The organism is Streptomyces marispadix, assembly GCF_022524345.1.
Lineage (GTDB): Bacteria > Actinomycetota > Actinomycetes > Streptomycetales > Streptomycetaceae > Streptomyces > Streptomyces marispadix.
In genome coordinates, this window is the sequence record NZ_JAKWJU010000002.1 from 286,796 (window position 1) to 344,466 (window position 57,671).

The window sequence follows — 57,671 nt, forward strand, 5'->3', positions numbered from 1 at the left end:
CCTCGGGGTCGGTGCGCTGCCCCTCCAGCAGATCCGCCTCGGTGGTCCAGCCGCTGCGGCTGGAGTCCCCGCGGTAGGCGGACTCCAGGAGCGCGACGAGAGCGTCCACGTCGTCGCGCACGGCGGCACGGAAGGTCGGCTCGCCGGTCTCCTTGACGTTCTCCATGGTGAGGGACCCTAATACCCGGCCGCCGGGAATAGAGTCGGCAGGCATGCTGGACGTACTGAGCAGCCGCATCCTGCTGCGGCCCACAGACCCGGAGCGGACCCGGGAGTTCTACGGGCGGACGCTGGGGCTGGCCGTCCACCGGGAGTTCGGGACGGGCCCCGAGCGCGGCACGGTCTACTTCCTCGGCGGTGGATATCTGGAGGTCTCCGGGCGCTCCGACTCACCGCCCGCGCCGGGCCTTCAGCTCTGGTTGCAGGTGCGCGACGCCGAGGCGGCGCACCGCGGACTGCGCGAGGCCGGGGCGGACGTGCTGCGCGAACCGGTCCGCGAACCGTGGGGGCTGATCGAGATGTGGATCGCCGACCCGGACGGCGTGCGCATCTGCGTCGTCGAGGTCCCCGCGGACCATCCGATGCGCTACCGGCCCGGGATCTGACGCCGTACCCACCGCCGCACACAGCGCCGTACGCACCGCCGCAGACAAGCGCCGTACGCAAGACACCCCCGGGGGGCGCGGGGAGGCGGTTCACGGGTGCCCGCGGGCTGCCCCGCCCGCGTCGGGGAACTCCCGGACCGTCCTCGCGGCGCGGCTGCCACCGGGCTTCCCGCCCGCCCCCTGAGCGCTCCCCGGTTGCGCCCGTGCGCTCCCGTGTGACCGCGTACGTACGGGCAGCCTTCACGCGGGGCGAGCGGGGAGGTCGGTGATGCACGGGTCGGCGACGGTCGCCTGGCTGCTGACGGCAGTGTGCGCGTTCGTCGCCTGCGTGTGCCTGCTGCGCGCAGAGGGTGCCGGGGGGATGCGGCGGCGTACCGCCAGGAGCGAGGCCCTGATGGGGTTGGGGATGGCGGCGATGGCGCTGCCCGGCAGCGTGGCCGGCGCGCTGTCCCCGCTCGTCTTCCTGGCGCTTTTCGGGACGGTGGGCGTGCTGGAACTGACGCGGTTCAGGGAGGGGCTGCGTCGTGCCGTACCGGCGAGTGGGCCGGATTCGGATCCGGGTGGGGGGCCGGTCTCTGGGGCGGGGCCGGGGACGGATCCGGAGCAGGCGGAGCACGCCCACCACCTCCACCACTTCGTGGGGGCGCTGGCGATGATCTACATGGCGCTCGCGATGCCGGGGGCGCACGGCGCCGCGGGCGGCCATGGGCCGGGCGGCGCCGCAGTCGCGGGGGTGCCCCTGCTGACGGGCGCGCTGCTCGTCTACTACGCGGGCTATGTGCTGCGCACCGGACTGCTGCTGCTCCCTGACGCCGCCGGGCAGGGCCACGAGGACCGGGCCCGCCGGGACGGGATCGCCGTGCGGCGCCGCGGGGGCGACGGTGACGCGGGCGTCCCCGATGGGCGCCGTGTGCTGCCCGTCCCGCGTGACACGGCGGGCACGCTCGATCTTCCGGGACTGGCCCCCGCATGCCGACTCGCCATGGCCACGGGCATGTTGGCGATGCTGCTGACGCTCTGAGACGTCCGCCGTGGTACGCCCCTCGCTGATCGTGAGGCATCGGTCACTTCTGGACGGTCCCGCGTACCGCCCCGCGCCCGCAGGCCCATAGTCTGGCGACCATGATGGTCCCGCTGGCGCTGCTCGTCCTCGGCGGGCTGGCCGCCGCGGTCGCCCCGCGCATACTGGCCCGTTCGTCCTGGCCGGAGCGTGAACCCGTGCTGGCGCTCTGGGTGTGGCAGTGCGTCGTGGCCGCCGTGCTGCTGTGCTGCCTGCTGGCCATGGCGTTCTCGGCGGCAGCCGCGTGGCAGGTCGTAAGGGGCCATGTCTTCGCACCGGCTCCCAGCGGCGTCGAGGAGGCGTACGGCCTCGGCCTCGGCTCGTACGGGCCCTGGGCCGGAGCCCTCGCGGTGCTGCTGGCCTGCGGGGGTGCGTGGACGGGCGCGATGCTGCTGCGGGAGGTGTACGAGGCACGTGTGCGCCGCCGCCGTCGCCACGCCGAACTGCGCGAGAGGGCACCGCGGTTGCCTGGCGAGGAGCCGTCGGAGTCGGACCGGCTGGTGGTGCTGGAGGGGAAGAAGCCGGAGGCGTGGTGGCTGCCCGGCGGCACAGCGCGGCTCGTCGTCACCACCGCGGCGCTGCGCCGCCTGAAGGGCCGTCAACTGGACGCCGTGCTGGAGCATGAGCAGGGCCACGCACGTGCCCGGCACGACTGGCTGATGCACTGCTCCGCCGCCCTGGCGGCCGGATTCCCGAGGGTGCCGGTCTTCGCCGCGTTCCGCGACCAGGTGCACGCGCTCGTGGAGATGGCCGCCGACGACGTCGCCTCCAGGCGGTACGGGCGGCTGACGACCGCGCTGGCACTGGTCGAACTCAACGAGGACAGCGGGGTGTTCGGGCCCGCGCCGACGCCGCTGGCCCAAGTCCCCCACCGGGTGCACCGGTTGCTGTCCGCCGCTCCGCGGCTGCCGGTATCGCGGCGGCTGCGGATGACCGCGGCAGCCGTGCTCGTACCGGCGGTGCCCCTCCTCGTGGCCTTCGTTCCGGGACTTTCCGCGCTGCGATAGCCGCGCCGCCGCGATCCGCGCGAAGATCGACGCATGTACGGACCGACGGACCGCCCCGCTGCTCCGGCTCCGGCCTCCCCCACGGAGACTTCCCCTGTGCAGACACCACCAGCGGAGACTTCACCGATGGAGACCTCCGAGGCGCCTTCGTCCAGGCGCCCGTGGCTGAGGACCGCGCTGGCGCTGGGCGCCGCCGGCGCTGTCGTGATCGTGCTCGTCGCCGTGGGGTGGCGGCCCTTGGTGGCGCTGGACCGTGCGGTCGCGCACGTGCTCCACGTAAGGGCCCTGGCACACCCGGACTGGACCGGGACCAACCGCATCCTCACCGACTGGGTGTGGGACCCGGTGACGATGCGGCTGCTGGTCCTCGCGGCTGCGCTCTGGGTGGGCCTGCGGGGTGAGCGGCTGCGGGCGGTGTGGTGTGCCGTGACGGCCGCCGCGGGCGCGGGAGTTCAGCAGGCCCTCAAGGCGCTGCTGGACCGGGAGCGTCCGCAGTGGGAGCACCCCGTGGACTCGGCGCAGTACTCCGCCATGCCGTCCGGCCATGTGATGACCGCCGCTCTCGCCTGCACCCTGCTGGTCTGGCTGGTGCGCCGCACGGACGCGGGAGCACCCTCGCGGGCGCTGGTGCTCGCCGCCGCCGTTCTGTCCGTGGCCGGGGTCGCCCTTACGAGGGTGGCGCTGGGGGTGCACTGGCTCACGGACACCGTCGCGGGGGCGGCACTCGGCGTCGCGCTGGCCGCGGCGGCGATCGGGGCGTTCGAGTCCTTCTCGGGCAGGACCGCCCGGCGAGGTCCGTCGGAGCGCGCGGACAGCCGGGACAGGCACCCCGGACGCACGGGAGCGGACGTCAACGGCGCGAGGCCGGGCGCCGGTTGAGGATTGTCGGCGCCCGGCCTCTGCGATGCGTCACCGGGTTCAGGGTTCGGCGACGTCCGTGTGTATGGCGAGCTTGAACTGCGCGTGCATCAGCGGGACGGCGATCTTCTTGTCGCGCCTGCCGCGTGCGGAGACCTTCAGGCCGATCGGCACATCGGGGTGTACGAAGAACTGCCACATGTACGACTTGTACTGGCCGCCGCCGGTCGCGGCGGCGTCCGTCGTCGCCGTCGAGTCGTATCCGTCGCCGAGGGGGTCGCGCACGAACCGGGCGCGGTACTCGTGCGGGTCGTCGTCCTCCTCCCAGTGCACCATCGCCGAGACGACGCCCCAGCCCTCGTGGCTGGGGTAGATGAGGCCGGAGTGCGCGTCGGGGAACCGGGAGTCCTCTCCGTCGCGCCGTGAAGCGTGCATGTTCCAGGGGTCGTACGACTCCTGCTCCCCGTAGGGGAAGCGGACCAGGTAATAGCCGTCGTCGTCGTACTTGACGCGCTGCGAACCGGAGGATTTCTCTGCATCCCAGATGAGCGAGACGACCGCTAACGACATGGGCTCTCCTAGTGGGCCACGGTTACCGGAAGATCGCGGAACAGGCAGCGGAGGATCGTGGGACGTGTGCCCGTCTCAGCGTGTTCGTCGTCTCATCTTATTGCTCGTCCCGTATTCAACAACGGTTCGCACAACGGGAGTTGAGGGCTCGCAGACGGGGCGCACGGAGACGCCCGCGGCGTTCGCAAGGGGGCGGGAGTGGCCGGTGGGGCAGGCAGATAGCCGGTATTGGGCGATCCCCCGCGTCGCCCAATACCGGCGGCCCGCGTCGGAAACAGCCTGGTCGGGACTGCCGCCGAAGTCTCCACGAGTATACTGGCTGCGAGCCAGTCAACATAGGAGTTAACAGGATGTCCCCCCGGAGCGCCTCGGTCAACGAAGAGTTGCGTCGGCGCTCCCGGGAACGGTTGCTTCAGGCTACGGTCGATCTCGTCGGCGAGCGAGGCTACGAGGCGACGACCCTGGGGGACATCGCCGATCGCGCCGGGTCGGCGCGCGGGCTCATCTCGTACTACTTCCCCGGGAAGCGGCAGCTCTTCCAGTCCGCGGTGCACCGGCTGATGCACCTCACGCTCGACGACGCACTGAGGCGCGCGCCGCGACCGGAGGGTCCCGCCGACGGCGACGAGGCGCTGGCGAGGGCGATCGACGCCGTACTCGGACTGGCCCAGGACCGTCCTGTGCTGATGCGTGCCCATATGGCCGGAATCCTCCAACAGGAGGGATTCGTCCAGTGTCCCGAGCAGCAGCGGCTGGCGTCGCTGCTGAAGGAGACCGTCACGCGCTACGGTTCGCCGGACCCGGACGCCGACTATCCGCTGCTGCGGGCGCTGTTGATGGGTGCCGTGGTGGCCGTGCTCCTTCCCGGTGCGCCGATGCCGGTGACCCGGCTGCGTGCCGAACTCTTCGCACGGTACGAGCTGGACTGGGAGCTGGGCACCCCGCCCGAGGACGGCGCCGGCGGCGACGAACACCGCGCGCCTGCCCGGCAGTTGACCACTGTGCGCAATCCGGCGGCTCTCGTGGCGCGGGAGCCGCGGCCGGAGCCCGGGGAGCCGGCGGAAGCCGAGGCGGAGGCGCGGCCCGCGTCGCAGGGGCGCGAACTGCTGCGCAAGACCCGGCCGGCCACCACTCCGCCGCGGAAGCCCTCGGCGAACTGAGCCGCGGGGCGGGCAGGGCGCGCCCAAGCCGCCTCGCGTCCGCCGCTCCGATCACGGGGCGTGCTCCCGCAGTTGCGCACGCGCCGCTGTGACCTGCTACGACGTCGGCAGCGGTGCCATTGTCAGTGGGCGGGTGCAGACTGTGCCCACCTCGAAAGCCCGGACAATGACGTCATGAAGGCGGGATCAGACATGTCAGACGTACTACTCGCGGTGGGCACCCGCAAGGGACTCTTCCTCGCACGGCGGCCGGTCGGCGGACGGCAGTCGGCGGACTGGGAGTTCGACGGTCCGCACTTCAACGCGCAGGCGGTCTACTCGGTGGCCTTCGACACCAGGCGCGCCTCGGGCCCCAGGATCCTCGTGGGCGGCGACAGCGCGCACTGGGGGCCCTCGGTCTTCCACTCCGACGATCTCGGCTCGACGTGGACGGAGCCGGAGGCTCCGGCGGTGAAGTTCCCGCAGGACACCGAGGTCTCGCTGGAGCGGGTGTGGCAGTTGCAGCCCGGCGGCGCCGACGAGCCCGACGTGGTGTGGGCGGGGACCGAGCCCGGCGCGCTGTTCCGCTCCGATGACGGCGGTGTCAGCTTCGAGTTGGTGCGCGGACTGTGGGAGCACCCCACGAGGAAGGACTGGGTGCCGGGAGGCGGCGGCCTCGGCCTGCACACCATCCTGGTCGACCCGAGGGACGCCCGCAGGGTGACCGTCGCGGTCTCCACGGGCGGCGCCTACCGCACCGACGACGCGGGCAAGAGCTGGGAGCCGTGCAACCGCGGAGTGGAGGCGGTCTTCCTCCCGGAGAACATGCGCTTCCCGGAGTACGGCCAGTGCGTGCACAAGGTGGCGCGTGACGCCGCGGACCCCGACCGGCTCTACCTCCAGAACCACTGGGGCGTCTACCGCAGCGACGACGAGGGCACGAGCTGGACGGCCATCGGCGGGAGCCTCCCCTCCGACTTCGGCTTCCCCGTGGTCAGTCACCCGAGCCGCGGCGGCGTCGCATACGTCTTCCCGCTCAACGCCGACTCCGACCGTGTTCCGGCAGGGCGCCGCTGCCGGGTGCACCGCACCGAGGACGCGGGGGCGAGCTGGCAGGAGCTGGGATCGGGGCTGCCGGAGGACGCGCACTACGGTCCGGTGCTGCGCGACGCGATGTGCAGCGACGGCGCGGACCCCGCCGGGATCTACTTCGGCAACCGCAACGGCGAGGTGTTCGCCAGCGCCGACGAAGGGGAGCACTGGCGGCAGTTGGCCGGGCATCTTCCGGATGTGCTGTGTGTCCGCGCGGCGGTGATCGACTGATGTGATCGCCGGGGGCGGGTGCCGCCCGCGGAAGCAGTAGAGTAACGGCCCGTGGCTGCACGACCGTTGAACGAAATCGTCGAACCCGGCTGGGCCAAGGCTCTGGAGCCCGTCGCCGAACGGATCGCGTCCATGGGCGAGTTCCTCCGCGCGGAGATCGCGGCGGGCAGAACCTACCTCCCCGCAGGGGAGAACGTACTGCGTGCCTTTCAGCAACCCTTCGACGAGGTGCGGGTCCTCATCGTCGGACAGGACCCTTATCCGACGCCGGGGCATGCCGTGGGCTTGTCGTTCTCGGTCGCCCCTGAAGTACGTCCGCTGCCGGGCAGCCTGGAGAACATCTTCCGGGAGCTCAACAGCGACCTCGGGCTGCCCCGGCCGTCGAACGGCGACCTGACGCCGTGGACGAGACAGGGCGTGCTCCTGCTCAACAGGGCGCTCACGACGGCGCCCCGGAAGCCCGGTGCGCACCGGGGCAAGGGCTGGGAAGAGGTCACGGAGCAGGCGATCCGTGCGCTCGTCGCCCGGGAGCGGCCGATGGTCTCCGTGCTGTGGGGCCGCGACGCGCGGAATCTGCGCGGGCTGCTGGAGAGCAGGCCCGTGGTGGAGTCCTCGCACCCGTCGCCGATGTCGGCGGACCGCGGCTTCTTCGGCTCCCGTCCCTTCAGCCGCGTCAACGATCTCCTGGTTCAGCAGGGAGCGGACCCGGTGGACTGGAAACTGCCGTGACAGGCCGGGAGTCCGGCGACGGCAAGGGGTCTTCGGACGGCCCGTCCTCGGGACCGGTCTGGGTGCTGGCCGCCGACTCCGGCGGCTCGGGTCTGCGCATCGCGCTGGCCGACGCCTCACGTCCGGGCGAGGCGCCCGAGGCGGCAGGCACGGTCACCTCGCCCGAGCCGGTGCGCACGAGCGCCGAGGGCATCGACGCCGACCACATGCTGGCGCAACTGGTGCCTGCCGCCCGTGAGTTGCTTACGCAGGCCGGGGCGGAGGGCGGCGGCCTGGACGCGGTGTGCGTCGGGGCCGCGGGCATGGCGACCCTCGGGGCGGGGCTGCGGGCGACGCTGCCGGGGGCGCTGGCGCGGGAGTTGGGTGCACGGCATGTGGCTCTGGCCGCCGACGCCGTGACCGGGTACGCGGGCGCCCTGGGCGAGTCGCCCGGTGCCGTGGTGACCGGCGGTACCGGCCTGATCGCCGTGGGCACCGATCTGCGCGAGTGGCGGCGTACCGACGGCTGGGGCCATCTGCTGGGCGACTGCGGCGGCGGCTCCTGGATCGGGCAGGCGGGGCTGGGGGCCGCGATGCGCGACTTCGACGGCCGGGAGGGCGGCTCCCCGGCGTTGAGGGAGCGCGCCGAGGAGCGCTTCGGTGCGCCGCTGAGCGGACTGCCGGCGCAGCTTTATCCCCGTACGGACAGACCGGCGGTACTGGCCTCGTTCGCGCCGGAGGTCGCTGCATGTGCCGCCGAGGGCGATCCGGTCGCCGGTTCGGTGATGCGCGAGGCGGCTGAGGAGATCGCCCGTGCGGCGGCGGCCGTATGCCCCTCGGCCGGGGGCGCCGCGGTCGCGCTGACGGGCGGCCTGTTCCGTATCGGTGCGCCGCTCATGCAGCCTCTGGAGGAGGAGCTGGAGCGGCGGCTGCCCCATGCGCGGGTGCTGGTCCCCGAGGGCGGTCCGCTGGACGGTGCACTGCTCGTGGCCGCCCGGCTCACCGAGGGTGCGCTGCGGCTTCCCACCGATCCGGCGCTGCTTTCCACGAGTTGAGAAATCCGGTGATGAATTCCGGCATACCTCAACATCTCACCCGCCGGACCAAAAGGGCATTTCCGGCCACTCTCCCCCGCTTGAACTGCGGGGTCTCCCAAGGCATTAACATGCGGGCGCATGAGCTCCCCCACTGACCCGGACAACGGCCTGCCAGTGCGAATGCCGCGTCCACGCAGGCCCGGAAGGCACCGCAAGCCGGAGCCTGTCGTTGCACCAGAGAACGCACCCGCGCTGGTACTCGCCGTGCCCGGCGCACCCTCCAGCGCCGTCCGCAGCACCGCTGAGGAGATCCTCAGCATCGCCCGCTCGGAGTTGCCGGGGCTGGACGCCCGGATCGGTTATGTGGAAGGCGACGGCGAGGAGTACCCGACGCTCGGGGGCGTACTGGCCCGGACCGCGGCGGATCAGCAGGAGGCGGAGGAACGCGCCGCGGAGCTGGCGGCCGTCGAGGCCGCCGCCGCCGGCGAGGACGGCGCGGGGCACCCTGAATCCGGTGACGGCACCGCCGCCCGCCGCGCCCCCAAGACCGGCGCCGAGGAGCGTCTCGTCGCGCTCGTCATCCCGCTGCTCGCGGGCCCCGACGCCGCGGGCATGCGCCAGATACGGCAGGCGGTCCTCTCCAGCGGCACGGGCGCGGAACTCACCGATGTGCTCGGGCCGCATCCGCTGCTGGCCGAGGGCGTGCACGTGAAGCTCTCCGAGGCGGGTCTGGCCCGTGCCGACCGCGCCCGGCTGTTCACTGTCGCGACCGCGGCGGACGGCATCATCCTGGCGTCCGTCGGAGGCGAGGAGGCCGTGCAGGCCGCGGGCATCACCGGCATGCTGCTGGCCGCGCGTCTCGCCGTCCCGGTGCTCGCGGCGGGGCTCGACGAGGAGGGCGCCGTGGCGCGCGTCGCCGAGCAGTTGCGCGAGTCCGGTTCCCAGCAGCTCGCCGTCGCGCCCTGCCTGATCGGGCCGGAGGTGCCGGAGGGGCTGCTCGACGCGGCGGCGGCCGAGGCGGGCTGCGCCGTGGCCGAGCCGCTGGGCGCGTACCCCGCGGTGGGCAAGCTGGTGGCTTCGACGTACGCGACCAAGCTGGGCATCCCGCATCAGCAGACGCCGCAGGGACTGGCGGCGCGCTGAGGGCGCTCAGCGGCCGGGGTGAGCTCTCCGGCGCGTGCTTCGGCTAGCCGCGCCGGTGCGGAACGGAGGCGGTGTGCCCGTCGGGGAGGACGGGGCGCGCCGCCTCTCCGCTGCCCGGGGCAGGACGGGGCCTGAAGCCGACCGGCCCGCGGCCCGTCTGCCCCGGGCGGATCGCCTGAGCCGGGTTCCGGGCGCTCGCTCGGGCCCGGCTTCCCGTTCGGCTGGACTCCCGGGCGGGCTTGCCCCGTTCGGGCTCCGCCTTCAGCCGAAGACGACGCAGGACGCCGCCGGTACGGCGATGCTCCCGGAGCGGTGCGGCGTGCCGGTGGTCTGGTCGATGCGGAACCAAGTGACGTCGCCGGAGCGCTCGTTGGCGGCGTAGAGCCAGCGGCCCGACGGGTGCAGCGCCAGATCGCGCGGCCAGTGGCCGCCGCACGGCACGGTCCCCGTCAGTTCCATGGAGCCGCCGGAGGCGGCGAGGTCGAACACCGAGATGCTGTCGTGGCCGCGGTTGGCGGCCCATGCGAAGCGTCCGTCGTGCGAGATGACGAGTTCCGAGGGGTAGTTGCGCTCCGGGGAGGCGCTGCCCGGCACGGTGGCCGTGGCGTGCAGCGCTTCGAGCGTGCCGGTGCCGGCGTCCCAACTGCACACCGTCACCGAGGAGTCGAGTTCGTCCACGACGTAGGCGTGACCGGCGTCGGGGTGGAAGACGAGGTGGCGCGGTCCGCTTCCGGGGCGCATCGCCGCCTCGGCGTACGGCAGCGGTTCGCCCTCCGGGCAGGCGTCGCGCAGGTCGTAGATCCACACGGAGTCCGTGCCGAGGTCGACCGACAGCAGCCAGCGGCCCGACGGGTCGGGGACGACCGCGTGCGCGTGCGGACCCTCCTGACGCTGTGTCTCGGGCCCGCTGCCGGTGTGCTGATGTACGGAGGCGCGGCTGCCGAGCGTGCCGTCGGCGCGTACGGGAAGTGCGCTGATGCTGCCGGTGCCGTAGTTGGCGGTGATGAGATGGCCCGCGGCGATGGTCAGATGCGTCGGGCCTCCGCCCCTTACGGGGGTGGGTTCGCCCAGCAGCTCGGGTCTGTCCCGGTCGGCGAGGGAGAAGGCCGCCGCGCCGCCGATGTCGCGCTCGCTGACCGCGTAGAGACGGCCGCCGGGGGCGCCCGGCCCGCCGGGGCCCTCGGTGAGGACGAGATAGGACGGGTCTGGCACGAGCGTCCCGGTGTGGTGCAGCACCGCCAGTTCGCCGGTTCCGGTGTCGAGGGACGCGGTGGTCACGCCCCGGCCGCCCGCCGAGGTGAACGACCCGATGTACGCCCTGTCGGCCGACTGCCCGTTCACTCCGCTCACCGTGCTGCCCCTTCCTGCCCGGGAGTTCCACGATCTGCACGAGAATTCCGTGATCTTGGGCCGACCGTAGCAGCGCTGGCGGGGGCAGGGGACGTACTCGATCACACCCGCGAGGGGCGGGTGCGTGACAGTCGGCGGTGCGCCGCCGCCCGAGAGCGCCTCCTGCGGCCGCTTCCACGGTCCTTCACGCAGGCCCCTCCACCTCCTCCCGCCCGTCACTCGGCGAGGGTCGGGCACCCTGGTGGCCATGGACGACTCCCCCGCGACCGCCGTGATCTTCGACCTCGACGGCACGCTCGTGGACAGCGAACCGCACTACTACGAGGCGGGCCGGCGGGTGCTCGCCGCGCACGGAGTGACGGACTTCGGCTGGGAGGAGCACACCCGGTTCGTCGGCATCGGCACTCGGGAGACGATGGAGACGCTGCGCGCCGAGCACCGGATCGCCGCGCCCGTCGAGCAGTTGCTGGCGGAGAAGAACCGCAGCTATCTGGAGCTGGCCGGGCGCTCGACGCCGGTCTTCGACGGGATGCGCAGCCTGGTGGAGCGACTGCACGCCGCCGCACACCCGTTGGCGGTGGCATCGGGTTCCTCGCGGGAGGCGATCGACGCGGTCCTGGCGGGGTCGGGGCTGGGGGCGCTGCTGCCCGTGAGGGTATCGGCGGAGGAGGTCGCGCACGGCAAGCCGGAGCCGGACGTCTTCCTGGAGGCGGCACGGCGTCTGGGCCGGTCCCCGGGGGACTGCGTGGTGGTGGAGGACGCACCGCCCGGCGCGGAGGCGGCACGCCGTGCGGGCATGCGCTGTGTGGCCGTGCCGTATGTACGGGGTGCGGAGACGGATGAGGGGTTCGCCTCGGCGGGGCTGCTCTTCGCGGGCGGACAGGACGAGTTCGACGCAGGGCGTGCGTATGCCTGGATCACGGGCGCAGGCGCGAGCTGACGCACGGCCCGTCTCGCCGGAACGCGAACTCCGCACGCGCGCACCGCACTTGGCCGTGGCCCGAGTCCCGCCGCCTTCGGACCTCAGCCTCCCGGCAGCGCTGCGCGCAGCAGCTCCGGCGCCGACTCCCATGTCACTTCCATGACCTGGGAAGCCCTCTCCTCGCCCACGCAAGCGGCGGCCTTCGCCGCGAGTTCGGCGCCGGTGGCCGGGCGCCGCGGGTGGCCCTGGGGCAACTCCAGGGCGGCCTCGGCGAGTTCGCCGTCCGCGCGTTCCACGACGATGCGGGTCTCGCCTCCCGTCAGATCCTCTCCGCCGTCGGGCACGACACGTACCTCCGTACGCTCCAGCAGGCGCCGCACCTCGGGGCGGGACGCAGCGGCGTCGGTGAAGTCGTCCATGCCGGGGAAGCCGTCGAGGAGCGCGGTCGCGACGGCGTACTCCATGCTGAACTTCGCCTCCAGTCCCGTACGGGGCCGGTGGTGGATCAGCGGCTGCATGCCCGCCTCTGGCGTGGTGACCGTGATGCGCGCGATGTCCTCGGTGCCGCCCGGGTCGCCCCCGTCGCCGAGGAGCGGCAGCAGACGTGCCGCGCTGATGGGCCGCTGCATCGCGTAGCAGCAGGGGTGGAGCTTCACGGCCAGTCCGTCCGGGACGGCGGGCCCGGCCGTGTCCGGCTCCCGTGCGCCGCCCACGAGGGCGAACCAGGCGTCCAGCGCGGCCGGTTCGGCGGTGGCGCCCGCCGCGGCGAGGCGCGCCGCCCGTACCCCGGCCTCGGCTGCGGAACCCACCTGAAGGGACTTCCCCGAAGTGCCGAAGGCACGCTGCACGCCTCCCGCTCCGGGCACGGCGAGCGCCATGGCGCGCCTGAGCCCGTCCGTGTCCAGGCCGAGGGCGATGCCGGCGGCGATCGCGGCGGCGGGGGCGCCCGCGGTGCAGGTGGTGTGCCAGCCGCTGCTGTAGTGGCTCCAGCCCAGTGCCGTACCGAGCCGCGCCATGACTCCCGCGCCCGCCAGATAGGCACGCTCTCCACCTCCGCACGCGAGGGCCGCGCTGACGCAAACGACGCTGATGTGGGAGGTCGACGGCAGATGGACGTCGTCGAAGTCCAGTACGTGGCCCGTGGCGGCCCAGCGCAGCGGCTCCGGCAGCCCGGCCGTCATGCGGGCGACCGGGTCGCCGGCGGCGGCGAGGGTGACGGCGACGGTGTCGGCCAGCGCTGTGCGGGCGAGTTCACGGTCGGCGTCGCCCGGGTCCAGTGCGGCGGCCCAGTCTGCGAGATCCGCGATCATGTCACCAACCCCGGCAGCCAGGTGGCGAGTTCGGGTACGGCGGTGACGAGCGCCAGCATGCCGGCCTCGATGGCCAGATACGGCAGGATGCCGCGGAAGATGTCGGCGAGGTCCAGTTCGGGCACCACGGACTTCATGGTGTAGAGGTTCAGCCCGACGGGTGGCGTGATCACCGCCATCTCCAGGTTGACCACCAGCAGCACCCCGAACCACAGCGGATCGAAGCCGAGACCTTCGATCGCGGGAACCAGGATCGGCGTCACGACGAGCAGCAGCGAGGCGGCGTCGACGAGGCAGCCGAGGACGATGAGCACCAGCATCATCACCGCGACGACCAGGTACGGCGAAGTGTCCAGTCCTACGACGAAGTTGGAGACGGCGTCGGGGACCCGCGCGACCACCAGCATCTGTGTGAAGACGAACGCGGCGCCGACGATCGCGAGGATCGACGCGGTGACGTGGGCCGTCGAGATGAAGATCGTCCGCAGGTTCGCCCAGCCCAGCTTCCGGTAGACCCATCCCGTGACGCCGAACGCCGCGAGCGCGCCGACGGCCGCGGCCTCGGTGGGGGTGGCGAAGCCGGTGTAGATGGAGCCGAGCACGAGGACGATCAGGGCCAGCGCGGGCGAGATCCTCACCAGCGCGGAAAGGCGCTGCCCCCAGGTGAAGTGCTCGGCCACCACCGGTGCGTTGGCCGGGGCCGTCTTCGCCCGCACCACCACGTAGACGATCATGAACGCGGCGAGCAGCAGCCCCGGGATGAGGCCCCCGGCGAAGAGTTCGGCGATACTCACGCCCGTCACCGACGAGTACAGGATGAACATCAGGCTCGGCGGGATGAGCATGGCCAGCGCGCCCGAGGCGGCGACGGTGCCGCTGGCGAACGCAGGGCGGTAGCCGCGGGCCAGCATCTCCGGTACGGCCATGCGGCCGATGATCGCGACGGAGGAGATGCTGACGCCGGACATGGCGCCGAAGACCGTGGAGGAGCCGATGGCGGAGGCTCCCAGTCCGCCGGGTATCCGGTTGAACCAGCGGTACGCGGCGCCGAACAGGTCGCGGCCCAGGCCGCTGACCGCGAGCACCTCGCCGAGAAGGATGTAGAGCGGCGCGGCCACCAGCGCGTAGTTCTGTAGCTGCGCGACCAGTGACAGCGGCGTCAACTCCACGCCGGACAGGCCGCCGAGGCCGATGAGCCCGGCGATGCCGGAGACGGCGAGCGCCACGAAGATGGGTGTGCGCAGGGCGATGAGCAACAGCAGCAGTACGACCGCGAGCGCGGCGACACCGGCGTCGGAAATCATGAGCGGGTCTCTCCTTCTCCGGTGCCGGAGTCGGCGGCGGGGCCGTTGCCGCCACCGGGGCCGGCGCGGCGGTCGGTGCTGTCGGCGTGTGTGGACTGGCTTGCGGCGGGCGGCACTTGGGACGTACCGGCCTTCCTGGAGGGGTGGGCGCCGGACGGGTCCGCGCCGGACGGCGGTGACGTCGCCGCGCCGCCCTCCACCACGGCGGCCGCTCCGTCGTCCCAGCCTCCCGGGGGGAAGAGCACGGCCACGACGGCGAGGAGCACGCCGCTGAGGAACAGCACCGCGTCCGGCACCCACAGGGGAATGCTGAAGGTGCCGGAGCCGGTGAGGCCCCCGGCGAGCGCGACCGTCATCGAGCGGTACGCGGTCACGGCGAGCACCAGGCCGAGGAACGCGGTCGCGGCGGCGGTCACCACGTCGGCGGCCCGGCGCGCCCCGGCCGGAAGGGCACGGTGGACCAGGTCCATCGAGATGTGCTGCCCCTTGGCGTAGAAGTAGGGGATCGCCAGCGACGTGGCCACGAGGACACCGGCGGCATTCAGCGGGTAGGCCCAGTCCGTCGGTGCGGAGAAGGTGAAGCGGACGACGACGTCGTAGGTGATGGTCAGCATCATCAGCCCGACGACGGCCATGGCGACGACGGCCAGCGCCATCGCGCAGGCCAGCACGTATTTGCGTATCGAGTTCAGCGTGCTCATGCCGGGCCCCTCATGCCTTGCGGATGGATTCGACGGCCTGGTCGGCCGTGCGGGCGCCGAGGCGCTGCCGCCAGGCCGCGTGCACGGGCCGGATCGCCTTGCGGAAGGCCGCCATCTCCGATTCGCCCGGCTCGATCAACTGCACTCCCGCGGCACGGACCTTGGGGAGGTAGTCCTTCGTGTGCACCTTCACCATGTGGGCGGTGCCGTCCCGGTAGAGGGTCCTTCCGGCCTCGTCCAGGGCCCGGCGGACGGACGGGTGCTGCTGCTCGTACCAGTCGCTGCGGCAGTAGGCGTCGACGGTGTAGGCGCCGAAGTGGCCTGCCGTGCCGTACTTGACGATCTTCTGTAGGTCGCGGGAGACGACCGTGCCGATGTAGCTGACGAGACCGTCGATGGTGTTGCGCTCCAGCGCCTGGTAGACCTCGGCGGACCCCATGGTGACGGGTGCTCCGCCGAGGGCCTTGACCGTCTCGCCCTCGATCTCGCCCGCGACGCGCAGCCGCAGCCCTCGTACGTCCTCGGGCCTGCGGATGGGCCTGTCGACCGTCCAGAGGTACTCGAACGTGGTGGGCATGCCGCCGAGGATGCGCACGCCCTTCGGTGCGAGGTTCTTGTTGATCAACTCGTGCTGCGCGCGCCCCGGTTCGATGGCGCGGCGCAGCTTGCCGTAGTCCTCGGTGATGAAGGGCAGCTCCATCGCGCCGAGCACCGGGTACGTGGAGGAGACGTAGGAGCTGGTCTGGAAGATGACGTCGGCGACTCCCGACAGCAGTCCGGGCAGGAGCTGTTCGGCGCCGAGCAGGGCGCCGGAGTCGTAGAGGTCCGGCGCGAGACGTCCGCCGCTGCGCCGTGCGGCGACCTTGTCGAACATCTCGATGCCGGGGTAGAGATCGCCGTAGGAGGACGGCAGATAGGTCGCCACCCTCGATTTGCGCCGCGTCCCCGCGTCCGCCGGGGCGCACGCCGAGGCCGCCGCCGCGGCCAGGCCGAGGCCCGCGGCGGACAGGAAGCCGCGCCGTCCGATCGCTTTCGTGTTCATGGGAGTACCTCGTCCCTCAGGCGTTTCAGGCTGGCCATGACCTTCTCCTGCGGCATCCCGGGCCATTGCGGGCGGAGGAGGATGTTCTCCGGTGCCACGTGGTCGATGAGATCGGTGAGTCGAGCACGGCAGGAGGCGGGCCCGCCGAGGATGAAGCGGCCCTGCCGCAGCTTGTCGAACTCCGCGTCGAAGCTCTGCGAGGCGGGCAGCACCCGGTCCTGCCCCCAGGCGCGGTAGGCGGCGTACTTGACGGTCATCGCGGCTCTCACGTCCTCGACGGCGGCCTCGTCGCTCTCGCCGACGTAGACCTCCTGGAGGACCTGTACGGGGGCGGTATCGCGGCCGAAGTCACGGCAGGCGGCGCGGTAGTGGCCCACCTGCCGGTGCAGATAGTCCCGGTCGACGTGTGCGGCGGCGGCGAGCCACGGCAGGCCCATCCGTGCGGTGCGGCGCAGCGCCCCGTCGGTGTGACCGGCGAGCCAGAGCGGCGGGTGCGGGCGCTGCACGGGCCGCAGCACGGGACGTACGGCCTCCAGCTTGACGGCGTCGCTGTGGAAGGTCACCTCGTCCTCGGTCCACAGCCGCTTTACGAGGTCGAGGTTGTCGAGGAAGCGGCGCAGCCTTGCGTCGCGGGGGACGCCGAAGGCGTCGAACTCCGTGTCGCGGTAGCCCAGTCCGGCTCCGACGGTGAGGCGGCCGCCGCTGATGATGTCGAGCGTGGCCAGTTCCTCGGCGAGGTCGACGGGGTTCTGGAGCGCCATGAGCGTGATGGCCGTGCCGATCCGCATGCTGCCGGACTCGGGGACGATGCGGGAGAGCACCGCGAGCGGATGGAGGTACTGGAAGGGGTCGGCGAGGTAGTGCTGGGTGGCCCACACCGAGGAGAAGCCGGCGTCGCGGGCGAAGCGGACCTGCTCCACCTGTTCGGCGAAGCGCGCCACCACGTCGTCGTCGGAGGTGAACTGGCTGCACAGCACCAGCCCGTATCCGGGCTCCGGGGCTGAAGTCATGGGCGGGGGCACCTCCTTCGGTGACTGGGTCCTGGGCGACGTGGGGTCTTCGCCGACGTGCGATCGGTCCTGACTTGGGTGACGTGGGAGACGTGGGATCGGTGCGGGGTCGGGGCCCGGCCTGCCGGCCGGTTCAGAACGAGCGCGGCATCTTCAGTACGTGCTGGCCGATGTGGGCGAGGATGAGGTTCGTAGAGACGGGGGCGACCTGGTACAGCCGTGTCTCGCGGAATTTGCGTTCGATGTCGTACTCGGCGGTGAAGCCGTAGCCGCCGTGGGTCTGAAGGGCCGCGTTGGCCGCCTCCCAGGAGGCGTCGGCGGCGAGCAGCTTCGCCATGTTGGCCTCGGCGCCGCAGGGTTCGCCCGCGTCGAAGAGGTCGCAGGCTCGCCACCGCATGAGGTCGGCGGCCTCGACGTTCACATGTGCGCGTGCGATGGGGAACTGGACGCCCTGGTTCTGGCCGATGGGACGCCCGAAGACCACGCGTTCACTGGCGTACTCGGCGGCGCGCTCGACGAACCACCGCCCGTCGCCTATGCATTCGGAGGCGATGAGGATGCGTTCGGCGTTCATGCCGTCGAGGACGTAGCGGAATCCGCGGCCCTCCTCGCCGATGAGGCTGTCGGCGGGCACGTGGACGTGGTCGAAGAAGACCTCGTTCGTCTCGTGGTTGACCATGGTGCGTATCGGGCGCAGATCGACGCCTTCCGCTTCCCGCAGGTCGATCAGGAAGAGCGACATGCCGTCGGACTTCTTCGCCGCCTCGTCCCTCGGTGTCGTACGGGCCAGCAGCAGCATCAGATCGGAGTGCTGCACGCGGGAGATGAAGACCTTCTGGCCGTTGACGACATAGCCGTCGGCGGTGCGTTCCGCGGTGGTGCGGATGCTGGTGGTGTCGGTGCCCGCGGTGGGCTCGGTGACGCCGAACGCCTGGAGGCGCAGTTCGCCTGAGGCGATGGCGGGCAGATAGCGGCGCTTCTGCTCCTCGGTGCCGTGCCTGAGCACCGACCCCATGGTGTAGAGCTGGGCGTGCACGGGCCCGGCGTTGCCGCCGTTGGCGTTGATGCCCTCCAGGATGACGGAGGCGTCGCCGAGGCCGAGGCCCAGTCCGCCGAACTCCTCCGGTACGAGTGCGCCGAGGCAGCCCGTGCCGGTGAGGGCGTCGACGAACTCCTCGGGGTAGCGGCGGGCCGCGTCGACCTCCTGCCAGTAGGAGTCCGGGTAGTCGGCGCAGATGCGGTCGACCAACTGGCGCAGATCGCGGCGGAGTTCGCCTGCCGCGGCCGGTTCCGTCACTGCCCCTCCCCTCCGTGCCGCCCGCCGCTGCGGTCCTCGTGCCGCGGCCCGTGGCCGCGCTTGTAGACCAGCAGCGTCCTGGTGAACTCGATGACGGTCTCCCCGGTCTGCTTATGACCTGTGGTGTGCACGGTGACCACGCCCAGGCCCGGCCGCGAGGCGGACTCCCGTGCGGCTACGACGCTGGAGCGTGAGTGGATCGTGTCGCCCTCGAAGACCGGGCTGGGCAGGGTGATCCCGTCCCAGCCGAGGTTGGCGAAGACGTTCTGCGAGACGTCGGTGACGCTCTGGCCCGCTACGAGGGCCAGGGTCAGGGCGGAGTTGACGAGCGGCTTGCCGAACTCGGTGCGCCGCGCGTACTCGTGGTCGAAGTGGAGCGGCGCGGTGTTCTGGGTGAGCAGCGTGAACCAGATGTTGTCCGTCGTGGTCACGGTGCGGCCCAGCGGGTGCTCGAAGACGTCGCCGACCGCGAAGTCCTCGTAGAAGCGGCCCTGCCAGCCGGTGTGGGTCGTCATGACTCTCCCTCGGCGGTGTGCGGTTCGGCGAGTTCTGCGAGTACGGAGGCGGTGTGCGCGCCGAGGCCGGGCAGCGCGCCGCCCTCGGCGCTCCGGCCGCCGGGTGCGCCGGGCGGGCGGAGGGTGCGTACGGTGCCGCCGGGGGTCTCGGTGTCCATCCAGCGCCCGTCGCGGGCGAGTTCGGGGTGCGAGGGCAGATCCGCGAGCGCCGTCATCCGTCCCCAGGCGATCCCTGCGTCGTCGAGGCGCTCGGTGAGCGTCCCGGAGGGGTACGCGGCGAAAAGGGCGGCGAGTTCGGCGTCGAGGGCGGAACGGTGCGCGACGCGCTCGGAGTTGGAGCCGAAGCGGCGGTCCTGGGCGAGCGGCGCCGCGTCCAGCACTTCGGTGCACAGCCGCGCCCATTCACGCTGGTTCTGCACGGCGATCAGCAGCGAGGCGCCGTCGGCCGCGGTGAAGGCCCCGTACGGTGCGATCGCCGGGTGCGAGGTCCCCATCGGCACGGGTGCGTTGCCCGAGTGGAGCGTGTAGTAGAGCGGGTGCGCCATCCACTCGGTGAGCGCGTCGAAGAGCGAGACATGGACGGGCAGCGCCTCTCCGGTCGTGTCGCGGTGCCGTATGGAGGCGAGCACGCCGCTGAAGGCGTAGCTGCCCGCGGCTATGTCGGCGATGGAGATGCCGGTCTTGGCCGGCGCCGAGGGAGTGCCGGTCAGCGACATCAGACCCGTCTCGGCCTGTACGAGCGCGTCGTAGGCCTTCTTCGCGGCCAGCGGCCCGTCGGGCGCGTAGCCCGAGATGTGGCAGACGATCAGCGTGGGGTGGCGGCGGCGCAGTGCGGCGGCGTCGAGGCCCAGGCGTGCGAGGGCGCCGGGCGCGAGATTGGCCACGACGGCGTCGGCCCGCTCCAGCAGCCGATGCAGGTCGTCCACCGCCGCCGGGTCCTTGAGGTCGAGCTGCACGGACTCCTTGCCGCGGTTGAGCCAGAGGAACGCGCTGGAAGTGCCGTGCACCACGTGGTCGTAGCCGCGTGCGAAGTCGCCGCCGTCGGGCCGCTCGACCTTGATCACGCGGGCACCGAGGTCGGCGAGCTGACGGGTGGCGAAGGGGGCGGCGACGGCCTGTTCGACGGCGACGACGGTGACGTCGTCCAGCGGGAGCCGGGCGGGCGGCTGCTGCCCGTCGGGCCCGGCGGGGCGGGCGGCGCGGGCGTCCGTGCGGGGCCGGGAGTCCGGGGCGTTCCCGTTCGCCGCGCTGTGGCTGTTCATCGGGGGCAGGCTGCTCAACGGACCGCCTCCTCCGCGTGCCGCGTTTCCTCCAGGGCGTCCCGGTCCGCTTCGCGCACCAGCGCCTCCGCACGGATCACCACCGGGCGGTCGACGAACGTGCCGTCGCCGAGGCGCACCGCGCCTGTCCCCCGGTCCTTCGCGTCGTCGTAGGCGGCCAGCACCTCGCGGGCGCGGGCGAGTTCGCTCTCCGTGGGTGCGAACGCCCTTCGTACGGGGGCTATTTGGCGGGGATGGAGCACCGCACGCCCGGTGAAGCCGAGTTCGCGCGCCGCGAGCGTGGAGCGTACGAGGCCGTCCTCGTCGTCGAGCGCGGCGTGCGGGCCGTCGAGGGGACCCGGCAGCCCGGCGGCGCGTACGGCGAGCACCGACTGCGAGCGTGCGTGCAGCAGTTCGCGCCCCTCGGGGCTCGGGCGCACGCCGAGTTCCGCGGCGAGGTCGAGGGTGCCGAACAGCAGCGTCAGCACACGCGTACTTGCGGAGGCGATCGCCCCCGCGGCGAGCACACCGGCAGCGCTCTCCACCACGGGCAGCAACGACAGCCTGCCCACGGGGAGTCGGCCCTCCCCCGCGTCGCCCGCCGCGGTATCCGCCACGGCGGTCCCGGCCGTTTTTGCCCCGGCCGCTGCCCCGGCGGCCGTCTCGGCGGCCGTCAGCCTCTCCTCCAGCTCCCCGATCTGCTCCGCCGAGCGGGCCTTGGGCACGATCAGCCCGTCCAGCGGGGCCTTCCCCAGCAGGGACGAGACGGCTGCGAGGTCCGCATCGGCCTCGGCGGTGTCCAGCGCGTTGACACGGATGTAGAGGCCGGGCCGCCGGTGCGGCCGCACCGGATCGACGGGACCGAGCCCGGTGAGGACATCGGCGGTCAGAGCGCGTGCCGCTTCCTTGGCCGTCGCGTCGACGGCGTCCTCGAAGTCCACGGCGACGGCGTCGGCGCCGCTCGCCAGGGCCTTCCCGATCCGGTCCGGACGGTCCCCGGGGACGAACAGCAGCGTCCGTCCGACCTCCATGAGCGCTCCTTGTTCCGTGAGGTGGAACACGTACCATCTGGCGGTACGATCGCACTTACCCTGATGAGGGCGCTCACGTACTGTCAAGGGGCGTGCAGCCGACATCCGGAACGGAACCAGGCCGAGGGGGACGACCATCGATGCCCACCGCAGGCGGCGGGATGCGCGCGGTCATCACAACTCTGCGCGTTCTGGAGACAGTTGCTGAGCTGCAACCCGTCGGGGTCACGGCGATCGCGAGAGCGACCGCGATCCCCAAGTCCTCGGTGCACCGCTGTCTGCTCACACTCCGCGAAGCGGAATGGCTCACCACGTCCAGCACCGACGGAACGCGCTGGGTGCTGACCGGCCGCGCGCTCTCCGTGGGAATGCGCGCCTCCGTCGAGCTGGGGCTGCGTGAGGCCGCGCTGCCGACGATGCGCGAGCTTCGGGACGAGACCCACGAGACCATCCACCTCGTCGGCTACGGCACCGATCACGACCTGGTGGTGATCGACCGGATGGACAGCGACGAACCGGTGCGCACATGGGTGCGCCTGGGCGCGCGGGTGCCGCTGCACGCCAGTTGCAGCGGCAGGGCCGTACTCGCCCGCCTCACGGACCCGGAGGTGGAGCGGCTGCTCGACGGCGAACTGGAGCGCTTCTCGGAGACGACCCCCGCGAATCTGGAGGCCGTGCTGGAGGACCTGGCTCGGGTGCGCGAGAGGGGATACGCGACGAACGACTGCGCCTGGCGCCCCGGCGTCGGAGCGGTCGGCGCGGCACTCGTGGACCCGCGAGGACGGCCCGTGGGTGCGCTGGCGGTATCGGTACCGGTGCAGCGGTACGACGAGCAACGGGCCCTGCGACTGGGGCCGTTGGCGGCCGACGCGGCCCGGCGCATCAGCACGGCACTCCCGCCTGCCTGAGGCGCGGGACCGGCGGGCGGACGGCGAGGCAGCGGGCGGCGGGGTCCGGCGTCGTGCCGCGAGGCCGGGGCCGGAGCCCCGCGACAGCCCGGGAGACTCAGCCCAGGAAGCTCAGCCTGACACGGCGGTGCGGATTGTCGCCGTTGGTGTCGACGAGGCACACCGACTGCCAAGTGCCCAGCTCCAGCGAGCCGCCGATGACGGGCAGCGTGGCGTGCGGCGCCACGAACGCGGGCAGCACGTGGTCCCTGCCGTGGCCGGGGCTGCCGTGCCCGTGCCGCCAGCGGTCGTCGGCCGGAAGCAGATCGCGCAGGGCGGCGAGGAGGTCGTCGTCGCTGCCCGCGCCGGTCTCCAGCACGGCGATGCCGGCGGTCGCGTGCGGTACGAAGACGTTGAGCAGTCCGTCCCGGCCCCTTGCCGCTCCGGCGAGAAAGGACTCGCATTCACGCGTGATATCGCGGACCGTCTCGCCGGAGCCCGTGGAGATGTGCAGGACGTGGGTCTGAAGTGCGTCGGTCATGGCTCCATCCTCCATGCGCGTCGTCGTCGACGCGCGGGAGGCCCGACGCGCGGGAGGCCCGATGCGCGGGATGCGGTGCGCGGCACGCTGGATGAGCAAGTCCTCCGCGCGCCGGGCACGTTCACGGGCGCCGCGACGACGGGCGGCATGTGACAAGCGCGCCCGGCCCGTGCCGGTCGTCTCAGGCCCGTACGGGGATGCTGGAGCGGCGGACGACGAGTTCGGGCTGGAGCACGATGCGCTGGTGCTCGTGCCCCTCGGCGTCCTCCCCCGACTCCTCGATCAGCAGATCCGCCGCCGCACGGCCCATGCGGAACGCGGGCTGCCGTACCGACGTCAGCGGCACCGCGGCCGCCGCCGCGAACTCGATGTCGTCGTATCCCACGAGCGCCACCTCCCCCGGCACGGCTACGCCCGCCCCGTACAGCGTCTGAAGGACCCCGAGCGCCAGCAGATCGTTCGCGCAGAAGACCGCCGTGGGGCGCGGCGACATTCCCAGCAGGCGCGCCCCCGCGTCCCGTCCGGCGGCCACGTCCAGCCGCTCCACCTCCAGCAGGCGCAGAGCGCGCTCCTCGCTCAGCCCGGCCTCGCGCAGCGCCGATACGACGCCTGTGTGCCGGTCCTGGCACTGGTTGAGCTGCATGGGGCCGCTGACGTAGACGATGCTGTCGTGGCCCTGCTGGAGGAGGTGGCGGGCGGCGAGTTCACCGCCGAGTACGTCGTTCACGGAGACCGAGCAGCCCTCGGCGGTGGGCAGGACGCGGTCGACCGAGACATGAGGGATGCCGTGCCGCTGGAACGCGGCGAGATTGCCGCCGCTGGTGTCCGCCGGGGTGACGAGGACGCCGCGCACCCGCTGTTCGGCGAAGAGCGCGAGATAGTCGGCCTCCTCCGAAGGGCTCTGCGCGCTGTTGCAGAGCATCACCCCCAGGCCCGCGGCCCGCGCGGCGCGTTCCGCACCGCAGGCGACGTCCACGAAGAACGGATTCGCCATGTCCAGCACCAGCAGCGCGATGATCCGGCTCCGTCCGGCACGTAGCTGGCGTGCGGACTCGCTTCGTACATAGCCGAGCCGGCGTATCGCGGCGCGGACCTTGTCCCGGGTTTCCGAGGAGACCGCCTGGGGCCGGTTGATGACGTTGGAGACCGTGCCGACGGACACTCCGGCCGCCCGCGCCACGTCTTTGATGCCCACCATTCCTGCCACGAGCGCTCATGCTACGCAGCGGGCGCCGGGCAGGAACCGCAGAGGAAGAGGAGGAAGGGGGAAGGAAAGGGATGAAGAGGATGAAGGGACGCGGATGGGCGCGGCGGAAGGAGCAGACGGGCCGGGGCGGACCCCTCTTGCGCGCGAATTCCCCGTTCCTTTACGGGAGTCGGCGACCGCGGCGACCTCCCATGAGCCCCGCGCCGAACTCGGGCCGCGCGGCGCGGAGCCGGGCACGGTGCGGACGCGCCGTCGGCGCTGGCGCCCGGGGCGCCGTCCCGACTCCGCGCCGGTTACGGCCCTGTTGACGCCCGTGGAGCGCGGAAGTAGCTTTCCGGCAGCCTGAAACGTTTCACAGTGCCGTCAGCGGCGGGAATGCCGAACATCCACGGGCACCGGCTGTGTGGAACGCCGTACGACCGCTCAACTGCCGCCCCACCGCGGCACGTTGAAGCCCTGCCGGAGGGAGTCGCATGTCAGGCCCGTACCCGGCGGCCGTCACGGCCGCCCTCGCCGCGCAGCGGATCGAGACGCCCTCGTGGGCGTACGGCAACTCGGGCACCCGCTTCAAGGTCTTCGCGCAGCCGGGGGTGCCGCGTACCCCCGAGGAGAAGCTCGACGACGCGGCCCGTGTCCACGAGCACACCGGGGTCGCCCCCGACGTCGCCCTGCACATCCCCTGGGACAGGTGCGACGACTACGGTGCGCTCGCCTCCTACGCACGAGAGCGCGGCCTGCGCCTCGGCACGGTCAACTCCAACGTCTTCCAGGACGACGACTACAAGCTCGGCTCGGTCACTCATCCCGACGCCGCCGTGCGCCGCAAGGCCCTGGACCATCTGCTTGAGTGCGTCGACATCATGGACGCGACGGGTTCGCGCGATCTGAAGCTGTGGTTCGCCGACGGCACCAACTACCCCGGCCAGGACGACATACGGGCCCGGCAGGAGCGGCTGGCCGAGGCGCTGGCCACGGTCCGCGACCGGCTAGGCGAGGGGCAGCGGATGCTGCTGGAGTACAAGCTCTTCGAGCCGTCCTTCTACACCACCGACGTCCCCGACTGGGGCACGGCCTACGCCCACTGCCTCAAGCTGGGCCCGAAGGCACGTGTCGTCGTCGACACCGGACACCACGCGCCGGGCACCAACATCGAGTTCATCGTCGCGCTGCTGCTGCGGGAGGGAAAGCTCGGGGGCTTCGACTTCAACTCCCGCTTCTACGCGGACGACGATCTGATGGCGGGGGCCGCCGACCCCTTCCAGCTCTTCCGCATCATGTACGAAGTGGTGCGCGGCGGAGGGCTGGAGAGCGGCGCGGGGGTCTCGTTCATGCTGGACCAGTGCCACAACATCGAGCCGAAGATCCCCGCGGTCATCCGCTCGGTGATGAACGTCCAGGAGGCCACGGCGAAGGCGCTGCTCGTGGACACCGCGGCGCTGGAGGGCGCCCAGCGCTCCGGTGATGTACTGGGCGCCAACGCCGTACTGATGGACGCATACGACACCGACGTACGGCCGCTGCTCGCCGGGGTGCGGGAGGCCTGCGGCCTGGACCCGGACCCGGTCGGGGCATACCGCCGTTCGGGATGGGCGGAGAGGATCGTCGAGGAACGCAAGGGCGGACAACAGGCGGGCTGGGGAGCGTAGTTCGGCATGACGGCAGCACAACCCGGCGGGCAGGGGCAGGACCACGACCCCGAGCGGCAGGGGCAGCACCCGCGAGAGGGGCGACGGGAGCGGCGGGACTCGCCCGTCGGTGAACTTCTCGCCCGCTCCCACCGCCTCGGTGCCGACCCGCGCAACACCAACTACGCGGGAGGCAACACCTCCGCCAAGGGCCTGGCGCCCGACCCCGTCACCGGCGAGGACACCGAGCTGCTGTGGGTCAAGGGCTCCGGCGGCGATCTGGGCACCCTCACCGCCGGCGGTCTGGCGGTGCTGCGCCTCGACCGGCTGCGCGCGCTGAGGGACGTACACCCCGGTGCCGAGCACGAGAACGAGGACGAGGACGAGGACGAGGGCAAGGACGAGGGCAAGGACCAGGGCAAGGACCGGGACGAGGACGAAACGGCCGCCGCCCTCGACTACTGCCTGCACGGCAAGGGCGGGGCGGCGCCCTCCATCGACACGGCCATGCACGGCCTGCTCGACGCCGTGCACGTCGACCATCTCCACCCCGACTCGGGCATCGCCCTGGCCTGCGCCGCCGACGGGGAGAGGCTGACCCGGGAGTGCTTCGGCGACAGCGTGGCGTGGGTGCCCTGGCGCCGCCCGGGGTTCCGGCTCGGCCTGGACGTCGCGGCCGTGAAGCGGGACAACCCGCGAGCGATCGGCTGTGTGCTGGGCGGCCACGGCATCACCGCATGGGGCGATACGAGCGAGGAGTGCGAACGCAACTCGCTGCACATCATCGGCACCGCCGCCGCCTTCCTCACCGAGCACGGCAGGCCGGACCCGTTCGGCCCGGTGCAGCGCGGCTACGAGCCGCTTCCCCGCACGGAACGGCGTGAACGGGCCGCGGCGCTGGCCCCGTTGATCCGCGGACTCGCCTCGGCCGACAGGCCGCAGATCGGCCACTTCGACGACTCCCCGCTCGTGCTGGACTTCCTCTCCCGCACGGAGCACCCGCGCCTCGCCGCGCTGGGCACCTCCTGCCCCGACCACTTCCTGCGTACGAAGATCCGTCCGCTCGTACTCGACCTGCCCCCGACGGCGCCGCTCCCCGAAGTCGAGGCACGTCTGCGCAAGTTGCACGAGGAGTACCGAACCGCCTACCGCGCCTACTACGAGCGGCACGCGGGCCCCGGCTCGCCCCCGATGCGCGGCGCGGACCCGGCGATCGTGCTGGTGCCGGGCGTGGGGATGTTCTCGTACGGCAGGGACAAGGCGACCGCCCGGGTGGCCGGGGAGTTCTACGTCAACGCGATCAACGTGATGCACGGCGCCGAAGCGGTCTCGGCGTACGCGCCCATCCCGGAGTCGGAGAAGTTCCGCATCGAGTACTGGGAGCTGGAGGAGGCCAAGCTGCGCCGCATGCCGCCGCCGAGGCCGCTGGCGACGAGGGTGGCACTGGTGACCGGCGCAGCTTCCGGCATCGGCCGGGCGATCGCGCGCCGCCTGTGCTCTGAGGGCGCCTGCGTGGCCGTCGCCGACCGGGACGCGGCGGGCGCGCAGGAGGTCGCCGGTGAACTCGGCGGTCCCGACAGGGCGTTCGCCGTCGCCGTCGACGTGACGTCCGAGGAGCAGATCACGGCGGCCTTCCGGGAGGCGGTGCTGGCCTTCGGCGGCGTCGATCTCGTCGTCAACAACGCCGGTGTGTCCCTCTCCAAGCCGCTGGCGGAGACCACGGCGGAGGACTGGGACGCCCAGCACGGAATCATGGCCCGCGGCTCCTTCCTCGTCTCCCGCGAGGCGGCACGGGTGATGGCCGCCCAGGGCATGGGCGGCGACATCGTCTACATCGCCTCCAAGAACGGCGTCTTCGCCGGGCCCAACAACATCGCCTACGGCGCCGCCAAGGCCGACCAGGCGCATCAGGTGCGGCTGCTCGCCGCCGAACTCGGCGAGCTGGGCATCCGCGTCAACGGCGTCAACCCCGACGGCGTGGTGCGCGGTTCGGGGATCTTCGCGGGCGACTGGGGCGCACGGCGTGCCGCCGTGCACGGGGTGCCGCAGGACAGGCTCGGCGAGTTCTACGCCCAGCGCACGCTGCTGAAGCGGGAGGTGCTGCCGGAGCATGTGGCGGGCGCCGTGTTCGCGCTGACCGGGGGCGATCTCAGCCGTACCACCGGGGTGCACATTCCCGTCGACGCCGGGGTCCCGGCGGCTTTCCTGCGCTGAGGGGGCGACTGCGCGCTCCCCGGCGGCAGTTCACCGGCCGCTGCGGCGCTTCACCGCCCCTCCTGCTGCGGAAGTCCACCGCGCCCTGCCCCGGTCTCGGATGCACATGGCGTGCTCGGCGGCGACCTGGGGGTGGCCGGAAGACTCCTTTATGACACCCTTCCGCTGCGGACGTACGAACCGTCCGGCTCGCCCGGCGGTCCGAGGACTCGTACCGGGCGGCGGGGTATGTCACTCGGTGGCCGCCCGTGAAGAAGGGACTAGGAGGAGACCGTGCGGGTCGCACTCTTCATCACCTGCATCAACGACGCGCTCTACCCCCGCACGGGCCGGGCCGTCGTGACACTCCTGGAACGGCTGGGCGTCGAGGTCGGCTTCCCCGCCGCCCAGAGCTGCTGCGGGCAGCCGCAGTTCAACACCGGCTACCACAGCGAGGCCGCACCTCTGGCCCGCCGCTACGCGGACGCCTTCCACGGCTACGACCACGTCGTCGTCCCCTCCGGTTCGTGCGCCGCGATGGTGCGGGACAACTATCCGCGCATCGACGAGGAGGCCACGAGGGAGGCCGTGGCGGGCACATACGAACTCACCGAGTTCCTCGTCGACGTGCTCGGCGTGACCGATGTGGGCGCGTACTACCCGCACACCGTCACCTACCACCCGACGTGCCACGGGCTGCGCATGCTCGGCCTCGGCGACCGTCCGCGCCGCCTGCTTCAGGCCGTGAAGGGGCTGCGGCTGGTCGAGTTGGAGGGAGCGGAGGAATGCTGCGGCTTCGGCGGCACCTTCGCCGTGAAGAACCCCGACGTCTCCGCCGCCATGGGCGCGGACAAGGCCCGCCACATCGAGGAGACGGACGCCGAGACCGTCTGCACCGTCGACAACTCCTGCCTCATGCACATCGGCGGCACCCTGTCGCGCCGCGGCTCCGCGACGCGGCCCGTACACATCGCCGAGATCCTGGCCGGCACCGAGGAGGCGCCACTGTGAGCGGTACGTATCTGGGCATGCCCTCGTTTCCGAAGGCCGCGGCCGCATCGACGCGCGACATGCGTCTGCGCGGCAATCTGCGGCACGCGACCGGCACCATCCGCGCCAAACGCGCCCAGGCCGTAAGCGAGTTGGGCGACTGGGACGGGCTGCGGTCGGCGGGCGCCGCGCTCAAGGACCGCACGCTGCGCCATCTCGACCGCTATCTGGTGCAGTTGGAGTCCGCGGTGACCGCGGCGGGCGGCCAGGTGCACTGGGCGCGGGACGCGGAGGAGGCCAACCGGATCGTCACGGACCTCGTAAGGGAGACGGGCGAGACGGACGTCGTCAAGGTCAAGTCCATGGCCACGCAGGAGATCGGGCTCAACGACGCGCTCGCGAAGGCCGGTATCTCCGCCTACGAGACCGACCTCGCCGAGCTGATCGTGCAGCTCGGCGACGACCTGCCGTCGCACATCCTCGTCCCCGCCATCCACCGCAACCGCGACCAGATCCGCGACATCTTCCGCGAGCGGATGGGCGATTGGGGGCGCGCGGCGCCCAGGGGGCTCAGCGACGACCCGTCGGAACTCGCGGAGGCCGCGCGGCTGCATCTGCGGGAGAAGTTCCTCGACGCCAAGGTCGGCATCTCCGGAGCGAACTTCATGGTGGCCGAGACCGGCACGCTCGTGGTCGTCGAGTCCGAGGGCAACGGGCGGATGTGCCTGACGCTTCCGGAGACCCTGATCTCGGTGGTCGGCATCGAGAAGACGGTGCCTACCTGGCAGGACCTGGAGGTCTTCCTCCAGACCCTGCCGCGCTCCTCCACGGCGGAGCGCATGAACCCCTACACCTCCACCTGGACGGGCACCACCGACGAGGACGGGCCGTCGGTCTTCCATCTCGTGCTGCTCGACAACGGGCGTACCGACGCGCTGGCCGACACGGTGGGGCGGCAGGCGCTGCGCTGCATCCGCTGCTCCGCGTGCCTGAACGTCTGCCCCGTCTACGAACGCGCCGGCGGGCACGCCTACGGCTCGGCCTATCCCGGCCCGATCGGTGCGATCCTCACCCCTCAACTACGGGGTGTGCAGAGCGAGTTGGACGCGTCGCTGCCGTATGCGTCGTCCCTGTGCGGAGCGTGCTACGAGGTGTGCCCCGTCGCCATCGACATCCCGGAGGTGCTGGTGCACCTGCGGGAACGCGTCTCCGAGGGCGGCACCGTCAGCGTCCGCGGGCGTAAGACCACCATCGAACCCGCGAAGGGTCACGCCGCCGAACGCGCCGTGATGAGGGCCGCCCGCTGGGCGTTCGACCATCCGCGCGCCCTGCGCACCGGCCAGCGGCTGGCCTCCCGTGCGCGGCGGCTGACCCCACGGCGGCTTCCGCTGCCCGGTCCCGGCAGGGCCTGGTCCGACAGCCGCGATCTGCCACGGCCGGCGCCGGAGTCCTTCCGCGACTGGTGGCGCCGCACGCGGGGCGAGGAGGCGCCCGCCGAGGGCCGCCTGGAAGGAGGCGACGGGTGAACGACCCGGTACGGAGGCAGGAGTCGGGCCGCGACGACGGCATGAACGACGGCCTGGCCAACGGCATCCACGACGGCCTGGACGCCCGTGAGGTCGTGCTGGCACGCATCCGGCACGCCCTCGCCGACGTGCCGCCCTCGGAGACCCCCGAGGACGCGGCCGTGCCCAGGGACTACTGGACCGCCCACGCCGAACGCACCGACGCACAGCGCCTCGACCTGCTCGCGGAGCACCTCGCCGACTACCGCGCCGTCGTCCACCGCTGCACGCCCGGACGGCTGCCCGCCACGATCGCGGAGTCGCTGGCCGCACGCGGCGCCCGCAGCGTCGTGGCACCGCCGGGCGTCCCGTCCGGCTGGCTGCCGCCGGAGGTCGAACGCGTCGCCGACGACCCGTCGATGACGCCGCGCGAACTCGACGCCCTCGACAGCGTCGTGACGGGCTGTGCCGTCGCGGTCGCGGAGACCGGCACGATCGTGCTGGACGGCGGCCAGGACCAGGGCAGGCGCCGGATCTCGCTCGTACCGGACCACCACATCTGCGTAGTGCGCGCCCCGGAACAGATCGTCGACTCCGTGCCGCAGGCACTGGCGAGGCTCGACCCGGCCCGCCCGCAGACATGGATCTCCGGGCCTTCGGCCACCAGCGACATCGAACTCGACCGTGTGGAAGGGGTGCACGGTCCCCGAACCCTCGAGGTGGTCATCACCTGCGCGGAGTGAGCAGCGTGGGGCGAGGGATGTGCGCCGGTCCCCGGACCACTGCGAACGGCCCCGTGCGACGGGTCCCGTACGAAGGGTCCCGTACGAAGGGTCCCGTACGAACGGCCGAGGACGGCGGGACCCGGCACGGCGGTCCCAGGGCGAAAGGCCCAGGTCTCACGCCCGTTACGCATCGCGCCGACCGTGCCTAGCGTCGGAGCCATGGACACCCATGCGACCGGCGGCGGAACCCTCGACGAGGCACTGGAGCGCCTGCACCACAGCGGCCCGGAACGCGACGGCTGGCTCAGCAACCACGCACCGATGGCAGTGGAGGCACTCGTACGGCACGGCCACGCCCCGCACGTACACCGATGGCTCGACGGCTACCGGGACAAGCTGGAGGAGATGCCCGCCCCCTCGTCGCCCGTGACCGACGACGACTGGCGGGAGGCACTGGGCGATCCGCGCCGACTGGCCGACTGGATCGGCCACTTCACCAGGGCGCTCGACACCCGGCCCTGGCGCGAGGTGCTGGCCGAGTGGTGGCCACGGCTGCTTCCGGGGATCAGCGCCGCGGCGACGCACGGTGTGATCCGCGTGGGCCACGCCGTACGCACGCTGCTGGACGACGAGCAGCGCGCGGCGGCAGAACCGGTCGGACGTCCGTCCGGCGGCGGCAGATCCGCTGGGCCTTCGTCCCCTGGCCCTGGGCCTGGCCCTGCGCCGGCTTCGCCGAGGGTCGCGGAGCTGGCCCATGCGCTCGGCTACTGGGCCGCACGCCACTCGGTGCTGCCCCGCCTCCGCACCCTGCCGGCGGAGGACTCCTACGACGCGGGCCTCGCGGCCGTGCCCCGCATCGGCGACCAGAGCGGCGGCATCCGCGAGCGGCTGGCCCGCATCACCGCGCTCCCGGCCCGTACGGAGTTGCGTACGGGTACGGGGACGCGTACTGGGACGCGTACGGGGCCGGAAGACGCGGAGGACGCGTCACCCCAACCGGCGGAGGCACAAAGGGCGTTGACGGAGCTGGTGCGTGCTGCCACCCGCCGTTACGCCACGCACGCACATGGCTCGCCCGTGATGCTCGTCCATTCCGCGACCGCGCCGAACGCCGTACTGCGTACGCTGCCCGCGCTGCCGGAGAGGCTGTGGCTGCCGAGTCTCGACGCGGCATGGTCCGCGGCCACGGCGGTCACGGCCGCCTACACCCCGGCGGCGGCCGCTCCCCGCCGGCGGCGGCCCCCTCCCGGCTCACTGCCGAGGAGATCTTCGAGCGGGCCGCGGCACACGGCGACGAACACGTCATCAAGCTCGCGGACACGGCCCTGGACGTGGCGGCCAGGGATCGCTCCGAGGATGCGGCCGGGGACGTTGCGGCATCGCATGAGGCACACGCACGCGGTCGCGATGACGGCGCCGTGCCCGCCTTCGCCGCCGCCCTGCGCGCCGTCGAACTGATCGACCCGTCCGGCTGAGCGGACCAGGCGACGCGGACCGGGCACCTCGGGTCGGGCACCTCGGGTCGGGCAGCGCGGATCGGGCACCTCGGATCGGGCCGCGCGGGCCGGGCGACATCGCCGCACGACGGCCGGGTTCGCAGTAGGCCGAGGTAACGCAGTCGTCCGGGTCCGCAGTCGTCCGGATGCACGGCGGCCGGGGTCACAACTGCGCTGCGAACACCCCGTACGCCCGCTCGTCGAAGAGCACGAACCGCACCTCGTCGAAGCCGCCGTCCGCCGTCTCCTCGCGCACGACGCCGACGGCGGTACGCGCCCCGTCCTCCAGCGGCCAGCCGTACACACCGGTCGAGACCGCCGGAAACGCGACTGTGCGGGCGCCCAACTCACGGGCGACGCGCAGCGATTCGCGATAGCAGGAGGCCAGCAGCTCCGAGCGGTCCTCGCTCTTCGACCAGACGGGCCCGACGGTGTGGATCACCCAGCGGGCCGCCAGCCGCCCCGCGGTCGTGGCCACGGCCTGACCGGTGGGAAGGCCGTCCGGATAACGGGAGGAGCGCAGCTCGCGGCATTCGGCGAGGATGCCGGGCCCGCCCGCGCGATGGATCGCGCCGTCCACTCCCCCGCCGCCCAGCAGCGAGGAGTTGGCGGCGTTGACCACCGCGTCGACGTCCTGTTCGGTGATGTCGCCCCGCACGATCGTGATGCCGGCGCTCGTCGGATTCGGCATACGGGTCATCCTCGCACCGGGCGGCTGCCATTGTGCGTACCTGTGGCGCCCTGCGCGCACCCTGGCAGCCACCATGGCCGTGGGATAGCTTGCGTCACCAGCCGTGCCCAGCCGTGCCCTCGATCCGCCCGTCTCCGGAAGGACGCCAGCCGATGTCCAGCGCCCCCTCCCGTCGTTCGATCTTCCTCGGCGGCACGGCTGCCGCCCTCGGCGCGCCCCTGCTCACCGCCAGCAGCGCCTCCGCCGCCGCTCCGGGCCGCGCGTCCGCCGCCCGCAGCCGGGTCACGACGGGTGCCGAGGCAGCCGCCGCCACGGGCTGGGAGCTGCTGCGCGGCCGCAAGGTCGGCGTGGTCAGCAACCCCACGGGCGTGCTGCGCGACACCAGCCACGTCGTGGACTCCATGGCCGCGCACAAGGAGCTGAACATCGTCGGGGTCTTCGGCCCCGAGCACGGCTTCCGCGGCAGCGCCCAAGCAGGCGAGTCCGAGCCGGAGTTCGAGGACCCGCGCACCGGTCTGACGGTCTACGACGCCTACGGCGCGGACGCGGCGAAGATGGCGACGCTGTTCCGCAAGGCGGGCGCGGACACCGTCGTCTTCGACATCCAGGACGTGGGGGTGCGCTTCTACACCTACATCTGGACGATGTACCAGGCGATGGTCGCCGCCCGCGACATCGGTGCCGCCTTCATCGTGCTGGACCGGCCCAACCCCATCGGGCGGCGGGCCGACGGTCCGATGATGACGAAGGACTTCACCTCGGGCGTCGGGCTGAAGCCGATCATCCAGCAGCACGGCCTGACGGTCGGCGAGCTCGCCCGCTACTTCAACGGCGAGCTGCTGCCCGGCGAGGGCAAGGGCGGCAAGGTGGACCTCGACGTCGTACGCGTACGCGGCTGGGACCCCTCGGCGCCCGCGCAGGAGACGGGACTGCCGTGGGTGCCGCCGTCGCCGAACATGCCGTTCCCGGACACCGCGACCGTCTACGCGGGCACCGGCTACTTCGAGGGCACCAACCTCTCCGAGGGCCGCGGCACCACACGCCCCTTCGAGCTGATCGGCGCCCCCTACCTGGACTACCGCTACAGCGACCGGCTCAACTCCCGTGATCTGCCCGGCGTCCGCTTCCGCGAGGGCTACTTCGTGCCCACCTTCAGCAAGCACGAGGGCAAGACCTGCGCGGGCGTCCAGCTCCACGTCACCGACCCGCGCCGCTACCGGCCCATCGCGACGGCCGTCGCGATGCTGGCCGAGGCGGCACGCTACGACGACTTCGCCTGGCGCAAGGACGACGACCCGCGCCCGTACTGGATCGACAAGCTCTCCGGTTCGACGCGGCTGCGGAAGATGCTCGACGCGGGCGACGACGTCGGCGACATCACCGCCGCCTGGGAGGACGAGGTCCGCGCCTTCGACCGCACGCGCAGGCAGCACTTCCTCTACCGCTGAACCGCCGGCGCCGCCGGGCGCTTACGCGGTCTGCCGCGTCCGGCTGCCCGGACACGGGCCCCGGGGTCCGCCGGGGCCCGGCGTCGCCGGGCCGGGTCCGCGGTCGTCGCACGGGACCGCGGTCGTCCGCCGGCGGCCGAGGTCTTCCGCCGCGCTCACCAACTCACGTGCAGCGGCTCGCCCTCCGCATAGCCGGCGGCGCTCTGCACACCCACCACGGCCTTCTCCGCGAACTCCTCCAAGGTCGCCGCCCCGGCGTAGGTGCACGAGGAGCGCAGGCCCGCGATGATCGCGTCGATCACGTCCTCGACGCCGGGCCGCGCCGGGTCGACGAACATCCGCGCGGTGGAGATGCCTTCCTCGAACAGGGCCTTGCGGGCGCGGGCGTAGGCGGACTCCTCGCTGGTGCGGTTGCGTACGGCGCGGGCGGAGGCCATGCCGTAGGACTCCTTGTAGGCCCGCCCCTCCGCGGTCTGCTGAAGGTCGCCTGGCGACTCGTACGTACCGGCGAACCAGGAGCCGATCATGACGTTGGACGCGCCCGCCGCCAGCGCCATCGCGACGTCGCGGGGGTGCCGCACTCCGCCGTCCGCCCATACGTGCTTGCCGAACTTCCTTGCCTCCGCGGCGCATTCGAGCACGGCGGAGAACTGGGGGCGCCCGACGCCGGTCATCATCCGCGTCGTGCACATCGCGCCCGGCCCGACGCCGACCTTGACGATGTCCGCCCCTGCCTCGATGAGATCGCGTACGCCCTCGGCGGCTACGACGTTGCCCGCGACGACCGGCACCTGTGGCGAGAGGGCCCGCACGGCGCGCAGTGCCTCGGCCATGCGCTCCTGGTGGCCGTGCGCGGTGTCCACGACGAGGGTGTCGACGCCCGCCTCCAGCAGGGCGCGGGCCTTGCCCGCCACGTCGCCGTTGATGCCGACGGCGGCGGCGACGCGCAGCCGTCCCGCCGCGTCCGTCGCCGGTGTGTAGAGGGTGGCGCGCAGCGCGCCCTTGCGGGTCAGGATGCCCACGAGGCGGCCGTCGGCGTCGACGGCGGGCGCGAGCTTGCGGTGCGCGCTGTCGAGCTGGTCGAAGGCCTCGCTGGGGTCGACGTCGGCCTTGAGCACCAGCAGGTCCCGGGACATGACCTCCGAGAGCTGGGTGAAGCGGTCGACGCCGGTCAGGTCGGACTCCGTGACGACGCCCACGGGCCGCCCCTCCTGGACCACGATTCCCGCGCCGTGCGCACGCTTGGGCAGCAGCGACAGCGCGTCGGCGGCCGTCTGGTGCGGCGCGAGCGTGATCGGGGTGTCCAGCACCAGATGGCGGCGCTTGACCCACGCGGTGACCTCGGTGACCACGTCGATCGGGATGTCCTGCGGGATGACGACGAGGCCGCCGCGGCGGGCGACCGTCTCCGCCATGCGCCGCCCGGCGACGGCGGTCATGTTGGCTACGACGAGCGGGATCGTGGTGCCGCTGCCGTCGGGGGACGCCAGGTCCACTCCCTGACGTGAACCGACCGCGGAGCGGCCGGGCACCATGAACACGTCGTCGTAGGTCAGGTCGTACGGGGGCTGCTGGTCGTTCAGAAATCGCATACCGGCTCTCTCACCTGCGTCGTTCGCTCCATGTGGGCCCCTCCCAGCGGTAGCCGGGGGCGGGCGGGGAGTGAGTGCCGGAGGCGCAGCGTCCGGGCTGTGGCTCCTCCTCCATCATCGCCGACCGTGCGCGGGAGCGGCGAACCGGGCCCCGGGCCGCGGCGGCACGGGCCCCATGCGGGAGGCCCGGTCGCCCCCGCCGCGGGTCTTCACACCGCGGTTGCCAGTCCGCGGGGGCCGCATCTAGTGTCCGCTCGGACTCATGCATCCATCCATGCCGGGGGGCAACAGGTGGGTAAGGCTCTCCCTACGTCCCAGCGCGCGTACCGGTACGCCAAGGAACGGATACTGGACGGCATCCTCGCCGGGGGCGATCTGATCAGCGAGGGCACGGTGGCCGAAGCGCTCGGCATCAGCCGTACGCCCGTGCGCGAGGCGTTCCTGCTGCTGGAGGCGGAGGGCCTGCTGCGGCTCTACCCCAAGCGTGGCGCGGTGGTCGTACCGGTGTCCGCGAAGGAGGTGGAGTCCGTGCTGGAGACCAGGGAGCTGGTCGAGTCCTTCGCGGCGGAGAAGGTCTCCTCCCTGGAGCCGGGGACGCTGGACCGTCTGGTCGGGGAGCTGCGTGAACAGCTCGACGAGCAGCGCAAGTTGCGCGAGGCGGGCGACGGCAAGGGGTTCGTCGCCGCCGACCAGGTCTTCCACCAGCTCATCGTGGAGGCGGCGGACAACCCGATACTGCTCGACCTGTACGCGGGGCTGCGCGACCGCCAGCAGCGCATGGGCCTGTACGCGGTCTTCAACGACGGCGACCGGCTGCGGGCCACCAACCACGAGCACGTCGAACTCGTCTCGCTGCTGGAGAAGGGCGATCTGGCCGCCTACCGCGCCGCGCTGCGCGAGCACCTGCGGGGCACTCGCGCAGCGGTCCTCGGACACGGGGACGCGAGAGTCGGCGGCGCCCGCGCGGGTCGCGCGGGGGACGCCGTTCAGGACAGCAGCATCCAGCCCAGCACGGACGTGGACTGAAGGAAGACCAGGACGCACATCAGCAGCAGCAGCGCCAGGCTCCAGCCCACGACCTTCCTCAGCAGTTCGGCCTCCCGTCCGCCCAGGCCCGTCGCGGCGGCGGCGATGGCGAGGTTCTGCGGGGAGAGCATCTTGCCGAGGACTCCGCCGGAGCTGTTGGCGGCGGCGAGGAGTTCCGGGGCGTAGCCGGAGTTCTTCGCGGCCGTCACCTGGAGGATGCCGAAGAGGGCGTTCGAGGAGGTGTCGGAGCCGGTGACCGCGACACCGAGCCAGCCGAGCACGGGCGAGAGGAACGCCAGCGCGGCTCCGGCGCCCGCGATGAAGTGGCCGATGGTGGAGGTCTGTCCGGACAGGTTCATCACATACGCCAGGGCGAGCACGGCCGCGACGGTGAGGATCGCCCACCGTAGCTGCCGCAGCGTCTTGCCGTACGAGCGTGCCGCGACGCCCGGCGGCACGGCCAGCAGCAGCGCGGTGAGGACGCCGCTGAGCAGCAGCATCGTGCCCGTCGCGGGCAGCCAGTTGAAGTTGAAGACGGTGGAGGCCGCGGGCTTGCCGGTGACCGGGTCGGCGACGTGCAGTCCGGGCCAGTCGAAGAGCACCGCGCCCTTCTCCAGTACGGCCTTGACCGCCGGAATCTGGCTCACGGCGAAGACGGCGATGATCACGGCGTAGGGAAGGTAGGCGTTCACGGCGGCGCGGCGGCCGTCGCGGACCTCGGTGGCGGTGCCGGTGCCCGACCCGTCGCCCGAGGCGCCCGTGCCGCCCGGCGCTCCGCCCGCCTCCCTGCCGGACGCGTCGGCCGCATCGGAGGCGTCCTCCGCGGTCACCGACGGGATCGTCGTCATACGCATCACGAGCACCAGCACGCCGACCGACACGAGCGCGGCGACCACGTCCGTCAGCTCGACCGAGAGGTAGTTGGAGGTGACGAACTGGGCCACGGCGAAGGAGAGTCCGCATGCCAGTGCGGGCCACCAGGTCTGCCGCACACCGCGTTTGCCGTCCACGAGGAAGACCAGCAGCACGGGCACGACCGCGGCCAGCAGCGGCGTCTGGCGTCCGACGGTGGAGGAGACGTCCTCAAGCGGCAGGCCCGTCAGTTCGGCGAGCGTGATCACGGGCGTGCCCATGGCGCCGAACGCCACGGGGGCGGTGTTGGCCACCAGCGCCACCGTCGCCGCCTTGAACGGCTTGAAGCCGAGCGCGATGAGCATCACCGAGCTGATGGCGACGGGCGCACCGAATCCGGCCAGCGCCTCCAGCAGCGCCCCGAAGCAGAAGGCGACGATGACGGCCTGGAGCCGCTGGTCGTCGGAGAGCCTGCCGAAGGAGCGGCGCAGCACTTCGAAGTGCCCCGTATCGACGGTCATCTGGTAGACCCACAGGGCGTTCACCACGATCCACATGATCGGGAACAGCCCGAACAGGGCGCCCAGCACGGCCGAGTTGAGGCTCTGCCCCACGGGCATGCCGTATGCGGCCACCGCGACGACGATCGACGCGGCGAGCGCGGACAGCGCGGAGATCCACGCCTGGACGCGCAGCACGCCCAGCAGCACGAAGAAGACGACCAGCGGAAGAGCGGCTACGAGCGACGACCACCCGAGCGAACCGCCCAGCGGGTCGAGTACGGGTTGGAACACGGTGCCTCCGGTGACGAGTTGGGACTCGGGGGACGACTCACCAGGGCCTGACGCCGCGTATGGAGGCGTCGACGACCTGGACGGGGTGCAGCACGGGGAGCTGCTTGTCGAGATGGCGCGAAATCTGAAGCAGACAGCCGGGGTTGGCGGTCACCACGGCGTCCGGGGCTGTGGAGCGTACGTTGCCGGCCTTGCGTCGGCCCAGCTCCTCGGCGGGCTCGGGCTGGATCAGGTTGTAGACGCCCGCGGAGCCGCAGCACATGTCGGCCTCGGGGATGTCGACGACGTCCAGTTCCGGGATGGCGCGCAGCACGGCACGGGGCTGTTCGCGCACTCCCTGGGCGTGCGCCAGATGGCACGCCTCATGGTGGGCGAGGCGAGCGGGTACCGGGTGCCGGGGCGCCGACGGGGGCAGTTCGGCGAGGAGTTCGGAGATGTCGCGCACCTTGGCGGCGAACGCCTCGGCGCGCTCGCGGTAGCGGGGGTCGTCGGCGAGCAGCCGTCCGTACTCTTTCAGCGCGGAGCCGCAGCCCGCCACATTGACGACGATCGTGTCGACGTCGAGCGGTTCGAAGACGTCGATGAGTCGCCGTGCCCGTCCCGCGGCCTCCTCCTCGCGTCCCGCGTGCTCGCTCAGGGCGCCGCAACAGCCCTGCTCCGCGGGGGCGATGACGTCGCAGCCCTCGGCCGTGAGCACACGCACGGTCGCCTCGTTGACCTGAGCGAAGAAGACCTGCTGTACGCAGCCTGTGACCATGCCGACGGTCCGGCGGGCGGCAGCGGCCGGTGCCACCGGTGCGCCCTCTGCCGGTTCGCCCATTGACGGTTCGGCCATTGGCGGTTCGCCCGCGGGTGCGCTCGTCGCCGGGGAGTCCGGCTCTGGTCGCGTGTCCGAGGACGGGTCCGGTGGCGTCTCCGTACCGGCCAGGCCAAGTGCCTTGCTGCGCACGGGAGTTCTGCGCAGCGCGGCCCGCAGCGGCACGTCCGGCATCAGCGCCTCCAGCGCGCGCAGCCGCGCGGGAAGCCGCCGCAGCAGGCCCGTACGGCTCAACACCCGGCGAATGCCCAGCCGTTGGTACACGGCGCCGAGCACGGCCGCCCACCTGAGCCGCCGCGGATAGGGGAAGAGGCGGAAGATCAGCTCGCGGAAGGCACGATCGCCGCGTGAGCGGGCCCAGTTGCGTTCGATCTGGGGCCGTACGGACTCGATGAGCTGGTCGTAGCGCACACCCGAAGGGCAGGCCGTCACACAGGCCATGCAGCCCAGGCAGTTGTCGAAGTGGCTGACGGCGGCGGCGTCCAGCGGCGCCTCGCCCTCGCTGATGAGTTTCATCTGGTAGATGCGTCCGCGCGGCGAGTTCATCTCCTCGCCGGTCAGCTCGTACGTGGGGCAGGCGGGCAGGCAGAAGCCGCAGTGCACGCAGTCGGAGATGAGTTCCGGGGACGGCGGGTGGTGGGAGTCGAAGGCACCGGCCTGGGCCGGGGACTCGCTGCTTCCACCGTGCTGCGTGGTCATTCGGTGCTCCTACGGAACGGATTCGCTGTCGCCGGGCGGGCGGCGGGCGCCTGCCGCCGCCCGCCCTGATCAGAACCAGGGCGCGAAACGCCCCGGTGCACAGATGTCGTCGGGGTCGAACTGCCGCTTGAGGGAACGCAGTACGGGCGTCGCGGACGGGGCCCGGCCCCACGCCGCGGCCAGGTCGTCCACGCCTTCACGCCGCCGCCGCAGCGTCACCGAGCCGCCGGCCTGGTGCACGGTCTCGCGCCATGCGGTGAGGCACTCGGCGTGACCGGCGGCGTCGCCTCCGCGCAGTACGGCGGTGTGCAGCCCCTGTGCGACACCGCTCAGCAGCCTCGCCTCCACGCCGGTCTCCCGCGTCAGCTCGTTCAGCCGACGCGCCAGCCCGGGCAGTCGGGCGGGGTGGGTCGCGGCGCGGAGCACCGTCTCTCCCTCCTCGCCGCGCAGCAGGCCCAAGTGGCGCCGCCAGGCGGCCTGTTCGGCGTCGGCGTCGAGCACGCGGGCGCCGGCGAGACCGGGGACCTCGGGTGCGAGCCTGCCGCGTGCCGCCGCGCTCTCCTCGGTGCCCTGGAAGCGGACGAGCAGCTCCCGCCCGTCCCACTCGACGGCGACCGGCTCCAGCGGCGAGCGCATCACGGCTCGCGCCGCGTCGAGCGCCTGCGCCGCGTCGTCCACCGGCAATGCGACGGTCACGGTGGCCGCGGGCAGCGGGTGCACGCGCAGATTGAGCCGGGCGACGAGCCCGAAGGCGCCGAGCGATCCGGACATCAGCTTGGCGAGGTCGTAGCCGGCGACGTTCTTGATGACGTCGCCGCCGGTGCGGGCCACGGTGCCGTTGGGCAGCACGAGCGTCGCACCGATCACCAGGTCCGCGAGGCCGCCGTACTTCAGTCGACGCGGTCCGGCGTCGCCGCCCGCCAGCAGTCCGCCCAGGGTGGCGCCGCCGTCGGCCGTGGGCGGGTCGACCGGCAGCCACTGGCCCGCGGGGGCCAGCAGTTTCTGGAGCCGGGCGAGCGGCATCCCGGCCTCGACGCCGACCGTCCAGTCCTCCGGTGCGTGACTGATGAGACGGTCCAGGCCGGAGGTCTCCACCACCAGCGCGGGCTCCGCGACGGGCGCCCCCCACTCCAGGGCCGTCCCCGCGCCCTCGAACAGCATCGTCCGCCGCTGTGCCGCGGCGCCCGCCACCGCATCCACGGCTTCGGCGAGACCCGAGGGCCGTACCCGGGAGGGCGAACGCCCCTCCTGCCCCTCGGCGCCCTCCGCCGCTGCGCGAGGCGAACCGGCCCCGGACGCACGGGAGTCGGACGAGTCCGGCTTCGACGAACCGGTCCTCGACGGTTCGGGCTTAGCCGGGCCGGACGCGGCCCGTGACCGGGCGGGCGGCCCGTCCGCGTACAAGGCCCCGCGGGGCTCCTCGGTCACCTCGTCTCACAACCTCTCGATCATGCCGGCCGCTTCGAGCGGGTGCGGCCGGTAGCGGCCCGGCGTCTCCCCGCAGAGCCGCGGTGTGGGCAGCACCTTGCCCGGGTTGGCCAGCCGATCCGGGTCGAAGGCCGTACGCAGCCGGTCCATCACGGCCAGGTCCTCCTCGCCGAACATCTCCGGCATGGAGCACGCCTTGTCCAGGCCGATGCCGTGCTCGCCGCTGAGCGAACCGCCCAACTCCACGCACATCTCGGCGATTTCGGCGGCCAGCCGCTCCGCGCGCTCGGACTCCCCCGCCTGCCCGTCGAAGAGCACCAGCGGATGCAGATTGCCGTCTCCCGCATGGAAGACGTTCGCCACCCGCAGCCCTTCCGCCCGGGACATCGCGGCGATACGGGTCAGCGCCTCGGACAGTCTGGTGCGCGGGACGACCCCGTCCTGCACGAAGTAGTCCGGGCTGATGCGGCCCATCGCCGCGAACGCCGCCTTGCGCCCCTTCCAGATCAGCGCACGCTCCTCGGCGGTGCCGGCGATGCGCACGTTCGTGGTGCCCTTCTGCCTGCACAGCGCGACGACTTGCTCGAACTGCTCGTCGCATTCGTGCTCCATGCCGTCGAGTTCGACGACGAGGGCGGCCGTGGCGTCGAGGCTGTAGCCCGCGTGCACGGCCGCCTCGCACGCCTCGATCGCGAGCGAGTCGAGCATCTCCACCGCCGCGGGCACGATCCCGGACGCCATGATCGCGCTGACCGCCTCCCCCGCCGCCTCGGCCGTGGGGAAGTCGGCGACCAGGGTGCGCACGCTCTCGGGAGTACGCAGCAGCCGCACGGTGATCTCGGTGGCGATGCCGAGGGTCCCCTCCGAGCCGATGAACAGCCCCCGCAGATCCGGCCCCTCGCTCTCGGGGGCGTCGCCGCCGAGTTCGGTGACGGTGCCGTCCGGGAGCACGACCCGCAGGGCGGTGACGTGGTGCACGGTGAAGCCGTACTTGACGCAGTGGGCGCCGCCCGAGTTCTCCGCGACGTTGCCGCCGATGGTGCACACGACCTGACTGGAGGGGTCGGGCGCGTAGTAGAGGCCGTGCGGTGCGGCGACGCGTGAGATCTCGGCGTTGGTGACGCCGGGCTGTAGGACCATCCGCCGGTCGTCCGGATCGAATTCGACGATGCCGCGCATCCGCGCCAGGGAGATCACCACCCCCTGCGCCACGGGCACCGCTCCCCCCGACAGTCCCGTACCGGCGCCGCGTGCGACGAACGGCAGCCCCGCCCTCGCGCACAGCGAGACGGCGGCGGCGACCTCCTCGGTGCCGCGCGGCAGTACGACCAGGGCGGGGACTTCACGGAAGCCGGTGAGCCCGTCACACTCGTAGGTACGCAGCTTCAGCGGATCCGTGAGCACGGCGTCCGCCCCGAGTGCGGCTTCGAACTCCTGGCGCAGTGCGGTGTCGATCATGGCACCGAGCCTCCAAGACCCGTAGATCCTCCGACGGAGCGGCAGTTCGCGACAGCCGAGCACCGAATTCCGAAATCCGGTAATCAACGACCGCGTCACGGAACTTAGGGTCCTTGCATCTATGGGTCAACCCGTCGTTGCATCTATGTTCCGGCGCGGGTCTGTTCCGCTGTCGACGGTGCGTCGGGGGAGTACGTACGCCGGGCCCCGCACCCGGATCGGCGCAGGGACTCGCGCATGGATGCGCGCCAGTGCCCGCACACGGACGACCGGCCGGAGTGGATACATCGGGGCGTTACACAGCAGAACCGCACGGATCGCACTCGCGGTGGCCGTCGAGAACGGCCCGCAGGCGCCCCGCGCGTCTCACCCGTACCGCGAACGACGAGCAGCAAGGGCTTGCTGGGACTCTGAGGGGTCTCTGAGGGCCTGGGGGCGGTCAGTCGGACATGGGACAGGAGGCGCCCCTCACAGGGCGGGAGAGAGCCGCTCACGGAATTCTCCGCTCGCGCACAGCAATTGGCGACGCGGTGGGGCCCTGGGAAACCCTCAGGGCCCGCCGCCCCGAGCCGCCCATGGGGACGGTCGCGAGGGCGCGGGCCCTGGAGGAACGTGCTGCTTCGGCGTGCGCCGTGTGTCAGCGCGAGGCGCCTGCCTTCTTGCCCTTGTCGGTGGCGGCGTGCCAAAGCCCCATCTTGCCCTGGCCGTTGATGTCGCCGGGCTCCTTGTCGCCCTTGAACCAGTACAGCGGCCAGCAGTCGATCGAGAGCTGACGCGTGCCGTCCGCGCGCTTGTACGTGCTGAGCAGCTTCGGGTCGATGCCGCTGATCTTGTCCTTCTCGACGGGCTTCGCCGGCACCCACGACTTCAGGCACTCGCCCTTGCAGTTGGACTTCATCGGCCAGGCCGAGTCCTTGTCGAACCGGTAGAGCGTGCGGCCCTTGGCATCGGCGACGATCTTGCCCAGCTCGGGGTTGTCGACGGCCTTGAGCTGCTTGAGGTTGCGCGCGCTGGCCTTGTTGCCGTCGGGGGCGACTGCGTTCCACATCCCGCCCGCGCCGTGTCCGTCGAGGTCGCCGGGCTTCTTGTCCTTGGCGTGGCGGTAGACGGGCCAGCCGCCGACCGTAAGCTGGTAGGAGCCGTCGCTGCGCTTGACCTTGCCCAGCTCGGACTTGGCGATACCGGAGCCCGCCTCGGCGCCCTTCGCCGGGACCGGCGGCCACATCTTCTCGCAGTCGCCGTTGCAGTTGGACTGCGAGGGCGATGCGGTGTCCTCGTCGTACCGGTAGAGCGTCCAGCCCTTGGAGTCGGTGACCACCTCGCCCAGCTTCTCGGTGAGCTTGGCCTTCATCGCGCCCGCCGGGGCGTCCTTCCGGCTGGTGCCGCCAGCGTCACCGCCGTTGTTGTCGGCGGCCTGCCCGGCCGGCTTGATCTTCTGACCGGAGTAGTCATTGCCCGTGGAACCGCATCCCGTAGCGAACATCGCGACGACGATCGCGGTCCCGATCAGAGCCACGTGACGCTGCTTCCTCATGACCGCTCCTTCAGTGCTGGATATGTGTGGCTGGCATGTGAGTGTGGTGCAGGAGGGTTTCAGGCGGCGGAAAGTTGTCCGATCGTGCCAAACGCCGGGGTACCGCGACGGCCGCAAATGTGCTGACCGCTCAACTCCCCCCGGCACGCCGTCCGTTGAGGCCGGAAAGCCCTTCCACTCGGCACTCGGTTCCCCGCTCGGCACTCGGCCCCTGCCGCCTTACGGCCGCTCCCCCGGCGCCCCGCTGCCGGCGTACCCGGGCACCTGGGGCGCCCGGGGCGGGCCGCAGCCCGCCCCTACCGCTCCTCGATCCGCAACGCCAGCGCGGGGCAGCGCCGTACGGCCCGCTGCGCCTGCTTCTGCGTGTGCGGATGGATCGCCGCGGACGCGCCCGTCGGGTAGCCGTCGATGTCCAGCTCGATCATGTCCGGGACTACGCCCGCGCACAGCCCGTGCCCCTGGCACAGCGTCCAGTCGACGACCAGCCGCTTCTGCTTGCGCCCTTCGAGCTGCGGTGCGCCGTGCTTGGGCGCGTCCGGACGCTCGGGCGGCCGGTAGCCGGCGGCGAGCTGCACCTCCTCCGGCACGGCCAGGCAGCCGAACACCGGCCGCCCGCAGCCGCTGCCGAGCGCGTGCGCCTCGAAGTCCTCGGCGAACGTCTTCATCGCCGAGTCCACCAGGCGTGCCGTGCCGTCGGGATGGTTGCACGCCCCGCGCTTCTTGACGGCCTTGGTGCGTGCCTTGATCGCGTTCAGGGCCTCGCGTCCGCCGCCGTCCGCGGCCCACGCCACGGTGTCGGCCAGCGCCGGCAGCCCGACGAAGCACGGTCCGCACTGCCCCGCGGACTCGTCCGCCATCCAGCGGGCGACCAGCTCGACCTCCCCCACCGGGCAGGTCCCTTCGGGCAGCGGCAGCACCGCGCCCGCGCCGAGCGTGGCGCCCAGCGCGTCGAGCGCGTCACGTGAGATCCGCGCCTGCCAGCACTGGTCGCGCTCCAGGAACTTCCCGTGGTAGCCGCCGATGAGCACGCCCTGTCCGGGGTCGATGCCGCACAGCCCGAGGATGTACGGCAGCGGAGCACCGGTCGGGGTCTCGACGACCTTGTCGCCGCCCACGGTCAGCAGCACGGTGCCCGGTTCGGTCGGCAGGCCCACGTTGCGGAAGTCGAGCGCTCCCAGACGCGCGCCCACGGCGAGCTGCGCGAAGGTCTCCGTGTTGGACAGCAGCGTCGGCAGGCCGTCGACGCCCGCGTCGCTGGCGCGCACGCCGTTCCCCGAAGGAAGTACGGGCAGCTGGTTGAGACCGCTGACGAGGGAGCTGGACTCACCGGTGACGAAGCGTTCCGGCATGCGTACGACCCGGATGCGCGGACCGCCGGGGCCGCGCTCGGCGACGGCGTCCCGCACCGAGCGCTCCACGTCGGGCCGGGTCACCGCGACGTTGACCTCGTCGGAGTTGAGCGCGCGGGCGCACAGCATCGCCCCGTCCAGCACCAGATGGGGGCTGAAGAGCAGCAGCGCGGTGTCCTTGAGACAACTGGGTTCGCCCTCGCTGCCGTTGACCACGACGGCCGCCCGCGCCTGCTGCCGCCGGTGGGCCGACTCGATGACCGCCTTGAGCTTGCGGGCGAAGGGGAAGCCCGCACCGCCTCTGCCGCGCAGATCGATGTTCTCGGCGAGATCGACCAGCTCCTCCAGCCGCATCTCGGGCATCGTTCCGTGCACCGTCAGATGGCCCACGCGCTCCAGGCGGCGGGTCCATCCCGCGCCGGTGCCCAGGCCCGCGAGCAGCCGTGGCGGCCCGAACGAGGCGAGGGAGGGCACCGCGTCCGCGTTGGACGCGGAGACGGGTGAGGGCACGACAGACGTCACTATTGCTCCTTCTTGCGCTTGTCGGCCGATGAGGCGTTACGACTCGGGGCGAGCCGCATCATCAGGACGACGGTCACTCCGGTAAGGGCTACGGCGTATCCCCAGTCGACCCAGTCGGCCACGGCACGGCCGGCACGCAGACCGTGCACCAGGGACGCGCCCCAGGCCAGATAGGCGGTCATGTGCAGGGCACGCCACAGACGTGACTGGCCCTTGCGTGCGAAGGCGCCCCGCACGGCGCCCGTGACCGTCACTGCCACGAAGAGATACCCGGCGACGGTGCCCATTCCGATCAGAATGGGCTGTGCCCCGTCGAGTCCGGGAATGGCCGCGGCCTGCCAACTGGTCGAGCCCAGGGCGACCTTCGACCAGATGTGCAGACCGAGGAAACCCAGGCCGCCCACCGCGGAGCCGCGGTGGATCGCCTGCGCGATGAGCCGGTGATTGGGGTCGAGCAGCATCCGGTCCGCCGCGGCCACGCCCCAAAGGACCGAGAACGTGAGCAGCAGCAGGGAGAAGACTCCCGAACCGAATTCGACGAACGCCCACAATCTGTCCATCGACTGATTGCTGATCGCGAAGACGATGGCGAGAGCCGAGACGATCACGAACGCGGTGTACCGGGGGACGTAACGCGCCGCGGTGCCGCGTCCAGGGGTCTCGACCTCGAGTCTCGGGCCCTGGCTTGAGCGCTGACGGGCCTGGCGAGGGGGGACGTCACCTCGCCTGGAGGCAGCAAGCGCCGTCGGACGGCGCTTCGCCGGCGGGACACGGATCTGTTCTGGGGGCATCCGGATCTTCCGATCGCACTGTCGCCGAAGTCCGACCTGACCCTCGGTCCCGCATCTGCCGTATACCGCAAAGCAGTTGAATCGGGAATGACCCGTGACGTTCCGGTGTGAAGCTCTCTACTTTGCGCGACCAGAATGCGGTGGTCGGGATGCAGAAGCATCTCGGAACTCCCCGGGACCTTCACAGGTTTTATCGCTCTGTGACAAATTCTGGCAGTGGGATCGCCGCCGCACCCCGCGGTGTCGATGATGCCCCTTCAGGGGAAGCAGGGGGACCCTCAACTCCGGGACCGGGGCGGGATACCGGTTACCGGAGGCAACCTCCGCGGGCTTGTCCTCCCGTGCTCGGGCAGGCCCAACCCGGCAGGAACGAGGTAGAGATGAGCGACGTTCTCAACCGCATCCGATCTCGCCCCCGTGGCGAGTGGGCGCGCGTTCAGAGAAAGGAGCTGCCCGCCGTCGCAGACCAGGTGGTGGAAGCTCTACAACGCAGCATACCGGCAATGTCCGCTTTTCTGCGGGAAATTGACCGCGAGGATGCTCAATGGGCCGTGGAACAGGCATTGCTGGCCGCATTGGGACATCACTCACCGGAAACAAAGGATTCGGACACGGGAACCGCGAACCAGGCCGACAACGTCACAGCAGCGGTTCCCATCGACCGTGCCCGACGGCAGCTCTTCACGGCACTCATGGGAGAGGAGGAATTCCCGGAGTCACGACTGACAGAACTGGCCAGGTCAGCAAGGTGGCCGTTGCCCGAGACAGTCCGTGCTGTAGCACTCGCCTCACCCAGCGAGGTGCCCCAGCTCGCGGCGGCGCTCGGCAACGCCCTGGTCAGCCCTGTCGAAAGTGAGCTGTGCCTGCTGATACCCGACCCGGACGACGACCGCGAAGCACTGGAGAACGTGCTGCGCGGTCGCACGGCTGCGGTCGGGCACACCGTCCCGCTCAACGACGCGGGTTCATCGGTGCGCTGGGCCCGGCGACTGCTGGAGCTGACGCCGCCACCCGGGGCACCGGGCGGCGGCGTCAACGGCGGTGTCGGCAACAACCAGGACGGCAAGGTCCTCTTCGTAGACGACCATCTGTCCATGCTTCTGCTGTTGCAGGACGAGTCGCTCGCCTGCGCGCTCTCCTCCCGCTGGCTCGGCCCCCTCGCCGAGCTCACCCCGCGGCAGAGCGAGCGCCTCGAAGTCACGCTGCTGGCGTGGCTGGAGAGCGGTGGCGCACCTGAGGCGGCCAAGACGCTCCAGGTTCACCCGCAGACGGTGCGCTACAGGCTGCGTCAGATAGAGAAGCTCTTCGGCTCGGCGCTGCGCGATCCGCGTACGCGTTTCGAGCTGGAGATGACCCTTCGCGGCCGTCGGCTGCTGGGCCAGATACGCCGGCAGCGCACCCGTGCCGGCCGCAGGTCCCGTACCGTCGCCGCCGGCGTCCGCCCCCTGGGCGTCGCCCGTGAGGCCCGGGTCAACGGTCTGTGACCGCAGGCGCCCGGTGCTCGCACCGGGCGCCTGCCCGTAACCTCCCGGCAGGGCGCTGAGAACGGAACAGAGCGACAACAGAAGAGCAACACAGAACAGCACAACGGGGATCGACAACAGAACAACGGAACGACAGGCGGCGGCCCGGACACAGAATCTGCGTCCGGGCCGCCGTCGTGTGCGGGCTGCGCCGCGGGGCTGCGTACGGGCCCCGCGGCGGAGACTCACATCAGCACTCCTTGTCCTGGTTGATGCAGTCCACGGCCGTCTTCATCAGGTCCTCAGGCATGACGTTGATGAAGTCGCTGTGGTCCGTGATCGGGTTGTGCAGCTGCTCCGGGAAGGAGTCCACCGCGAACGGGGTGTCAGCGTTGACCAGGTTCTCCTGGGGGATGTCGTACTTGATCGTCTGCTGCACCTGCGGGATGTTCTGGAAGCCCTCGGGGCAGTTGCCCTGGTCGTCCGAGAACTCCATGTGGTCCCGGTGGTTACCGCTGTCCGTGTTCTGACCGTCCCAGCAGTTCTGGAACTTGAACGTACGGATCATCTTCTTGCCCTCGGGGCAGATCGGGTACTTGTCCTTGAGCTGACGGTCCTCGAAGCCCTCGCAGCTCCACGACGCGTTGGCGTTCTCGTCGCCGTTGGTGAAGGCCTTGGCGTCACCGGTGATGATGCGCAGGAAGCGCGGCATCTCGGTCACCTGGTCGGCACCGCCGGAGGTGAGCTTGATCGTGGCGTCGGGCTTGAGGATGCTGCCGACGTTGAGGTCGTTGGCACCGCCGTCGCCAGGCTGGGCCTCGGCACCTTCGCCGCCGCCGACCTGGTCTTCGCCCTCACCCTGGCCCTGGTCCTGGCCTTGGTCCTGACCCTGATCCTGGCCTTGGTCCTGGCCCTGGCCCTGGTCTTCAGCCGGAGGCTGCTCCTGGCCCTGGTCCTGACCCTGATCCACTCCGGCGTCCTGACCCTGGTCCTCAGCCGGAGGCTGCTCCTGACCCTGGTCCTGACCCTGATCCACTCCGGCGTCCTGACCCTGGTCCTCAGCCGGAGGCTGCTCCTGACCCTGATCCACGCCGGCGTCCTGGCCCTCGACCTGGCCCTGGTCCTGACCCTGGTCGAGACCGGCGTCCTGACCCTGGTCGTCCTCCGTGACGCTGTTGGCGTTCACGTCGTTCGCAGCCTGGTCACCGGCCTGGTCGCCCTGGTCGCCGCCGGCCTGGTCGCCGCCCTGCTGCTCGGCGACGTCGCCTTCCTGCACGGCGCCCCGCTGGTCCTCGTTCCCGTCCAGTGAACGGATCACGGGCCAGTAGTGCGTCGACTGGTCGCCCTTGGCGCACGTGGTGCCCGCCGCCGCGAGAGACTCGTCGCTGGACTGCGCGTTGGTGTCCTCGTTGCCCACGTAGTCGTGCACGTGGTGGGCACCGTTGAGAACGCCAGGAGCAGCGATCACGTTGTCCGAGTTGAAGTGCTCGTTCTCGTTGTTGCCGCACTTCGTCTCGAAGCTGCCGCCCGGGTCCGCCTCCTTCGAGGCGTTCGGCTGGACGTCTTCGATGTTGACGAAGTCCTCAGCCTTGGGGCCCTGTTGGGCGCCCTGACCCTGATCACCGCCCTCCGCCGCGGCCTGGTCCTGCATCATCTGGCACTGGGCCATCGACTGCATGTCCTGGGGCTGCTCGGCACCGGCGTTCTTCAAGTCCTCGCCGATACCGCGGATGGTCTCCGAGCGCTGCTGGTTCAACTGCCCAAGGGCCTCCTCGGAGCTCTGCTCCTTGGAGTGCCACTGCCCGTAGGCCTGGGCGACTTGCTGGTCCAGAGTGGCGAGCTTCTGACCCACGGACTGCTTCGCGTCCTGGGGTACCTGGCCCAGTGCAAGGCTCACATCGGGACAGTCGATCGTGCTCGCGGCAGCAGCGGGGTCCTCGTTCCCCGCGAAGGCACTGACTCCGATCGCCGCTGCGCCACCACCACCGACCACCAGCGCTGCGACGATCGCTATCGTTTTGTTCGCCGTGCGCGAGCGTTTGTGGCCTTTTTGTCTCATATTGACTTCACTCCACTCATTTCACGTCGTTCAGCGCCTCGAAGTCCACAAGTCCCGTGTCCTCCAGGACTGTGATGTGATCGAGGACAATGGCGTTGGCCCGGGTCGCCAACGACCGCACCATTGAGTTGCGGGTCTGATCGCGTACAAGCCCTACGAGGCCGAAGACAACGCCATGAGCCTGGCGCAGCCTCTCGACGAGAACCCGGTCGAATTCATCACCCTCGGCCCGGTCGATCTCGTCCAGGTAGTCCTGGTTCTTGCCGGCAGGCTGGTTCGGCAGTGAAACCTTCAGGGTGCGACCGGCCTCGATGGCCCGTCGGTCCAACTCCGTGTGTCCGTCGACGAGATGATCGCCCGCGATCCGCACCGACTTTCGTGTCCCGCGCTCCCGCGCGGACTGGCCGGCGGGCAGCTCCCATAGACCGGCATTCCGCACTTTGCGTATGAAGTCACGGTCCATTGGAGTAAGGGGCCCGTATTCGGTTTTCCAGGTTCCCTTACCGTCGTCCTGCCATCCCGCACGAGCCAGCGCAATGTTGCGGTTGCCGTCGAAGCCCTGCATCGGCAGCACCAGCGCCGCGAGGGTTGCAACGAGCCCCAGAACGACCAGCACTGTGCCGATCGCTCGCCCGGACGTCATGGCGGACCGCATCCGCCCTCCTCTCCACACGCATTGGTCGAAGTGCGACGGACGCTAACGGCGCGTGTGAGGATGTGGTCGAGGCTTCGTCCCGACCTGACAAGAACCGGTCTCAGGTCGTTCAACACTGCTACATTGCAAAGTCGTATCGTGCCGCGTGTCGCGCCCGCGGCCGGAATCAGCTCGCGTAGAGCTCTTCGATCTCAGCCGCGTACATCCGCGTGATCTCGGCTCTTCTCAGCTTCAGAGACTGCGTCACCAGGCCGTCGGCCATGCTGAACTCCTCCGGCAGGATGCGGAACGAGCGGATCGACTCGGCTCTCGAGAAGACGCTGTTGGCCGCCGCCACGGCACGCCCCACTTCCCGTTCCAGCTCCTCCGAGGGCGAGTTGCCGTAGCCGGGTCCCGAAAAGCCCCACTGCTCACGGCCCTTGCGCCACTGTTCGAGCACTTCGGGGTCCAGGGTGACCAGTGCCGCCACATACGGGCGGTCGTCACCGACCACGAGCGCCTGGGAGATGAGGGGATGGGCGCGCAGCCGGGTCTCCAGCATCAGCGGTGACACGCTCCGCCCGGCGCTGGTGATGATGACGTCCTTCTTGCGGCCCGTGATGACGAGATAGCCGTCGTCGAGATAGCCGACGTCTCCCGTCCCGAGCCAGCCGTCGCGCAGCGTCTCCTCGTACTGCTCACGGGCGTGCGCGCCGCTGCTCGCATACGACGGTGCGCCGTGCCGCGCGGTGTCCTCCGAGCGCCCCGTGTAGCCGGGGAAGACCATCGGACCGCGCACCCACACCTCGCCGTCACGTGCGATGTGGACGGAGGCGCCCGGCATGGGGCGTCCCACCGTGCCGAACCGCGGCCTGCCGGGGGGCTGCGCGGTGATGGCGCACGTGGTCTCCGTGAGGCCGTAGCAGTCGTAGACGACGACGCCCGCACCGGCGAGCGCCAGGCCGAGCTCGCGGCTGAGAGTCGAGCCGCCGGAGACCACGTTGCGCGTGCGGCCGCCGAGCACGTCCCTCAAGTGCCGGTAGACCAGGCGGTCGTAGACCGCGTGGCGTGCCCGCAGGCCCGTGGTGGGCCCCGGCCCGACGCCGAGCGCCTGGGCCTCGGCCGCCTCCGCGTAGCGCCGCGAGACCTCCATCGCCCTGTCGAACATGTCGCCGCGGCCTGCGTTGACGGCCTTCATCCGCGAACCGGCGTAGAACTTCTCGAAGAAGTACGGCACCGCATAGAGGCACGTGGGCCGGAAGGATCTGATGGCGGGCATCAACTCGCGGGCGGAGATGTCGGGTTGGTGCCCCAGCAGATAGCCGCCGCGGATGCACAGCACCGTCACCATCAGCCCGTAGACGTGACCCACGGGCAGGAAGGCGAGGATCGAAGGCTGCTGGCCGGGCTCTCCCATCTGCGGGCCCCAGCCGGCGAGGATCGTGTCGCACTCCGTGGCGAGGTTGCGGTGGGTGATGACGCATCCGCGCGGGCGGCCGGTGGTGCCGGAGGTGTATATGACCGCGGCGGTCATCTCCGGTGTGACGGCCCAGCGTTGGCGGTGTACGTCGTTGTCCTCCACGGCGCGTCCGGCCTCGCTCAGCCATCCCACGCAGCCCGCGTCGAACTGCCAGATGTGGCGCAGGCGCGGCAGCCCGTCCACGACGGAGCCCACGGTCATCGCGTGGTCCTCGTGCTCGACGACGATGGCGCACGCTTCCGAGTCGCGCAGCACCCAGCGCAACTGCTCGGCGGAGGAGGCCGGATACAGGGGTATGACCTGCGCGCCGAGGGACCACAGGGCGTAGCTGAAGAGGGTCCACTCATGGCGGGTACGGGTCATCACCGCGACGCGGTCGCCGAAGCGGATGCCTTCGGCGAGCAGCCCCTTGGCCAGCTTCAGCACCTGGGTCGCGAAGGCGGCGGCGGTGGTCTCACGCCAGGGCCCCGTGCTGCCGTCGGGGCTGTCGCGGCGGGCGATCTGCGGCAACCCCGGTTCACGGGCGGCCAGTTCGTAGACGGAGTCGGCGAGGCCGCCCGATCTCAGCGGTTCCACGAGGGGAGGAAGGCTGTAGTCACGCACAGCGCACCGCCCTCACCCCGTCTGCCCTCCGTCACGACGTTCAGTGACTGACGGCGAAAATTACCTCCCGGTGCGGTGCGCTGCCTAGGGAAATTCGGATCTTCCCATGCGTGGAATCGGAGGAGGGTATGTGAGGGAAGAGCGCCGTTCACCTGCTGCGCACGCCGTTTGCGCCACTGCCGCAAGGGGTGACCGGGAGTAAGGGGGCAGAGAGCGGAAGCGGCCTTGACCGCACTTCCGCGATGTGCCCTCTCCGCGGTGCAGGCCGCTTCACGGGGGTGCCGCGCTCGCCGCGCTCCGCCTGCGTACGGGCGCACGGCCGCGAACGGTCAAGTACGGTCAAGTGCTGCGCGGGGCGGCCGAGTCGGCGCAATGAGTCGGCGCACCGCGGGGCACGCTTGCCGGGGGGCCGCAGAGCGTGTGCGATCAGGTGCCGCTGATGATGCGTGCCAGCTCGTCGACACCTTCGCGGGTGCCGACCGCGACGACCTCGTCGCCCGCCTCCAGCCGGAACTCCGGCCCCGGTGAGGGGTGCGGCCCGGTGCGCCGCAGCACGGCCACGATGTAGGCGCCGGTACGGGTGCGGGCGCGGGTCTCCCCCAACGGCCTGCTGCGGTAAGGGGATTGGGTCGTCACATGGATCCGCTCGGTGACCAGGTCGAGATCCATCTCGCCGGTGCCGAGCCGTGAGCCGTCTGCGGGCGCCAGCAGCCCCGCGAGCGAAGACGCCTCGTCCGGGTCGAGCGGGACCGTGGCCTGGCAGGCGTCCGGGTCGCCGGGCTCGTAGAAGCCGAGGAAGCGCCGCCCGTCCTGGTGCGCGACGACGGAGATGTGCCGGCCCGCCCGGGTCTGGAAGTCGTACTGCGTGCCTACTCCCGGCAGCTTGGTGCGCTGCGTGGTCATGGTCGCCCCTGCCTCCTAGAGAGCACTCGCGGGCCGCAGGACGCGGCGCTCACGAGCGTAACCCGCACGGTTCGCCGCTCTGCGTCCGCACCCGCATGAGCAGGGGCCTCCGGGCGCCGGGACCTGCCGCCGAGGGCCTGCCGCTGAGGACCTGCCGCAGCGAATCCGCCGCTACGAACCGGCCGCCGCGGACCCCGGCTATGAGCCGTCCGGGTCGGCGCGCTCCAGCGCGGGCTTGGGCCCCGGCTCGGCCTCGGTGAGCAGATAGTCGGCGGCGGCGGTGTCGGTGACGATGCTGGTGACCAGCCCGGAGCGCAGCACGGCGCCGATGGCCTCCGCCTTGCGCTGCCCGCCCGCGATGGCGATCACCTCGGGCACGCGGCGCAGCCGTTCGGCCTCGACGGTGATGCAGCGCTCCCCCAGGTCCCGTCCGATGCGGCGGCCGCTCTTGTCGAAGAGGTGCGCGGACATCTCCGCGGCCACCCCCAGCGAGGAGTAGTGCTCGCGCTCGGAGTCGCTCAGCATGTCGTGGACGGTAGAGATGCCCGGCTCCCAGGAGCCGATGGACACGGCGGCCACCGTCACCTTGTCGAAGTACTCGAAGGCGCGGGCGATGCCGGTCTGGCTGCGCAGCGCCGCGGCCGTGGCGGGGTCGGGCAGCAGCATCGGGGCGTAGACGGGGTGTGCCTCGCCGCCGGCGACCTCCGCTGCCCGCCGTACGGCCTCTACCGATCCGCGGTCTGCGGTGCCCGCGTCGTAGACACCGGTGAGCTGTACGACCGTGCAGGGCGGCAACTGGCGCAGCGCGGCGGCCATATGCGTGGTGGAGCGGCCCCAGGCGAGGCCGAGCACATCGCCTTCGGTGACGAGTTCACCGAGGAGTCCGGCGGCCACCTCGCCCAGGTTCTCCGGATCGGCGCCGTCGTCCGCCGCCTCGGACGGGGACTCGACGACGACCACGTGCCTCAGCCCATAGCGGGACCGGAGCGCATCCGAGCGGTCGGCGTCCAGCTCCGCGGGGACCCTGATCTCGATGCGGACCAGGTCGCGCTCCAGCGCCGTCTCCAGCACTCTCGCCACCTTGAATCGGCTCACGCCGAACTCGTCCGCGATCTGGATCTTGGATTTGCCCTCAAGGTAGAAGCGGCGTGCCATGGCTGCCGCCTGCATGAGCTCGGCGGGTCCCATTCGTGTGGTCCGACCCGACGACACCGCACTCACCTCACTGTCTTGCCTACGTACGCATCAGCGCTGGGCGTTCATCCTTGCAGATCCCGGGTGGCCTCGATCCACTCTTGCGCCTGCCGTGCGCTCCGGCGGCTCCTGCGGGGCCTGCCTTCCAGTGTGCGCGCGCCCCGGGCGGGGCACTGCCGAACCGCGTGGGCGGACGACCGCCGCGGGTGCGGCAGCGGAACGCGTCGGAACGGTTCGGGACGCCTCGGGACTCTGAGGCGCCGTGGGGCGGCCCGCTCAGCGAGTGCCGCCGCCCGTCCCGGCGGACCGGCGTGCCGCCGCCTCCTCGGCCTGCTGCCGAAGGCCCCGTACGGCCGCCGCGGGATCGTCGGTGCCGTAGACGGAGGAGCCCGCCACGAAGACGTCCGCGCCTGCCTCGGCGCACTGCTCGACGGTGTCGGCGGAGACACCGCCGTCGACCTGGAGCCACATCTCCAGGCCGTGCTTGTCCATCAACTGCCGGGCGCGGCGGATCTTCGGCAGCATGATGTCGAGGAAGGACTGCCCGCCGAAGCCCGGCTCGACCGTCATCACCAGCAGCATGTCCAGCTCCGGCAGCAGGTCCTCGTAGAGCTCCACGGGGGTGGCGGGCTTGAGCGCCATCGACGCGCGTGCCCCGAGCGCCCTGATCTCCCGTGCGAGTCGTACGGGCGCCGCGGCGGCCTCGGCGTGGAAGGTCACCGAGCGGGCGCCCGCCTCCACGTACTGCGGTGCCCAGCGGTCCGGCTCCTCGATCATCAGATGGCAGTCCAGCGGGATGCCGGTGGACTTGCTCAGCGCCTCGACGACGGGTGCGCCGAGGGTGAGGTTGGGGACGAAGTGGCCGTCCATGACGTCGACATGGAGCCAGTCCGCGCCGGTCACCGCTTCGGCTTCGGCGGCGAGACGCGCGAAGTCGGCCGAGAGGATGCTGGGACTGATCTGAGCCATGTGCCTGGTGCCTGCCTATCCGAACGTCGGGCCGGGGCTTCTTCCCGGTCCGGCCTGTGCTGCCCTGCTGCCCGCTCCCTGATGCCCACCGCCTGGTGCCTGGTGCCTGCTGCCGTGGGGCTCGCGGGGCGTGCGGGTACCGCACGCCGGATCATGTCATCCCCCGTGGCGGGGCGTCGCACGGGCCGGGGAACGCAGGGCCGCGGGGCCCCGCACCGGCACGGCGCCGGCCCCCGACCGCCTGGCGCCCGCTGCACGCGCCGTACACATGGAAGCGGGCGGGCGCCCGCGAGGAGCCGGTCCTCGGGGCGCCCGCCGCACGGTGCCTTCGGTGTGGCCGTGCCGCTCAGAGCCAGCCCGGCACCACGAAGAACAGCCACGTCACCGGCGGCGCGATGGCGACCATGCTGAAGCCCCAGACCATCAACCGCCGGAAGACGGTGTCCCGTTGCTCCTTGGGGGAGTTCGCCGTCACGAGCGCGCCGCTGGTGGAGAACGGCGAGGAGTCCACGACGGACGAGGAGATCGCCAGCGCGATGATCAGGCCGACGGCGCCGACGTTGCCGTCCTGGAGGAAGGGCACGGCCAGCGGAATGAGCGCGCCGAGGATGCCGGTGGTGGAGGCGAAGGCCGAGACCACCGCGCCGATGAGGCAGATCAGCAGGGCGCCCAGCAGCGGGGCGTTGATGGAGGCCACGCTCTTGCCGAGCCAGTCGATGGTCCCCATGTTCTCCATCATGGTGACGAACGTGACGATGCCGCAGACGAGAAGCACGGTCGACCACGCGCAGGCGTCCACGGCGCCCTTGGCCGACGCGGGGTTCACGAGCGTGAGCAGCACGCCGACGGTGAGCGCCATCATGCCGGGGTCCAGGTCGAAGAAGAGCGAGCCGACGACCATGCCGACCAGCCCGGCCAGCGTGAGGATCCGGATGCCGGTGAGCGCCACGGCCTCTTCGGTCGCGTCGTCGGCGTCCTCGACCGCCGCCGTGCCGCCTCCGCCGG

General features: G+C 71.6%; 49 protein-coding genes and 1 pseudogene (2 of these 50 running past the window's edge). 20 read left to right on the forward strand and 30 right to left on the reverse strand.

Features of this window, described 5'->3' with window-relative positions; translation table 11 throughout:
• Nucleotides 1-166: the 5' end (the start) of a GNAT family N-acetyltransferase gene (locus MMA15_RS01270; protein ID WP_241057083.1), read on the reverse strand. The gene continues 392 nt to the left of window position 1, outside the view; 166 of the gene's 558 nt are visible here — the first part of the coding sequence; it begins with the start codon at nt 164-166; its stop codon lies off the left edge, out of view.
• A gap of 46 nt (nt 167-212) precedes the next feature.
• Between MMA15_RS01270 and MMA15_RS01275 the strand changes: the two genes are divergently transcribed.
• From MMA15_RS01275 to MMA15_RS01290, 4 genes are all read left to right on the forward strand, one after another.
• Nucleotides 213-605 carry a VOC family protein gene (locus tag MMA15_RS01275; RefSeq protein ID WP_241057084.1) on the forward strand — a complete coding sequence of 131 codons (393 nt, stop codon included), beginning with the start codon at nt 213-215 and terminating at the stop codon, nt 603-605.
• 268 nt (nt 606-873) lie between these two features.
• On the forward strand, nt 874-1,626 hold the full coding sequence (locus MMA15_RS01280; RefSeq protein WP_241057085.1) for a DUF5134 domain-containing protein: 753 nt from the start codon (nt 874-876) through the stop codon (nt 1,624-1,626).
• 101 nt (nt 1,627-1,727) lie between these two features.
• Nucleotides 1,728-2,672, forward strand: a complete 945-nt coding sequence (locus tag MMA15_RS01285) for a M56 family metallopeptidase (protein WP_241057086.1) — start codon at nt 1,728-1,730, stop codon at nt 2,670-2,672.
• 126 nt (nt 2,673-2,798) lie between these two features.
• Nucleotides 2,799-3,551, forward strand: a complete 753-nt coding sequence (locus MMA15_RS01290) for a phosphatase PAP2 family protein (protein ID WP_241057087.1) — start codon at nt 2,799-2,801, stop codon at nt 3,549-3,551.
• 39 nt (nt 3,552-3,590) lie between these two features.
• Here MMA15_RS01290 and MMA15_RS01295 read toward each other — a convergent pair whose 3' ends face one another.
• Nucleotides 3,591-4,100, reverse strand: a complete 510-nt coding sequence (locus MMA15_RS01295) for a hypothetical protein (protein ID WP_241057088.1) — start codon at nt 4,098-4,100, stop codon at nt 3,591-3,593.
• Between the two features lie 350 nt (nt 4,101-4,450).
• On the opposite strand from MMA15_RS01295, the gene MMA15_RS01300 reads away from it, so the two are divergent.
• The 5 genes from MMA15_RS01300 (at nt 4,451) to MMA15_RS01320 (ending at nt 9,450) form a co-directional block, all read left to right on the forward strand.
• Nucleotides 4,451-5,260: a TetR/AcrR family transcriptional regulator gene (locus MMA15_RS01300; protein ID WP_241057089.1), complete on the forward strand. Its 810-nt coding sequence runs from the start codon at nt 4,451-4,453 to the stop codon at nt 5,258-5,260.
• A 192-nt stretch (nt 5,261-5,452) separates the two neighbouring features.
• Nucleotides 5,453-6,562 (forward strand): WD40/YVTN/BNR-like repeat-containing protein, encoded by a 1,110-nt coding sequence (locus tag MMA15_RS01305; RefSeq protein ID WP_241057090.1) that lies wholly within the window; start codon nt 5,453-5,455, stop codon nt 6,560-6,562.
• A gap of 51 nt (nt 6,563-6,613) precedes the next feature.
• On the forward strand, nt 6,614-7,291 hold the full coding sequence (locus tag MMA15_RS01310) for a uracil-DNA glycosylase (protein WP_241057091.1): 678 nt from the start codon (nt 6,614-6,616) through the stop codon (nt 7,289-7,291).
• Nucleotides 7,288-8,325, forward strand: a complete 1,038-nt coding sequence (locus MMA15_RS01315) for an N-acetylglucosamine kinase (protein ID WP_372498160.1) — start codon at nt 7,288-7,290, stop codon at nt 8,323-8,325. Before MMA15_RS01310 ends, MMA15_RS01315 begins: the two co-directional genes overlap by 4 nt.
• Nucleotides 8,326-8,445: 120 nt before the next feature.
• Complete coding sequence (locus MMA15_RS01320; protein WP_241057092.1) at nt 8,446-9,450, forward strand: sirohydrochlorin chelatase family protein; 1,005 nt, start codon at nt 8,446-8,448, stop codon at nt 9,448-9,450.
• Nucleotides 9,451-9,711: 261 nt separating this feature from the next.
• Here MMA15_RS01320 and MMA15_RS01325 read toward each other — a convergent pair whose 3' ends face one another.
• Complete coding sequence (locus tag MMA15_RS01325) at nt 9,712-10,800, reverse strand: lactonase family protein (RefSeq protein ID WP_241057093.1); 1,089 nt, start codon at nt 10,798-10,800, stop codon at nt 9,712-9,714.
• Nucleotides 10,801-11,047: 247 nt separating this feature from the next.
• On the opposite strand from MMA15_RS01325, the gene MMA15_RS01330 reads away from it, so the two are divergent.
• The gene (locus tag MMA15_RS01330) at nt 11,048-11,740 is read left to right on the forward strand and encodes an HAD family hydrolase (RefSeq protein WP_241057094.1); all 693 of its coding nucleotides are present in this window, start codon (nt 11,048-11,050) and stop codon (nt 11,738-11,740) included.
• 83 nt (nt 11,741-11,823) lie between these two features.
• Here the strand turns inward: MMA15_RS01330 and MMA15_RS01335 are convergent, their stop codons facing one another.
• The 9 genes from MMA15_RS01335 to MMA15_RS01375 form a co-directional block, all read right to left on the reverse strand.
• Nucleotides 11,824-13,032 (reverse strand): MmgE/PrpD family protein, encoded by a 1,209-nt coding sequence (locus MMA15_RS01335; protein ID WP_241057095.1) that lies wholly within the window; start codon nt 13,030-13,032, stop codon nt 11,824-11,826.
• Nucleotides 13,029-14,336, reverse strand: a complete 1,308-nt coding sequence (locus MMA15_RS01340) for a TRAP transporter large permease (RefSeq protein ID WP_241057096.1) — start codon at nt 14,334-14,336, stop codon at nt 13,029-13,031. The genes MMA15_RS01335 and MMA15_RS01340 overlap by 4 nt, the downstream gene beginning before the upstream one ends.
• Nucleotides 14,333-15,037 carry a TRAP transporter small permease gene (locus MMA15_RS01345; RefSeq protein WP_241057097.1) on the reverse strand — a complete coding sequence of 235 codons (705 nt, stop codon included), beginning with the start codon at nt 15,035-15,037 and terminating at the stop codon, nt 14,333-14,335. The genes MMA15_RS01340 and MMA15_RS01345 overlap by 4 nt, the downstream gene beginning before the upstream one ends.
• Before the next feature lie 10 nt (nt 15,038-15,047).
• The gene (locus tag MMA15_RS01350) at nt 15,048-16,079 is read right to left on the reverse strand and encodes a TRAP transporter substrate-binding protein (RefSeq protein WP_241057098.1); all 1,032 of its coding nucleotides are present in this window, start codon (nt 16,077-16,079) and stop codon (nt 15,048-15,050) included.
• Nucleotides 16,076-17,089, reverse strand: a complete 1,014-nt coding sequence (locus MMA15_RS01355) for an LLM class flavin-dependent oxidoreductase (RefSeq protein ID WP_241057099.1) — start codon at nt 17,087-17,089, stop codon at nt 16,076-16,078. The genes MMA15_RS01350 and MMA15_RS01355 overlap by 4 nt, the downstream gene beginning before the upstream one ends.
• Nucleotides 17,090-17,222: 133 nt before the next feature.
• Complete coding sequence (locus MMA15_RS01360) at nt 17,223-18,386, reverse strand: acyl-CoA dehydrogenase family protein (RefSeq protein ID WP_241057100.1); 1,164 nt, start codon at nt 18,384-18,386, stop codon at nt 17,223-17,225.
• A complete protein-coding gene (locus MMA15_RS01365; RefSeq protein ID WP_241057101.1) occupies nt 18,383-18,901 on the reverse strand; it encodes a MaoC family dehydratase in 519 nt (172 codons plus the stop codon). The genes MMA15_RS01360 and MMA15_RS01365 overlap by 4 nt, the downstream gene beginning before the upstream one ends.
• On the reverse strand, nt 18,898-20,181 hold the full coding sequence (locus tag MMA15_RS01370) for a CaiB/BaiF CoA transferase family protein (RefSeq protein ID WP_241057102.1): 1,284 nt from the start codon (nt 20,179-20,181) through the stop codon (nt 18,898-18,900). Before MMA15_RS01370 ends, MMA15_RS01365 begins: the two co-directional genes overlap by 4 nt.
• A complete protein-coding gene (locus tag MMA15_RS01375; RefSeq protein WP_241057103.1) occupies nt 20,178-21,191 on the reverse strand; it encodes an HpcH/HpaI aldolase/citrate lyase family protein in 1,014 nt (337 codons plus the stop codon). Before MMA15_RS01375 ends, MMA15_RS01370 begins: the two co-directional genes overlap by 4 nt.
• Before the next feature lie 140 nt (nt 21,192-21,331).
• Between MMA15_RS01375 and MMA15_RS01380 the strand changes: the two genes are divergently transcribed.
• A complete protein-coding gene (locus MMA15_RS01380; protein WP_241057104.1) occupies nt 21,332-22,099 on the forward strand; it encodes an IclR family transcriptional regulator in 768 nt (255 codons plus the stop codon).
• 97 nt (nt 22,100-22,196) lie between these two features.
• Here MMA15_RS01380 and MMA15_RS01385 read toward each other — a convergent pair whose 3' ends face one another.
• A complete protein-coding gene (locus MMA15_RS01385; protein ID WP_241057105.1) occupies nt 22,197-22,619 on the reverse strand; it encodes a YjbQ family protein in 423 nt (140 codons plus the stop codon).
• A gap of 181 nt (nt 22,620-22,800) precedes the next feature.
• Nucleotides 22,801-23,817 (reverse strand): LacI family DNA-binding transcriptional regulator, encoded by a 1,017-nt coding sequence (locus MMA15_RS01390; protein ID WP_241062916.1) that lies wholly within the window; start codon nt 23,815-23,817, stop codon nt 22,801-22,803.
• Between the two features lie 482 nt (nt 23,818-24,299).
• On the opposite strand from MMA15_RS01390, the gene rhaI reads away from it, so the two are divergent.
• From rhaI to MMA15_RS01420, 6 genes and pseudogenes are all read left to right on the forward strand, one after another.
• The gene (rhaI, locus tag MMA15_RS01395) at nt 24,300-25,472 is read left to right on the forward strand and encodes an L-rhamnose isomerase (RefSeq protein ID WP_241057106.1); all 1,173 of its coding nucleotides are present in this window, start codon (nt 24,300-24,302) and stop codon (nt 25,470-25,472) included.
• A 6-nt stretch (nt 25,473-25,478) separates the two neighbouring features.
• Nucleotides 25,479-27,665, forward strand: coding sequence for a bifunctional rhamnulose-1-phosphate aldolase/short-chain dehydrogenase (gene rhaD, locus MMA15_RS01400; protein ID WP_241057107.1), 2,187 nt, complete (start codon nt 25,479-25,481; stop codon nt 27,663-27,665).
• A 273-nt stretch (nt 27,666-27,938) separates the two neighbouring features.
• Complete coding sequence (locus MMA15_RS01405; protein WP_241057108.1) at nt 27,939-28,655, forward strand: (Fe-S)-binding protein; 717 nt, start codon at nt 27,939-27,941, stop codon at nt 28,653-28,655.
• Nucleotides 28,652-30,160: a lactate utilization protein B gene (locus MMA15_RS01410; RefSeq protein ID WP_241057109.1), complete on the forward strand. Its 1,509-nt coding sequence runs from the start codon at nt 28,652-28,654 to the stop codon at nt 30,158-30,160. The genes MMA15_RS01405 and MMA15_RS01410 overlap by 4 nt, the downstream gene beginning before the upstream one ends.
• Nucleotides 30,161-30,237: 77 nt before the next feature.
• On the forward strand, nt 30,238-30,882 hold the full coding sequence (locus tag MMA15_RS01415; protein ID WP_241062917.1) for a LutC/YkgG family protein: 645 nt from the start codon (nt 30,238-30,240) through the stop codon (nt 30,880-30,882).
• Between the two features lie 201 nt (nt 30,883-31,083).
• A pseudogene (locus MMA15_RS01420) lies at nt 31,084-32,339 on the forward strand (questin oxidase family protein).
• Nucleotides 32,340-32,523: 184 nt separating this feature from the next.
• On the opposite strand, the gene MMA15_RS01425 reads toward MMA15_RS01420, so the two are convergent.
• A complete protein-coding gene (locus MMA15_RS01425) occupies nt 32,524-33,051 on the reverse strand; it encodes an O-acetyl-ADP-ribose deacetylase (RefSeq protein WP_241057111.1) in 528 nt (175 codons plus the stop codon).
• Nucleotides 33,052-33,203: 152 nt separating this feature from the next.
• On the opposite strand from MMA15_RS01425, the gene MMA15_RS01430 reads away from it, so the two are divergent.
• Nucleotides 33,204-34,499: an exo-beta-N-acetylmuramidase NamZ family protein gene (locus tag MMA15_RS01430; RefSeq protein WP_241057112.1), complete on the forward strand. Its 1,296-nt coding sequence runs from the start codon at nt 33,204-33,206 to the stop codon at nt 34,497-34,499.
• A 155-nt stretch (nt 34,500-34,654) separates the two neighbouring features.
• On the opposite strand, the gene MMA15_RS01435 is transcribed toward MMA15_RS01430, so the two are convergent.
• On the reverse strand, nt 34,655-36,091 hold the full coding sequence (locus MMA15_RS01435; protein WP_241057113.1) for a GuaB1 family IMP dehydrogenase-related protein: 1,437 nt from the start codon (nt 36,089-36,091) through the stop codon (nt 34,655-34,657).
• A 291-nt stretch (nt 36,092-36,382) separates the two neighbouring features.
• On the opposite strand from MMA15_RS01435, the gene MMA15_RS01440 reads away from it, so the two are divergent.
• Nucleotides 36,383-37,117 (forward strand): GntR family transcriptional regulator, encoded by a 735-nt coding sequence (locus MMA15_RS01440; RefSeq protein WP_241057114.1) that lies wholly within the window; start codon nt 36,383-36,385, stop codon nt 37,115-37,117.
• Here the strand turns inward: MMA15_RS01440 and MMA15_RS01445 are convergent.
• The 7 genes from MMA15_RS01445 to MMA15_RS01475 all read right to left on the reverse strand — a co-directional run bounded on the left by MMA15_RS01445 (nt 37,078) and on the right by MMA15_RS01475 (nt 47,178).
• Nucleotides 37,078-38,763 (reverse strand): L-lactate permease, encoded by a 1,686-nt coding sequence (locus tag MMA15_RS01445; protein WP_241057115.1) that lies wholly within the window; start codon nt 38,761-38,763, stop codon nt 37,078-37,080. The genes MMA15_RS01440 and MMA15_RS01445 overlap by 40 nt on opposite strands.
• A gap of 37 nt (nt 38,764-38,800) precedes the next feature.
• Nucleotides 38,801-40,279: a (Fe-S)-binding protein gene (locus tag MMA15_RS01450; RefSeq protein ID WP_241057116.1), complete on the reverse strand. Its 1,479-nt coding sequence runs from the start codon at nt 40,277-40,279 to the stop codon at nt 38,801-38,803.
• Between the two features lie 69 nt (nt 40,280-40,348).
• Nucleotides 40,349-41,707: an FAD-binding oxidoreductase gene (locus MMA15_RS01455; protein ID WP_241057117.1), complete on the reverse strand. Its 1,359-nt coding sequence runs from the start codon at nt 41,705-41,707 to the stop codon at nt 40,349-40,351.
• Nucleotides 41,708-41,713: 6 nt separating this feature from the next.
• Nucleotides 41,714-43,165, reverse strand: coding sequence for an FAD-binding oxidoreductase (locus MMA15_RS01460; RefSeq protein WP_241057118.1), 1,452 nt, complete (start codon nt 43,163-43,165; stop codon nt 41,714-41,716).
• Nucleotides 43,166-43,802: 637 nt separating this feature from the next.
• Nucleotides 43,803-44,699, reverse strand: a complete 897-nt coding sequence (locus MMA15_RS01465) for an SCO0930 family lipoprotein (RefSeq protein WP_241057119.1) — start codon at nt 44,697-44,699, stop codon at nt 43,803-43,805.
• Nucleotides 44,700-44,995: 296 nt separating this feature from the next.
• On the reverse strand, nt 44,996-46,570 hold the full coding sequence (locus MMA15_RS01470) for an NADH-quinone oxidoreductase subunit NuoF family protein (protein WP_241057120.1): 1,575 nt from the start codon (nt 46,568-46,570) through the stop codon (nt 44,996-44,998).
• Nucleotides 46,570-47,178 carry a hypothetical protein gene (locus MMA15_RS01475; RefSeq protein ID WP_241057121.1) on the reverse strand — a complete coding sequence of 203 codons (609 nt, stop codon included), beginning with the start codon at nt 47,176-47,178 and terminating at the stop codon, nt 46,570-46,572. The genes MMA15_RS01470 and MMA15_RS01475 overlap by 1 nt, the downstream gene beginning before the upstream one ends.
• 938 nt (nt 47,179-48,116) lie before the next feature.
• Here MMA15_RS01475 and MMA15_RS01480 point away from each other — a divergent pair.
• Nucleotides 48,117-48,845 carry a PucR family transcriptional regulator gene (locus MMA15_RS01480; RefSeq protein WP_241057122.1) on the forward strand — a complete coding sequence of 243 codons (729 nt, stop codon included), beginning with the start codon at nt 48,117-48,119 and terminating at the stop codon, nt 48,843-48,845.
• A 229-nt stretch (nt 48,846-49,074) separates the two neighbouring features.
• Here the strand turns inward: MMA15_RS01480 and MMA15_RS01485 are convergent, their stop codons facing one another.
• From MMA15_RS01485 to MMA15_RS01515, 7 genes are all read right to left on the reverse strand, one after another.
• On the reverse strand, nt 49,075-50,721 hold the full coding sequence (locus MMA15_RS01485) for a DUF1996 domain-containing protein (protein ID WP_241057123.1): 1,647 nt from the start codon (nt 50,719-50,721) through the stop codon (nt 49,075-49,077).
• Nucleotides 50,722-50,899: 178 nt separating this feature from the next.
• Complete coding sequence (locus MMA15_RS01490; protein ID WP_241057124.1) at nt 50,900-51,526, reverse strand: DUF4142 domain-containing protein; 627 nt, start codon at nt 51,524-51,526, stop codon at nt 50,900-50,902.
• Nucleotides 51,527-51,704: 178 nt separating this feature from the next.
• Nucleotides 51,705-53,573, reverse strand: coding sequence for an AMP-dependent synthetase/ligase (locus MMA15_RS01495; protein WP_308290488.1), 1,869 nt, complete (start codon nt 53,571-53,573; stop codon nt 51,705-51,707).
• Nucleotides 53,574-54,026: 453 nt separating this feature from the next.
• Nucleotides 54,027-54,503 carry a cation:proton antiporter regulatory subunit gene (locus MMA15_RS01500; RefSeq protein WP_241057126.1) on the reverse strand — a complete coding sequence of 159 codons (477 nt, stop codon included), beginning with the start codon at nt 54,501-54,503 and terminating at the stop codon, nt 54,027-54,029.
• A gap of 198 nt (nt 54,504-54,701) precedes the next feature.
• Nucleotides 54,702-55,691 carry a sugar-binding transcriptional regulator gene (locus MMA15_RS01505; RefSeq protein ID WP_241057127.1) on the reverse strand — a complete coding sequence of 330 codons (990 nt, stop codon included), beginning with the start codon at nt 55,689-55,691 and terminating at the stop codon, nt 54,702-54,704.
• A gap of 282 nt (nt 55,692-55,973) precedes the next feature.
• Nucleotides 55,974-56,666: a ribulose-phosphate 3-epimerase gene (rpe, locus tag MMA15_RS01510; protein WP_241057128.1), complete on the reverse strand. Its 693-nt coding sequence runs from the start codon at nt 56,664-56,666 to the stop codon at nt 55,974-55,976.
• 346 nt (nt 56,667-57,012) lie between these two features.
• Nucleotides 57,013-57,671, reverse strand: partial view of an SLC13 family permease gene (locus tag MMA15_RS01515; RefSeq protein ID WP_241057129.1) — the final stretch only. It continues 796 nt past the right edge of the window; 659 of the gene's 1,455 nt are visible here — the last part of the coding sequence; the start codon falls outside the window, past its right edge; its stop codon occupies nt 57,013-57,015.

Coding starts and splice junctions, on each gene's coding strand:
- MMA15_RS01275 (WP_241057084.1), top strand. CDS start 213: ATGCTGGACGTACTGAGCAGCCGCATCCTGCTGCGGCCCACAGACCCG.
- MMA15_RS01280 (WP_241057085.1), top strand. CDS start 874: ATGCACGGGTCGGCGACGGTCGCCTGGCTGCTGACGGCAGTGTGCGCG.
- MMA15_RS01285 (WP_241057086.1), top strand. CDS start 1,728: ATGATGGTCCCGCTGGCGCTGCTCGTCCTCGGCGGGCTGGCCGCCGCG.
- MMA15_RS01290 (WP_241057087.1), top strand. CDS start 2,799: ATGGAGACCTCCGAGGCGCCTTCGTCCAGGCGCCCGTGGCTGAGGACC.
- MMA15_RS01295 (WP_241057088.1), bottom strand. CDS start 4,100: ATGTCGTTAGCGGTCGTCTCGCTCATCTGGGATGCAGAGAAATCCTCC.
- MMA15_RS01300 (WP_241057089.1), top strand. CDS start 4,451: ATGTCCCCCCGGAGCGCCTCGGTCAACGAAGAGTTGCGTCGGCGCTCC.
- MMA15_RS01305 (WP_241057090.1), top strand. CDS start 5,453: ATGTCAGACGTACTACTCGCGGTGGGCACCCGCAAGGGACTCTTCCTC.
- MMA15_RS01320 (WP_241057092.1), top strand. CDS start 8,446: ATGAGCTCCCCCACTGACCCGGACAACGGCCTGCCAGTGCGAATGCCG.
- MMA15_RS01330 (WP_241057094.1), top strand. CDS start 11,048: ATGGACGACTCCCCCGCGACCGCCGTGATCTTCGACCTCGACGGCACG.
- MMA15_RS01335 (WP_241057095.1), bottom strand. CDS start 13,032: ATGATCGCGGATCTCGCAGACTGGGCCGCCGCACTGGACCCGGGCGAC.
- MMA15_RS01340 (WP_241057096.1), bottom strand. CDS start 14,336: ATGATTTCCGACGCCGGTGTCGCCGCGCTCGCGGTCGTACTGCTGCTG.
- MMA15_RS01345 (WP_241057097.1), bottom strand. CDS start 15,037: ATGAGCACGCTGAACTCGATACGCAAATACGTGCTGGCCTGCGCGATG.
- MMA15_RS01350 (WP_241057098.1), bottom strand. CDS start 16,079: ATGAACACGAAAGCGATCGGACGGCGCGGCTTCCTGTCCGCCGCGGGC.
- MMA15_RS01355 (WP_241057099.1), bottom strand. CDS start 17,089: ATGACTTCAGCCCCGGAGCCCGGATACGGGCTGGTGCTGTGCAGCCAG.
- MMA15_RS01365 (WP_241057101.1), bottom strand. CDS start 18,901: ATGACGACCCACACCGGCTGGCAGGGCCGCTTCTACGAGGACTTCGCG.
- MMA15_RS01375 (WP_241057103.1), bottom strand. CDS start 21,191: ATGGAGGTCGGACGGACGCTGCTGTTCGTCCCCGGGGACCGTCCGGAC.
- MMA15_RS01380 (WP_241057104.1), top strand. CDS start 21,332: ATGCCCACCGCAGGCGGCGGGATGCGCGCGGTCATCACAACTCTGCGC.
- MMA15_RS01385 (WP_241057105.1), bottom strand. CDS start 22,619: ATGACCGACGCACTTCAGACCCACGTCCTGCACATCTCCACGGGCTCC.
- MMA15_RS01390 (WP_241062916.1), bottom strand. CDS start 23,817: ATGGTGGGCATCAAAGACGTGGCGCGGGCGGCCGGAGTGTCCGTCGGC.
- rhaI (WP_241057106.1), top strand. CDS start 24,300: ATGTCAGGCCCGTACCCGGCGGCCGTCACGGCCGCCCTCGCCGCGCAG.
- rhaD (WP_241057107.1), top strand. CDS start 25,479: ATGACGGCAGCACAACCCGGCGGGCAGGGGCAGGACCACGACCCCGAG.
- MMA15_RS01425 (WP_241057111.1), bottom strand. CDS start 33,051: ATGCCGAATCCGACGAGCGCCGGCATCACGATCGTGCGGGGCGACATC.
- MMA15_RS01430 (WP_241057112.1), top strand. CDS start 33,204: ATGTCCAGCGCCCCCTCCCGTCGTTCGATCTTCCTCGGCGGCACGGCT.
- MMA15_RS01435 (WP_241057113.1), bottom strand. CDS start 36,091: ATGCGATTTCTGAACGACCAGCAGCCCCCGTACGACCTGACCTACGAC.
- MMA15_RS01450 (WP_241057116.1), bottom strand. CDS start 40,279: ATGACCACGCAGCACGGTGGAAGCAGCGAGTCCCCGGCCCAGGCCGGT.
- MMA15_RS01460 (WP_241057118.1), bottom strand. CDS start 43,165: ATGATCGACACCGCACTGCGCCAGGAGTTCGAAGCCGCACTCGGGGCG.
- MMA15_RS01465 (WP_241057119.1), bottom strand. CDS start 44,699: ATGAGGAAGCAGCGTCACGTGGCTCTGATCGGGACCGCGATCGTCGTC.
- MMA15_RS01490 (WP_241057124.1), bottom strand. CDS start 51,526: ATGACGTCCGGGCGAGCGATCGGCACAGTGCTGGTCGTTCTGGGGCTC.
- MMA15_RS01500 (WP_241057126.1), bottom strand. CDS start 54,503: ATGACCACGCAGCGCACCAAGCTGCCGGGAGTAGGCACGCAGTACGAC.
- MMA15_RS01505 (WP_241057127.1), bottom strand. CDS start 55,691: ATGGGACCCGCCGAGCTCATGCAGGCGGCAGCCATGGCACGCCGCTTC.
- rpe (WP_241057128.1), bottom strand. CDS start 56,666: ATGGCTCAGATCAGTCCCAGCATCCTCTCGGCCGACTTCGCGCGTCTC.